General features: G+C 64.5%; 57 protein-coding genes and 4 pseudogenes (1 of these 61 only partly in view). 25 read left to right on the top strand and 36 right to left on the bottom strand.

All coding sequences use genetic code 11. The annotated features are described in order from the left end of the window. The 3 genes from ACVW16_RS05290 to ACVW16_RS05300 all read left to right on the top strand — a co-directional run. A protein-coding gene (locus ACVW16_RS05290) for a M20 aminoacylase family protein (RefSeq protein ID WP_456704314.1) crosses the window boundary here: on the top strand, window positions 1-1,092 show its 3' portion. It extends 72 nt beyond the left edge of the window; only the last 1,092 of its 1,164 coding nucleotides appear in the window; the start codon falls outside the window, past its left edge; the stop codon is at window positions 1,090-1,092. Window positions 1,093-1,094: 2 nt separating this feature from the next. Then, window positions 1,095-2,528 (top strand): amidase, encoded by a 1,434-nt coding sequence (locus ACVW16_RS05295; protein WP_456735560.1) that lies wholly within the window; start codon window positions 1,095-1,097, stop codon window positions 2,526-2,528. Between the two features lie 128 nt (window positions 2,529-2,656). Next, window positions 2,657-3,547: a crotonase/enoyl-CoA hydratase family protein gene (locus ACVW16_RS05300; protein WP_456704316.1), complete on the top strand. Its 891-nt coding sequence runs from the start codon at window positions 2,657-2,659 to the stop codon at window positions 3,545-3,547. A gap of 18 nt (window positions 3,548-3,565) precedes the next feature. On the opposite strand, the gene ACVW16_RS05305 is transcribed toward ACVW16_RS05300, so the two are convergent. After that, entirely contained in the window at window positions 3,566-4,543 is a 978-nt protein-coding gene (locus tag ACVW16_RS05305) for an NADPH:quinone oxidoreductase family protein (protein WP_456735561.1), read from the bottom strand. Further along, complete coding sequence (locus tag ACVW16_RS05310; RefSeq protein WP_456704318.1) at window positions 4,543-5,151, bottom strand: DsbA family protein; 609 nt, start codon at window positions 5,149-5,151, stop codon at window positions 4,543-4,545. Before ACVW16_RS05310 ends, ACVW16_RS05305 begins: the two co-directional genes overlap by 1 nt. Window positions 5,152-5,260: 109 nt before the next feature. Here ACVW16_RS05310 and ACVW16_RS05315 point away from each other — a divergent pair, with 109 nt between their 5' ends. Then, window positions 5,261-6,283, top strand: a complete 1,023-nt coding sequence (locus tag ACVW16_RS05315) for a methionine synthase (RefSeq protein ID WP_456704319.1) — start codon at window positions 5,261-5,263, stop codon at window positions 6,281-6,283. Between the two features lie 16 nt (window positions 6,284-6,299). Here the strand turns inward: ACVW16_RS05315 and ACVW16_RS05320 are convergent, their stop codons facing one another. The 3 genes from ACVW16_RS05320 to ACVW16_RS05330 all read right to left on the bottom strand — a co-directional run bounded on the left by ACVW16_RS05320 (window position 6,300) and on the right by ACVW16_RS05330 (window position 8,385). Beyond that, the gene (locus ACVW16_RS05320) at window positions 6,300-6,917 is read right to left on the bottom strand and encodes a hypothetical protein (protein WP_456704320.1); all 618 of its coding nucleotides are present in this window, start codon (window positions 6,915-6,917) and stop codon (window positions 6,300-6,302) included. A 167-nt stretch (window positions 6,918-7,084) separates the two neighbouring features. Continuing rightward, window positions 7,085-7,612: a xanthine phosphoribosyltransferase gene (gpt, locus tag ACVW16_RS05325; protein WP_456704321.1), complete on the bottom strand. Its 528-nt coding sequence runs from the start codon at window positions 7,610-7,612 to the stop codon at window positions 7,085-7,087. 35 nt (window positions 7,613-7,647) lie between these two features. Further along, a complete protein-coding gene (locus tag ACVW16_RS05330; protein WP_456704322.1) occupies window positions 7,648-8,385 on the bottom strand; it encodes a competence/damage-inducible protein A in 738 nt (245 codons plus the stop codon). Window positions 8,386-8,607: 222 nt separating this feature from the next. Here ACVW16_RS05330 and ACVW16_RS05335 point away from each other — a divergent pair, with 222 nt between their 5' ends. From ACVW16_RS05335 to ACVW16_RS05355, 5 genes are all read left to right on the top strand, one after another. Then, window positions 8,608-10,026, top strand: coding sequence for a circularly permuted type 2 ATP-grasp protein (locus ACVW16_RS05335; RefSeq protein WP_456704323.1), 1,419 nt, complete (start codon window positions 8,608-8,610; stop codon window positions 10,024-10,026). A gap of 4 nt (window positions 10,027-10,030) precedes the next feature. Beyond that, window positions 10,031-10,975 carry an alpha-E domain-containing protein gene (locus ACVW16_RS05340; protein ID WP_456704324.1) on the top strand — a complete coding sequence of 315 codons (945 nt, stop codon included), beginning with the start codon at window positions 10,031-10,033 and terminating at the stop codon, window positions 10,973-10,975. Window positions 10,976-11,146: 171 nt separating this feature from the next. Continuing rightward, complete coding sequence (locus tag ACVW16_RS05345; RefSeq protein WP_456735562.1) at window positions 11,147-11,995, top strand: transglutaminase family protein; 849 nt, start codon at window positions 11,147-11,149, stop codon at window positions 11,993-11,995. Between the two features lie 87 nt (window positions 11,996-12,082). After that, entirely contained in the window at window positions 12,083-12,841 is a 759-nt protein-coding gene (locus ACVW16_RS05350) for a peptidase (protein WP_456704326.1), read from the top strand. A gap of 25 nt (window positions 12,842-12,866) precedes the next feature. Next, window positions 12,867-13,625 carry an SDR family oxidoreductase gene (locus ACVW16_RS05355; protein WP_456704327.1) on the top strand — a complete coding sequence of 253 codons (759 nt, stop codon included), beginning with the start codon at window positions 12,867-12,869 and terminating at the stop codon, window positions 13,623-13,625. An 81-nt stretch (window positions 13,626-13,706) separates the two neighbouring features. Here the strand turns inward: ACVW16_RS05355 and ACVW16_RS05360 are convergent. After that, window positions 13,707-13,905 (bottom strand): annotated as a pseudogene (locus tag ACVW16_RS05360) (FGGY-family carbohydrate kinase); the annotation flags it as partial. Next, window positions 13,906-14,067: pseudogene (locus ACVW16_RS05365) on the bottom strand (helix-turn-helix domain-containing protein); the annotation flags it as partial. 128 nt (window positions 14,068-14,195) lie between these two features. On the opposite strand from ACVW16_RS05365, the gene ACVW16_RS05370 reads away from it, so the two are divergent. Next, complete coding sequence (locus tag ACVW16_RS05370; protein WP_456735563.1) at window positions 14,196-15,446, top strand: NupC/NupG family nucleoside CNT transporter; 1,251 nt, start codon at window positions 14,196-14,198, stop codon at window positions 15,444-15,446. 110 nt (window positions 15,447-15,556) lie between these two features. Here the strand turns inward: ACVW16_RS05370 and ACVW16_RS05375 are convergent, their stop codons facing one another. Continuing rightward, window positions 15,557-16,132, bottom strand: a complete 576-nt coding sequence (locus tag ACVW16_RS05375) for a cupin domain-containing protein (protein ID WP_456704329.1) — start codon at window positions 16,130-16,132, stop codon at window positions 15,557-15,559. 169 nt (window positions 16,133-16,301) lie between these two features. Continuing rightward, a complete protein-coding gene (locus tag ACVW16_RS05380) occupies window positions 16,302-16,589 on the bottom strand; it encodes an usg protein (RefSeq protein ID WP_092239997.1) in 288 nt (95 codons plus the stop codon). A gap of 404 nt (window positions 16,590-16,993) precedes the next feature. Here ACVW16_RS05380 and ACVW16_RS05385 point away from each other — a divergent pair, with 404 nt between their 5' ends. Beyond that, window positions 16,994-17,308, top strand: a complete 315-nt coding sequence (locus tag ACVW16_RS05385; RefSeq protein ID WP_092239996.1) for a co-chaperone GroES — start codon at window positions 16,994-16,996, stop codon at window positions 17,306-17,308. Between the two features lie 46 nt (window positions 17,309-17,354). Then, window positions 17,355-18,995, top strand: coding sequence for a chaperonin GroEL (groL, locus tag ACVW16_RS05390; protein WP_456704330.1), 1,641 nt, complete (start codon window positions 17,355-17,357; stop codon window positions 18,993-18,995). A gap of 274 nt (window positions 18,996-19,269) precedes the next feature. On the opposite strand, the gene ACVW16_RS05395 is transcribed toward groL, so the two are convergent. Further along, window positions 19,270-20,103, bottom strand: coding sequence for a LysR family transcriptional regulator (locus ACVW16_RS05395; RefSeq protein WP_456735564.1), 834 nt, complete (start codon window positions 20,101-20,103; stop codon window positions 19,270-19,272). Between the two features lie 137 nt (window positions 20,104-20,240). Here ACVW16_RS05395 and ACVW16_RS05400 point away from each other — a divergent pair, with 137 nt between their 5' ends. Both ACVW16_RS05400 and ACVW16_RS05405 read left to right on the top strand, forming a co-directional pair. Then, window positions 20,241-20,834, top strand: a complete 594-nt coding sequence (locus tag ACVW16_RS05400) for a cysteine hydrolase family protein (protein ID WP_456735565.1) — start codon at window positions 20,241-20,243, stop codon at window positions 20,832-20,834. A gap of 12 nt (window positions 20,835-20,846) precedes the next feature. Next, the gene (locus ACVW16_RS05405; protein ID WP_456735566.1) at window positions 20,847-21,485 is read left to right on the top strand and encodes a glutathione binding-like protein; all 639 of its coding nucleotides are present in this window, start codon (window positions 20,847-20,849) and stop codon (window positions 21,483-21,485) included. A gap of 78 nt (window positions 21,486-21,563) precedes the next feature. Here the strand turns inward: ACVW16_RS05405 and ACVW16_RS05410 are convergent, their stop codons facing one another. Then, window positions 21,564-22,640 carry a DUF2778 domain-containing protein gene (locus ACVW16_RS05410; protein WP_456735567.1) on the bottom strand — a complete coding sequence of 359 codons (1,077 nt, stop codon included), beginning with the start codon at window positions 22,638-22,640 and terminating at the stop codon, window positions 21,564-21,566. A gap of 674 nt (window positions 22,641-23,314) precedes the next feature. Between ACVW16_RS05410 and ACVW16_RS05415 the strand changes: the two are divergent. Continuing rightward, a pseudogene (locus ACVW16_RS05415) lies at window positions 23,315-24,526 on the top strand (CHASE2 domain-containing protein); the annotation flags it as partial. An 80-nt stretch (window positions 24,527-24,606) separates the two neighbouring features. Here the strand turns inward: ACVW16_RS05415 and ACVW16_RS05420 are convergent. The 4 genes from ACVW16_RS05420 to ACVW16_RS05435 form a co-directional block, all read right to left on the bottom strand. Then, window positions 24,607-26,112 carry a glycosyltransferase family 39 protein gene (locus ACVW16_RS05420; protein ID WP_456735568.1) on the bottom strand — a complete coding sequence of 502 codons (1,506 nt, stop codon included), beginning with the start codon at window positions 26,110-26,112 and terminating at the stop codon, window positions 24,607-24,609. 18 nt (window positions 26,113-26,130) lie between these two features. Beyond that, entirely contained in the window at window positions 26,131-27,258 is a 1,128-nt protein-coding gene (locus ACVW16_RS05425; RefSeq protein ID WP_456704336.1) for a glycosyltransferase, read from the bottom strand. Window positions 27,259-27,498: 240 nt separating this feature from the next. Next, the gene (locus ACVW16_RS05430) at window positions 27,499-27,702 is read right to left on the bottom strand and encodes a hypothetical protein (protein WP_456704337.1); all 204 of its coding nucleotides are present in this window, start codon (window positions 27,700-27,702) and stop codon (window positions 27,499-27,501) included. A gap of 85 nt (window positions 27,703-27,787) precedes the next feature. Next, window positions 27,788-28,036: a hypothetical protein gene (locus ACVW16_RS05435; protein ID WP_456735569.1), complete on the bottom strand. Its 249-nt coding sequence runs from the start codon at window positions 28,034-28,036 to the stop codon at window positions 27,788-27,790. 102 nt (window positions 28,037-28,138) lie between these two features. On the opposite strand from ACVW16_RS05435, the gene ACVW16_RS05440 reads away from it, so the two are divergent. Continuing rightward, window positions 28,139-28,975, top strand: coding sequence for a DUF72 domain-containing protein (locus tag ACVW16_RS05440; RefSeq protein WP_456704339.1), 837 nt, complete (start codon window positions 28,139-28,141; stop codon window positions 28,973-28,975). Between the two features lie 9 nt (window positions 28,976-28,984). Continuing rightward, a complete protein-coding gene (locus tag ACVW16_RS05445) occupies window positions 28,985-29,446 on the top strand; it encodes a DUF488 domain-containing protein (protein WP_456704340.1) in 462 nt (153 codons plus the stop codon). A 3-nt stretch (window positions 29,447-29,449) separates the two neighbouring features. Here ACVW16_RS05445 and ACVW16_RS05450 read toward each other — a convergent pair whose 3' ends face one another. The 9 genes from ACVW16_RS05450 to ACVW16_RS05490 form a co-directional block, all read right to left on the bottom strand. Then, window positions 29,450-30,364 carry a PhzF family phenazine biosynthesis protein gene (locus tag ACVW16_RS05450; RefSeq protein WP_456704341.1) on the bottom strand — a complete coding sequence of 305 codons (915 nt, stop codon included), beginning with the start codon at window positions 30,362-30,364 and terminating at the stop codon, window positions 29,450-29,452. A gap of 119 nt (window positions 30,365-30,483) precedes the next feature. Then, window positions 30,484-31,377 (bottom strand): amidohydrolase family protein, encoded by an 894-nt coding sequence (locus ACVW16_RS05455; RefSeq protein ID WP_456704342.1) that lies wholly within the window; start codon window positions 31,375-31,377, stop codon window positions 30,484-30,486. 22 nt (window positions 31,378-31,399) lie between these two features. Beyond that, the gene (locus ACVW16_RS05460; protein ID WP_456735570.1) at window positions 31,400-32,644 is read right to left on the bottom strand and encodes an MFS transporter; all 1,245 of its coding nucleotides are present in this window, start codon (window positions 32,642-32,644) and stop codon (window positions 31,400-31,402) included. A gap of 49 nt (window positions 32,645-32,693) precedes the next feature. Continuing rightward, complete coding sequence (locus ACVW16_RS05465) at window positions 32,694-33,425, bottom strand: GntR family transcriptional regulator (RefSeq protein ID WP_456704344.1); 732 nt, start codon at window positions 33,423-33,425, stop codon at window positions 32,694-32,696. 122 nt (window positions 33,426-33,547) lie between these two features. Next, window positions 33,548-34,849: an adenylate/guanylate cyclase domain-containing protein gene (locus ACVW16_RS05470; protein ID WP_456735571.1), complete on the bottom strand. Its 1,302-nt coding sequence runs from the start codon at window positions 34,847-34,849 to the stop codon at window positions 33,548-33,550. A 30-nt stretch (window positions 34,850-34,879) separates the two neighbouring features. Then, window positions 34,880-36,043 carry an ABC transporter permease gene (locus tag ACVW16_RS05475; RefSeq protein ID WP_456735572.1) on the bottom strand — a complete coding sequence of 388 codons (1,164 nt, stop codon included), beginning with the start codon at window positions 36,041-36,043 and terminating at the stop codon, window positions 34,880-34,882. Between the two features lie 6 nt (window positions 36,044-36,049). Continuing rightward, window positions 36,050-36,985 carry an ABC transporter ATP-binding protein gene (locus ACVW16_RS05480; RefSeq protein ID WP_456704347.1) on the bottom strand — a complete coding sequence of 312 codons (936 nt, stop codon included), beginning with the start codon at window positions 36,983-36,985 and terminating at the stop codon, window positions 36,050-36,052. Next, window positions 36,982-37,770, bottom strand: a complete 789-nt coding sequence (locus tag ACVW16_RS05485) for an HlyD family secretion protein (RefSeq protein WP_456704348.1) — start codon at window positions 37,768-37,770, stop codon at window positions 36,982-36,984. Before ACVW16_RS05485 ends, ACVW16_RS05480 begins: the two co-directional genes overlap by 4 nt. Then, window positions 37,767-38,450 carry a TetR/AcrR family transcriptional regulator gene (locus ACVW16_RS05490; protein WP_456704349.1) on the bottom strand — a complete coding sequence of 228 codons (684 nt, stop codon included), beginning with the start codon at window positions 38,448-38,450 and terminating at the stop codon, window positions 37,767-37,769. The genes ACVW16_RS05485 and ACVW16_RS05490 overlap by 4 nt, the downstream gene beginning before the upstream one ends. Window positions 38,451-38,556: 106 nt before the next feature. Between ACVW16_RS05490 and ACVW16_RS05495 the strand changes: the two genes are divergently transcribed. From ACVW16_RS05495 to ACVW16_RS05505, 3 genes are read left to right on the top strand one after another with little or no spacing between them, the layout of a single operon-like run. Continuing rightward, entirely contained in the window at window positions 38,557-38,892 is a 336-nt protein-coding gene (locus tag ACVW16_RS05495) for an ArsR/SmtB family transcription factor (protein ID WP_456735573.1), read from the top strand. Then, the gene (locus tag ACVW16_RS05500) at window positions 38,889-39,365 is read left to right on the top strand and encodes an SRPBCC family protein (RefSeq protein ID WP_456704351.1); all 477 of its coding nucleotides are present in this window, start codon (window positions 38,889-38,891) and stop codon (window positions 39,363-39,365) included. The genes ACVW16_RS05495 and ACVW16_RS05500 overlap by 4 nt, the downstream gene beginning before the upstream one ends. Before the next feature lie 11 nt (window positions 39,366-39,376). Further along, on the top strand, window positions 39,377-39,790 hold the full coding sequence (locus ACVW16_RS05505; protein ID WP_456704352.1) for a GFA family protein: 414 nt from the start codon (window positions 39,377-39,379) through the stop codon (window positions 39,788-39,790). A 147-nt stretch (window positions 39,791-39,937) separates the two neighbouring features. Here ACVW16_RS05505 and ACVW16_RS05510 read toward each other — a convergent pair whose 3' ends face one another. Beyond that, window positions 39,938-40,348, bottom strand: coding sequence for a DUF2000 family protein (locus ACVW16_RS05510; RefSeq protein ID WP_456704353.1), 411 nt, complete (start codon window positions 40,346-40,348; stop codon window positions 39,938-39,940). 199 nt (window positions 40,349-40,547) lie between these two features. On the opposite strand from ACVW16_RS05510, the gene ACVW16_RS05515 reads away from it, so the two are divergent. Beyond that, complete coding sequence (locus tag ACVW16_RS05515; protein ID WP_456735574.1) at window positions 40,548-42,368, top strand: CYTH and CHAD domain-containing protein; 1,821 nt, start codon at window positions 40,548-40,550, stop codon at window positions 42,366-42,368. Window positions 42,369-42,386: 18 nt separating this feature from the next. On the opposite strand, the gene ACVW16_RS05520 is transcribed toward ACVW16_RS05515, so the two are convergent. Continuing rightward, the gene (locus ACVW16_RS05520) at window positions 42,387-42,776 is read right to left on the bottom strand and encodes a DUF4189 domain-containing protein (protein ID WP_456704355.1); all 390 of its coding nucleotides are present in this window, start codon (window positions 42,774-42,776) and stop codon (window positions 42,387-42,389) included. Window positions 42,777-42,956: 180 nt separating this feature from the next. Between ACVW16_RS05520 and ACVW16_RS05525 the strand changes: the two genes are divergently transcribed. Beyond that, the gene (locus ACVW16_RS05525) at window positions 42,957-43,448 is read left to right on the top strand and encodes an avidin/streptavidin family protein (RefSeq protein WP_456735575.1); all 492 of its coding nucleotides are present in this window, start codon (window positions 42,957-42,959) and stop codon (window positions 43,446-43,448) included. A gap of 45 nt (window positions 43,449-43,493) precedes the next feature. Here the strand turns inward: ACVW16_RS05525 and ACVW16_RS05530 are convergent, their stop codons facing one another. The 8 genes and pseudogenes from ACVW16_RS05530 to ACVW16_RS05565 form a co-directional block, all read right to left on the bottom strand. After that, window positions 43,494-45,098 (bottom strand): NTP transferase domain-containing protein, encoded by a 1,605-nt coding sequence (locus tag ACVW16_RS05530; protein WP_456704357.1) that lies wholly within the window; start codon window positions 45,096-45,098, stop codon window positions 43,494-43,496. After that, window positions 45,095-45,796 carry an XdhC family protein gene (locus ACVW16_RS05535; protein WP_456704358.1) on the bottom strand — a complete coding sequence of 234 codons (702 nt, stop codon included), beginning with the start codon at window positions 45,794-45,796 and terminating at the stop codon, window positions 45,095-45,097. Before ACVW16_RS05535 ends, ACVW16_RS05530 begins: the two co-directional genes overlap by 4 nt. Window positions 45,797-45,798: 2 nt before the next feature. Further along, the gene (locus ACVW16_RS05540; RefSeq protein WP_008564652.1) at window positions 45,799-46,122 is read right to left on the bottom strand and encodes an XdhC family protein; all 324 of its coding nucleotides are present in this window, start codon (window positions 46,120-46,122) and stop codon (window positions 45,799-45,801) included. Window positions 46,123-46,134: 12 nt separating this feature from the next. After that, window positions 46,135-47,338 (bottom strand): annotated as a pseudogene (locus ACVW16_RS05545) (vWA domain-containing protein). A 67-nt stretch (window positions 47,339-47,405) separates the two neighbouring features. After that, window positions 47,406-48,314 (bottom strand): AAA family ATPase, encoded by a 909-nt coding sequence (locus ACVW16_RS05550; RefSeq protein ID WP_426419143.1) that lies wholly within the window; start codon window positions 48,312-48,314, stop codon window positions 47,406-47,408. A gap of 61 nt (window positions 48,315-48,375) precedes the next feature. Then, complete coding sequence (locus ACVW16_RS05555; RefSeq protein WP_456704360.1) at window positions 48,376-49,182, bottom strand: FAD binding domain-containing protein; 807 nt, start codon at window positions 49,180-49,182, stop codon at window positions 48,376-48,378. Window positions 49,183-49,212: 30 nt separating this feature from the next. Then, entirely contained in the window at window positions 49,213-49,698 is a 486-nt protein-coding gene (locus ACVW16_RS05560; protein ID WP_092227994.1) for a (2Fe-2S)-binding protein, read from the bottom strand. A gap of 138 nt (window positions 49,699-49,836) precedes the next feature. Further along, window positions 49,837-50,283, bottom strand: coding sequence for an SRPBCC family protein (locus ACVW16_RS05565; RefSeq protein WP_456704361.1), 447 nt, complete (start codon window positions 50,281-50,283; stop codon window positions 49,837-49,839). A 172-nt stretch (window positions 50,284-50,455) separates the two neighbouring features. Here ACVW16_RS05565 and ACVW16_RS05570 point away from each other — a divergent pair, with 172 nt between their 5' ends. From ACVW16_RS05570 to pcaC, 3 genes are all read left to right on the top strand, one after another. After that, entirely contained in the window at window positions 50,456-51,811 is a 1,356-nt protein-coding gene (locus tag ACVW16_RS05570) for a 3-carboxy-cis,cis-muconate cycloisomerase (protein ID WP_456735576.1), read from the top strand. 15 nt (window positions 51,812-51,826) lie between these two features. Further along, on the top strand, window positions 51,827-52,609 hold the full coding sequence (pcaD, locus tag ACVW16_RS05575; protein WP_456704362.1) for a 3-oxoadipate enol-lactonase: 783 nt from the start codon (window positions 51,827-51,829) through the stop codon (window positions 52,607-52,609). Window positions 52,610-52,709: 100 nt separating this feature from the next. Continuing rightward, window positions 52,710-53,102, top strand: a complete 393-nt coding sequence (pcaC, locus tag ACVW16_RS05580; protein WP_456704363.1) for a 4-carboxymuconolactone decarboxylase — start codon at window positions 52,710-52,712, stop codon at window positions 53,100-53,102. Here the strand turns inward: pcaC and ACVW16_RS05585 are convergent. Beyond that, window positions 53,064-53,594, bottom strand: coding sequence for a hypothetical protein (locus tag ACVW16_RS05585; protein WP_456735577.1), 531 nt, complete (start codon window positions 53,592-53,594; stop codon window positions 53,064-53,066). The genes pcaC and ACVW16_RS05585 overlap by 39 nt on opposite strands. A gap of 169 nt (window positions 53,595-53,763) precedes the next feature. Continuing rightward, window positions 53,764-53,955, bottom strand: a complete 192-nt coding sequence (locus tag ACVW16_RS05590) for a hypothetical protein (protein WP_456735578.1) — start codon at window positions 53,953-53,955, stop codon at window positions 53,764-53,766. Between the last annotated feature and the right edge of the window lie 34 nt (window positions 53,956-53,989).

The raw sequence follows: 53,989 nt of genomic DNA on the forward strand, positions 1-53,989 counted from the left end.
CCCGAGATCGGCTTCGAGGAGGTCCGCACGTCAGGCATCGTCGCCGACAAGCTGACGAGCTGGGGCATCGAGGTGCATCGCGGTCTCGGCGGCACCGGCGTGATCGGCGTCATCAAAGGAAAGGGTTCCGGCAGCAAGCGCATCGGTCTGCGCGCCGACATGGACGCGCTGCCGATGGAGGAGAACACCAATCTGAAATGGAGTTCGAAGATCCCCGGCCGCTTCCACGGCTGCGGCCATGACGGCCACACCACCATGCTGCTCGGCACTGCACGTTACCTCGCCGAGACCCGGAACTTCGACGGTACCGTGCACCTGATCTTCCAGCCGGCCGAGGAAGGCCTCGGCGGCGCCCGCGCCATGATCAAGGACGGCCTGTTCGAGAAGTTTCCGTGCGACGAGCTTTACGGCCTGCATAACGCGCCTGACTTGAATCACGGCGAGATCGCCATCCTGCCGGGCCCGGCCATGGCCAGCGCCGACTTCTTCGACCTCCGCATCACCGGTTATGGCGCGCATGGCGCGATGCCCGAGCGTTCCAAGGACGCCGTGATCATCGCAACCACGCTGGCGCAGGCGATTCAGACCATCGTCAGCCGCAACGTCGAGCCGCTGCAGGCAGCCGTGGTGTCGATCACCCAGATCCATGCGGGCTCCGCCTACAACGTCATTCCCGGCGACGCGCATCTTTGCGGCACCATCCGCACCTTCTCGAAGGAGGTCCGCACCCTGGTCAGCGAGCGCATCCGCACCATCTGCGCCGGCATCGCCAGCGCCTATCAATGCGTGATCGACGTCGACATCCGCGACACGTTCAACGTGCTGGTCAATCAGGTCGAGCAGTCCAGGGTGGTGGAGGAGGTCGCGCGCACCGTCGTCGATCCCGCCAAGGTGATTACCCGCACCCAGCCGAAGATGGGCAGCGAGGATTTCGCCGACATGCTGGAGACCATTCCCGGCGCCTATTTCTGGGTCGGTCATGACGGCTCGGTGCCCGTGCACAATCCCGGCTTCGTGCTCGACGACAAGATCCTGCCGATCGGCGCCAGCATGTTCGCCCGGATCATCGAAACGCGCATGCCGGTGGGTTAGCAATGCAGAAACAGAGCGTCGAAGATGCAGTCACCTCGCTGCACGATCTCTCCGCGGTCGATCTCATCGCGGGCTATCGGGCAAAACAGTTCTCGCCGAGCGAGGTGCTGGAGGATTTGCTCACGCATGTCGCTGCGTGGGAGCCGCATCTCAAGGCGCTCTACGCCTTCGATCCTGACAGCGCGCGCGAGGTCGCCAAGGCCTCGACCGCGCGCTGGTCCGGCGGCGAGCCTTGCGGCCCGCTCGACGGCGTGCCCGTCACGATAAAGGACAATATCGCGACCAAGGGCGTGCCGGTGCCGCTTGGCGCTGCGAGCGTCAGGCTCGTGCCCGCCGAGAAGGACGCACCGCCCGCGGCCCGGCTGCGTGAGGCAGGGGCGATCATCTTCGCCAAGACCACCATGCCCGATTACGGCATGCTGTCCTCGGGCCTCTCCTCGTTCCATGCGCTCGCGCGCAATCCGTGGGATCTCTCCAAGAATCCCGGCGGCTCCAGCGCCGGTGCTGGCGCTGCTGCGGCGGCCGGCTATGGTCCCTTACATCTCGGCACGGACATTGGCGGCTCGGTGCGCCTGCCCGCCGCTTGGTGCGGCCTCGTCGGCCTGAAGCCGAGCTTCGGCCGCGTGCCGATCGACCCCACCTATGTCGGCCGCGTCGCCGGCCCCATGACCCGTACGGTCGATGATTGCGCGCTGATGATGAGCGTGATCGCGAAGCCTGACCGGCGCGATGGCATGAGCCTTCCCGCCGAACCGCTCAATTGGAAGGGGTTGGAGAAATCTCCACGCAAATTGCGGATCGGCCTGATGCTGGATGCCGGCGTCGGCCTGCCGGCGGAAAGGCCGGTCCGCGAGGTCGCGGTGAAAGCCGCGAAGGCGTTCGAATCCGCAGGCAGCGTCGTCACCGAAGTCGACGGCATCCTCACCCGCGAGATGCTCGACGGCCTCGACAATTTCTGGCGCGCGCGGATGTGGGACGATCTGACGAAGCTGACGCCGGCCGAACAGGGCAAGGTGCTGCCTTATATTCATAAGTGGGGCGTATCGGGCGCGAAGCTGTCGGGGGTCGACGTGATCCGCGGCTTCAACCAGACCATGGCGATCCGCGCGGCTGCGTCAAAACTGTTCTGCGAGCTCGATTACGTGATCTCGCCGACCGCCCCGAATGTGAATTTTGCGGCGGAATGGGCGTCGCCCACCAACGATCCGATGAGGCCGTTCGAGCACATCTGCTATACCGTCCCGTGGAATATGTCGGAGAACCCGGCCATCTCCCTCAATGGCGGCTTCGATGCCACAGGTTTTCCGATCGGCGTGCAGATCGTCGGCCGCCGCTTCGATGATATCGGCGTGCTCGGCCTCGCCAAGGCGTTTGAAGGCCTGCGCGGCGCGCAGCGGCCTTGGCCGAAGCCGCCGGCGCATCAGGCGAGCATCTAGCGCCTCAGCACAATTCGTCATGCGCGGGCTCGACCCGCGCATCCATCGTCTTCAGAAAAAGATGGATTGCCGGGTCAAGCCCGGCAATGACAGAATTGATTCAAGAATGACAGGGAAGGAAACCACCCATGGCGTATGAGACGATCAAATACGAGGTCGCCGAGCAGATCCTCACCATCACGCTGAACCGGCCCGACAAGCTCAACGCCTTCAATGCGCAGATGCAGGCCGAATTGATCGACGCGTTCGACGCCGCCGACAAGGACGACAATGTCCGCGCCGTCATCGTCACAGGTGCAGGGCGCGGGTTTTGCGCAGGTGCCGATCTGTCGTCGGGCGCGAACACCTTCGATCGCGACGCGCGGCGCGGGCCCGTCAAGCGTTTCGCGGACGGCAAGGTCGATTACAGCGATCCGCAGGTGCGCGACGGCGGCGGCCAGGTCACCTTGCGGATCTTCAAATGCCTCAAGCCCGTCATCGCCGCGGTGAACGGCCCCGCCGTCGGCATCGGCGTCACCATGCAGCTTGCGATGGACATCCGCATCGCGTCGGATGCCGCGCGCTTCGGCTTCGTGTTCTCCCAGCGCGGCATCGTGCCGGAGGCCGCCTCGAGCTGGTTCCTGCCGCGCATCGTCGGCATCTCGCAGGCACTGGAATGGTGCTATTCGGGCCGCGTCTTTCCGGCGCAGGAGGCGCTCGCCGGCCGTCTCGTCAGCAGGGTCGTCGCGCCCGATGATCTCTTGCCGACCGCGCGCGCCCTCGCCAAGGAGTTTGCGACCAAGACCGCGCCGGTGTCGGTGGCGCTGATCCGCCAGATGATGTGGCGCATGATGGGCGCCGACGACCCCATGGAAGCCCACAAGGTCGACAGCCGCGGCATCTACGCCCGCGGCCGTTCGGACGACGTGAAGGAAGGCGTGGTGTCGTTCCTGGAGAAGCGCCCGGCGCAGTTCAAGAACAAGGTGTCGAGCGACATGCCGGACTATTTTCCGTGGTGGACGGAGCGGGAGTACGAGTGAGGCGATGCGTGATGGAGGTCACTCCATCACCAACGCCACGCGGCCGATCGCCTTGCGGTCGAGCAACAGCCGCATCGCCTTGGCGCAATCTTCCAGCGGCAGCCGGTGCGAGATGTTCGGCCGCAGCCTGCCCTCTTCCGCCCATGTGAGCAGCGCCTTCAGCCTGATCTCGCCGAGCGCGGGATTCTTGCGCACGGCTTCGCCGGCGCGCACGCCGAGCACGCTGGCGCCCTTGATCAGCAAGAGATTGGTCTTGGCCGAGCCGATGCCGCCGGTGAAGCCGATCACCAGCAGCCTTGCGCCCCAGGCGATGCAGCGCATCGAGTTCTCGAACACCTCGCCGCCGACGGGATCGAACACCACGTCGGCGCCGCGGCCGTCGGTGATGCGCTTGACGGCATCGCGAAACGGCTCGCGGTCGTAACGCACGAGATGATCGGCGCCGCGTGATTTCGCGACCGCCAGCTTCTCGTCACTGGACGCGGTCGCGATCACGGTCGCACCGAGCATCTTGCCGATCTCCACCGCAGCAAGGCCAACCCCACCGCCGGCGCCATGCACCAGCAGCACCTCGCCCGGCTCGACCCGGCCGCGATCGATCAGCGCATGATAGGCGGTGCCGTGGCCGGCGAGATAGGTCGCCCCCTCGGCGTAATCGAAGTTCGATGGCAACGGCGTCAGCTGCGCCGGCGTGACGACCGCCTCGTCCGTGAAGGCGCCGTGGCGCATCTTGACGATGACCTTGTCGCCGACGGAAACGCCCCTCGCCTCCGCACCGACCTCGGTCACGTCACCGGCAGCTTCCATGCCGGGCGTGAACGGCAACTCCGGCTTGAGCTGATATTCGCCTGCGGCCATCAGCACGTCAGGAAAATTAAGGCCGGCGGCACGAATTGCGACACGAACTTCGCCCGGATTCAGGGCACGCGACGGCAACTCTTCCAGCCGCAACGTTTCGGGTACGCCGAGCGCGCGGCAGACGACAGCACGAGCCATCAGGCCGCGCTCGCCTTGCTGCGCAGCAGCGCCTCGCGGATCAGCGGCAGACGGTCATTGCCAAAATACATGTCGGTCTTGTTGACGAAAATCGTCGGTGAGCCGAACCCGCCGCGCGCGACAACCTCCTCCGTGTTGGCCTTGAGCTGATCCTTGATGGCCTGCTGCGAGATTCCGGCAAAGAATTTCTGCTCGTCGATACCGGCCTTCCTGCAGATCGCCGCGAGCACCGCATCCTGCGAGATGTCCTCGTCGCCGCCCCAATAGGCCTCGAACACTGATGTCGCGAACGGCACCATGTCCTTGCCGAGCCAGATGCAGCCGCGCATCGCCTTGACGCTGTTCACCGGAAACACCGTCGGCGGCATCTTGATGGCGAGTCCGGCGGAGCGCGCCCAATCGGCGAGGTCCTTCTTCATGTAGCGCGCCTTCAGCGGCACCGGCGTCTCGCGCTGCGCGTAGACGCTCGGGTTGACCGTGTTGAAGATGCCGCCGACGAGGATCGGCCTCCAGACGATCTCGGAGCCGAGCTCCCTGGCCAGCGGCTGGATGTTGTGGAAGGCGAGATAGGTCCAGGGACTGGAGCAGTCGAAGAAAAATTCGATCATGGCGTTTCCGCTCCGGCATGGCCGGTTTCAAGGCGACTTTTGTTGTTCTGTACCTCGACGTTAAGACATGGCAGACACAGGCGCAATCACAACCCGCCGGGAGGGACCCATGCTGTTTCCAACGACGATCGCCGGCTCCTTGCCCAAGCCGGAATGGCTTGCCGAGCCCAACATGCTCTGGGCACCCTGGAAGTCGGAAGGCGACGAGCTGCTGCGTGCCAAGCGCGATGCGACGCTGATCTGGCTGAAGATCCAGGAAGACGCCGGCCTCGACATCGTCACCGAGGGCGAACAGGCCCGGCAGCATTTCGTCCACGGCTTTCTCGAGAAGATCGAGGGCATCGACTTCGCGCACAAGGTCGAGATGGGCATCCGCAAGGACCGCTACAAGGCGATGGTGCCGCAGGTGGTCGCTCCGCTCCGGCTGAAGGGCCGCGTCCATGCCTTTGAGGCGCAAGTGGCGCGCACGCATACGAAAAAGAAGCTGAAATTCACCCTGCCCGGCCCGATGACCATCATCGACACGATTGCGGACCGCCATTATGGCGACCGCGTCAAGATGGCCTTTGCCTTCGCCGAGCTGTTGAACGAGGAAGCCAGGGCGCTGCAGGCCGACGGCGTCGATCTCGTGCAGTTCGACGAACCGGCCTTCAACGTCTACATGGACGAGGTCAACGACTGGGGCATCAAGGCGCTGGAGCGCGCCGCGCAGGGGCTCACTTGCGCCACCGCCGTGCACATCTGCTACGGCTACGGCATCAAGGCCAACACCGACTGGAAGGAAACGCTCGGCGCCCAATGGCGGCAATACGAGCAGATCTTCCCGGCGATCGACGCCAGTCCGATCCAGCAGGTCGCGATCGAGTGCCGCAATTCGAAGGTGCCTCTCGATCTGCTCGCGCTGCTCAAGAATAAAATCGTGCAGGCCGGCGTCATTGATGTCGCCAGCGATACGGTCGAGACGGCAGAGGACGTCGTGCAGGTGATCGACACTGTCTCGAAATTCATACCCAAAAGCAACATCATCGCCACCACCAATTGCGGCATGGCGCCGATGCGGCGAGAGATCGCCGAAGCCAAGCTGATGGCCCTCGGCGCCGGCGCCGCGCTGGCGCGCGAGAAGCTGGGGTAGCGGCGGGGATTCGGCGCTAGGGCGGCGCGGAGGGGTGCAGCACCGGTCGATAGCCGGCGTTCAGCGTGCGGAGCGTCGATGGCGGCGTGAGCAGCGTTGCCTCGCCGGGGACTTCCTCCGCCGCGGCGTATCCCGCCGGCGACCACTTTAGCGCTCTCCCCTGCGTGACCAGATAGCTGTCCTCGCCCTGCTGAATCATCGCACCATCGGGCAGCTGGTCAAGCGGCACCGGCATCACGTGCAGCCGCTTCTTGCCGTGATCGAGCCGCTCGTGATGCAGCACGACGTCGATGTCGTGCATGCGGACATCGTGCACGCGGTTGCCCTTCTCCCACGCGGCGCGGAAGCGATTGGCATCGTCACGGCGGCAATAGAAGCAGGGACGATGGCCGGCAGCGAGCGCAGTGGCCTCGTCGAGGAAGAACAGTTCGGTCCAGCTCCGCTGCGCCATCACCTCGCGGCGGCGGCCGCGGAATTCGCAGGTGCAGGTGAGCCAGGCCGGCGACGACCAGCGCTTCTTCAGGAGCGTCTTGGTCGCGGGATCATGGATGATGCCGCGATTGCCGGTGAACATCCCGCGATAGGGTGTGGCGATGATCTCGCCGGTCGGCGTGACGCGGTTTTGCAGGGGCATGGGAGCGGTTCTGCTCCCTCTCCCCATTCTTACCGGGAGAGGGTTTTGGTGAGGGGCTGCCTCCGCAGATATGGTGAGAGAAGGACTCGCGGAGGCTCTCCCTCACCCGGATTGCATCTTCGATGCAATCCGGCCTCTCCCCGCAAGCGGGGCGAGGTGAAGCAAGATCACGCCGCGCCGTCGCGCAGCGGCGGGTGGTAGGACAGCGCGGTGTCCCAGGGGAAGAAGATCCAGGTGTCCTGCGAGACTTCCGTGATGAACGTGTCGACCAGCGGGCGCCCCTTCGGCTTGGCGTAGACGGTGGCGAAATGCGCATCAGGCAGCATCTCGCGCACCAGCTTGCCGGTCTTGCCGGTGTCGACGAGGTCGTCGACGATCAACAGTCCCTTGCCGGTGCCGCCGCCCAGCTTCATGGCCTGTTCTGAAATGCCCTTGAGGACCTGAAGCTCGCCCTGCTTGTCATGGTCGTAGCTGGCGATGCAGACGGTATCGATCACGCGCACGCCGAGCTCGCGCGCCACGATCGCGGCCGGCACCAGGCCGCCGCGGGTGATCGCGATCACCGCATGGAAGGGACCGACCTCGTTGAGCCGCCAGGTCAGCGCCCGGCAATCCCGGTGGAACTGATCCCACGACACAGGAAAGGGCCGGCCTGCCCGTTCCTCTGCGCTCAATTGCGGTGTTTCACCAGCCATTATCGTCTCCTGCTTCGCCTGTCGGCAGCTAGTTGCTAGCGCGTGATGTTCAATCCCGCCAGCATGTCCTTCACCGCCGCCATCGCTGCTGCGAGCTTGTCCGCGTCGCGCGAGCGCACCACCAGATTGGTGTTTGGCTTCTGCTCCTCGTCCATGAAAGGATAGCTGCCGATGATGGTGTCGGGATGGGCGGCGGCGATCGCGCGCAAGGGGCTGCCGATGTCGCCCTCCCGCGCATTGGCGCGGACCGATTCCGAGAGCATGCGCACGCCCGATTTCAGCTTCGGCGAGACGATGTCCATCATCGCCTGCATGATCGAGGGCACGCCCGCCATGACGATGACATTGCCGATCTTGAAGCCGGGTGCGAGGATGGTCGCGCTCTGGATCAGCTCGGCGCCATCGGGGATGCGGGCCATGCGCAGGCGGGCCTCGTTGAGGTCCTGCTCGCTCCAGCGCTCCCTGAAACGGGCGACCACTTCGGGATGATGGTCGATGCCGACGCCGAACGCCTTGGCCACGCTGTCGGCGGTGATGTCGTCATGGGTCGGCCCGATGCCGCCAGTGGTGAACACGTAGGTGTAGCGATGCCGCAGTGCATCCAACGCGGCGATGATGTCGGACTCGTCGTCGGAGACGACCCGGACCTCCTTCAGGTCGATGCCGATATTGGTCAAATATTCGGCGATGAAGCCGATATTCTTGTCCTTGGTCCGGCCGGACAGGATTTCATCCCCGATGACCAGAATGCCCGCCGTGACGATCTCGCTCATACCTTAAGTCCCTCACCTCTGGTCCCGACTTTGCCGAGGTAACGCGTTGAAGTCACGCGGTTTTGCTGCCGAAATAAGCAGTCCTCAGCCATTTTTTCAGGCAGGCCGCCAGCCGTCCCCGACAAATGCTGCTGGTCCATGCTTATCGCGCTGGCCCGCCCCTTGCTACCACATGAAAGTCATGCACTCTTGCCGCATGGCCACGGAGAACAGTCGGCATCTATGGCAGTCGCGTTTGATGAAATGAATATTCCCGGTGGGGACCTTCGCCCCGCCTATCAGGAGCTGGCACGCTGGCTCAAGGAGACGCCTCCCGAGGCGCTCGAGTATCGCCGCCAGGAGGCCGAGCTCCTGTTCCGCCGCATCGGCATCACCTTCGCGGTCTATGGGGATTCGGAATCCACCGAGCGCCTGATCCCGTTCGACGTGATCCCGCGGATCATGTCCGGCAGGGAATGGACAGTGCTGGAAAAGGGACTGAAGCAGCGCGTCAAGGCGCTGAACATGTTCCTGCGCGACATCTATCACGGCCGCGACATCCTCCGCGCCGAGATCGTACCCGACGATCTGATCTTCCAGAACCCGGTCTTTCGTCCCGAGATGAACGGCCAGCAGGTACCGCACGACGTCTACGTGCACATCGCCGGCATCGATATCATCAGGGTCGATGCCAACGACTTCATCGTGCTGGAGGACAATGCGCGCACGCCGTCCGGCGTGTCCTACATGCTGGAAAACCGCGAGATCATGATGCGGTTGTTTCCCGATCTGTTCGCCCGGCACCGGGTGGCGCCGGTCGAGCGCTATCCGGACGAGTTGCTCGCCGCGCTCCGCTCGGTCGCGCCGCAGAGCGCCTCGGGCGAGCCGACGGTCGCCCTGTTGACACCGGGCGTCTACAATTCCGCCTACTACGAACATTCTTTCCTTGCCGACAAGCTCGGCATCGAACTGGTCGAGGGGCGCGACCTCATCGTCAAGAACAACGAAGTCTTCATGCGAACGACCGAGGGCGTGAAGCGTGTCGACGTGATCTACCGCCGTGTCGACGATGATTTCCTCGATCCCCTGACCTTCCGTCCCGATTCTGCGCTCGGCGTGCCCGGGCTGATGTCGGCCTATGCCGCCGGCAACATCACCCTCGCCAACGCCGTCGGCACCGGCATCGCCGACGACAAGGCGATCTACTCCTACATGCCCGACATCGTGAAATTCTATCTCGGCGAGGAGCCTATCCTGAAGAACGTGCAGACCTGGCGCTGCCGCGAGCCGAAAGATCTCGCCTATGTGCTCGATCACATCGGCGAGCTCGTGGTCAAGGAGGTGCACGGCTCCGGCGGTTACGGCATGCTGATCGGCCCCGCCGCGACCAAGGCCACGATCGAGGCGTTCCGCGAAAAGCTCAAGCGGGAGCCGGAAGGCTTCATCGCGCAGCCGACGCTGGCGCTCTCGACCTGCCCGACCTGCACGGCCTCGGGCCTCGCGCCGCGCCATGTCGACCTGCGGCCCTTCGTGCTCACCGGCAGCAAGAGCACGACGATCGTGCCGGGCGGGCTGACGCGCGTCGCGCTGAAGGAAGGCTCGCTCGTGGTGAATTCGAGCCAGGGCGGCGGCACCAAAGACACCTGGATTTTGGACGAGTAGTCAGATGCTGTCGCGTACCGCCGAAAATCTCTACTGGCTCGCCCGCTACGTCGAACGGGCCGAATATCTCGCACGCACCATCGATGCGACCTTGCGTGTCACCGCGCTTCCCGCCGCCTATATCGGCAAGACCAACGAATGGGCCTCGGCGCTGCTCACCGCCGGCGTCGCGGAAAGCTTCTATCAGACCCATGAGGAAGCCAACGAGCACAATGTCGTCGACTACCTCTCGTTCTCCGCCGACAATCCGTCCTCGATCAGGAACTGCATCGAGGCCGCGCGGCTGAACTCGCGCTCGGTCCGCACGGCGCTGACGAGCGAGATGTGGGACACGATCAATTCGGCCTGGATCGAACTTCAGGCGGTCTGGAGCAAGGGCACCTCCACCCGCGAGGACCTCGCCAAATTCCTGCGCTTCGTGCAGGAGACATCGCTGCGATTCGACGGCTCGGCCTACCGGACCATGCTGCGCAACGACGCCTACTGGTTCTCCCGGCTCGGCCTGCATCTGGAGCGCGCCGACAACACGGCACGCATTCTCGACGTGAAGTATCACGTGCTGCTGCCCGAAGAGGAGCATGTCGGCGGTCCGCTGGACTTCTATCAGTGGAGCTCGATCCTGCGCTCGGTATCGGCGCTGACGGCCTATCATTGGGTCTACCGCGAGACGCTGAAACCCTGGCTGGTTGCGGATCTGCTCATTCTCAACGGGACGCTGCCGCGCTCGCTGGCGAGCTGCTACGAAAATCTCGTGCGCAACCTCGACCAGATCGGCGTCGCCTATGGCCGTCAGGGTCCGGCCCAGCGCCACGCCCGCGGCATCCGCAACCGGCTGGAACACAGCAACATGAACGACATTTTCCAGCATGGCGTGCATGAATTCATTCAGGAATTCATCGCTGACAATTCCAGGCTGGGCGAAATCATCACGAAGCAGTATTTGATCTGATGCCCGCCCACTGGCGATATGGGACATTCGTCATGGCCGGGCTTGTCCCGGCCATACACGTTCTTGTTCCAGCGCGGTGACGAAGATCGTGGATGCCCGGGACAAGCCAGGGCAATGACGACCTTCTTCACGCCAGCCAGTCGGGCTTAACCACTAACGGCACGGTCCACCATGCGCCTGCGAATCCAGCACACCACGACCTATCGCTACGAGCCGGCCGCAACCAGCGTGATCCAGATCCTGCGCATGACGCCGTGCAGCCATGACGGGCAATATGTGGCGGAATGGCAGATCGACGTCTCCACAGACACCAAGCTCGACATGCACGAAGACGCGTTCGGCAATGTCACCCATGTGCTGTCCTGCGGGCCCCTGAGCGACATCAAGATCACCGCCGAAGGGCTGATCGAGACCCATGATACCGGCGGCGTGCTGCGCGGCGCGGACGAGCGGTTTCCCGCCGACATGTTCCTGCGCACAACCGACCTCACGACCGCCAATCCGGCGATGACCGCAGTTGCGCGCCAGCTGCGCAGCGAGGCCGAGAACGACACGCTCGGCTTCCTGCACACGCTGATGTCGCAAATCAGCGATCACATGACGTTCGACGAAGACCCGACCAACAGCGGCACCTCGGCCGCCGAAGCCTTCACGCTCAAGCGCGGCGTCTGCCAGGACTATGCGCATATCTTCATCGCCTGCGCCCGGATCGGCGGCGTGCCGGCGCGCTTCGTCTCCGGTCATTTCCTGCGCTCCGACGGCACGGTGCATCAGGGTGCCGGGCATGCCTGGGCGGAAGCCTACGTCGATGGTCTCGGCTGGGTCGGTTTCGATCCCGCCAACAGCATCTGCACCACCGACGCCCATGTCCGCGTCGCGATCGGTCTCGATTATCTCGGCGCGGCTCCCGTGCGCGGCACCCGCTATGGCGGCGGCACGGAGACGCTGACGGTTGCGGTCAAGGTCGAGCAGGCCGGCCGCGGTGGCCAGTCGCAATCGCAGTCGCAGCGGCAGAGCTAGTCGTCCCGCGTCACCCCTGGGAATCGGGGTTGGAGCGGCCTCCGAAATTGGCTAGTAATTCCGCGCAAACGCGTTCGGGGACTGGAAATGACCTATTGTTGTGGAATCCTGGTTCGGGACGGGCTCGTGATGATCGCCGATACCCGCACCAATGCCGGTCTCGACAACGTCTCGACCTTCCGCAAGCTGCACATCTTCTCCAAGCCCGGCGACCGCATCATGGCGATCGCCAGCGCCGGCAACCTCGCCATCAGCCAGTCGGTGCTCTCGACGCTGACCGAAGGCCTCGAAGACCCCAACACGGGCGAGGTCGAGACGCTGATGAACGCGCCGACCATGTTCCAGGCCGCCCAGCGCATCGGCCGGGCGATCCGGGCGGTGCATGCGACCGAGGGACCGGCGCTGAGATCCGAGGACGTGTCCTTCGACGTCTCCTTCCTGTTCGGTGGCCAGATCAAGGGCTCCCGCATGCGCCTGTTCATGATCTACACCGCGGGCAATTTCATCGAGTGCACCACCGACACGCCCTACCTGCAGATCGGCGAGCACAAATACGGCAAGCCGGTGCTCGACCGCGCCATGCATTACGACGTCGAGCTCTACGAGGCGCTGAAGACCGGCCTGATCTCGATGGACTCGACGATGCGCTCCAACCTCGGTGTCGGCCTCCCGATCGACGTGCTCGTGGTGCGGGCCGACGCCTGCGAGGCCGATCTCAACCACCGCATCGAGGCTGGCGAGCCCTATTTCCACGATCTGCGCTCGCGCTGGTCGGCCGCCTTGCGCGCGGCGCATCAGAACATTCCGCGGCCGCCCTACAAGAACGAAAAAGAACCCAAAATCTGACAACTCAAAGAAAAGGCAGGAAACGATGAGTGAAGCGAAAAAAATCGCAGTGGTGACGGGCGCCGGCACCGGGGTCGGACGCGCCGCATCGCTGGCGCTGATGAACATCGGCTTCACCGTGGTGCTGGTCGGCCGCCGGCTCGACATGCTCGAGGAGACAGCGAAGCTCGGCCCCGCAGGCAAGAGCCTGTGCGTGACCGCCGACATGACCAAGCCCGAATCCATCGCCGCGCTGTTCGACAAGGTGAAGGCGACCTATGGCCGGCTCGACGTGCTGTTCAACAATGCCGGCATGGGCGCGCCGGCCGTGAATTTCGAGGACCTCAGCCTCGAGCAGTGGCAGGCGGTGGTGAACACCAACCTCACCGGCCCGTTCCTGTGCACCCAGCACGCCTTCCGCATCATGAAGGACCAGAGCCCGCGCGGCGGACGCATCATCAACAACGGCTCGATCTCGGCGCACGCGCCCCGGCCGTTCTCGGCGGCCTACACCTCGACCAAGCACGCCATCACGGGCCTGACCAAGGCCTCCAACCTCGACGGCCGCATGTACGACATCGCGGTCGGCCAGGTCGACATCGGCAATGCCGCGACGCCGATGACCGATCGCATGGTCAACGGCCCCGGCGTGCTGCAGCCCGACGGCACCACCAAGCACGAGCCGCGCATGGACGCGAAGGCGGTCGGCGATGCCGTCGCCTACATGGCCGGCCTGCCGCTCGATGCCAATGTGCTGACGATGACGGTCATGGCCACCAAGATGCCGTTCGTCGGACGCGGCTGAAGCAAGACGCGAAGACACCCCCATGCACGGTAGGCGTCTAACGACGCCTGCTGCGGGGGTGGCGCTGTCTCAACAATCGTCATCGGCGAGCACCTGCCGCACGAGACGGCTGTGCGGCGCCGCCGCTGACGACGATCGTCTCGATGGCGATGCCTTTGTCCTGCTGGGCGCGCACGATCTGCCGCGCGCCGTAACCGAGGCCGCACAGGCCGGCGAGATAGAGAGCCAGCAAGCTCTCCAGGTGCGAGCGCATATCCAGTCCGGCGATCAGCGCACTGGCCAGCAATCGTCTGAAGCGCGAGGGCGGCATACCCTTCCCCGCCAAAAACTGGCGGTTGAAGTCGGAGAGATTATTGAAGCCGACCTCGAAGCAGATGTCGGCGATGGAGGCCTGCTCGTCGCTCATCAGGATCTGGCAGGCGAGATCGATGCGGAGCCGCTCCCTGATGTCAATCTTCCCCGCGTGACCGATGCAGGCGAGCTTGTCAACAGCGGGCCTGCCAGCAACATTCCCGGCATTGCGTTTGCAACGCAGGCACAGCCATAATCATCGGGGGGTTTGGGGACATCATGCTGCGGCTGCAATCGACACTCGGGGTTTTCGCATTGCTGCTGATCGCCTTCGCGCTGGCGGAGAATCGCCGCGCGGTCTCGTTGCGCCAGGCGCTGATCGGCCTCGTCGTGACCTTCGTCACCGCGATCGTGCTGCTGAAGGTGCCTGTTGTCGCGCACGCCTTCGGCGCCATCAACGACGCGGTCGGGGCCATCTCGGCCGCCTCGCGCGCCGGCTCCTCCTTCGTGTTCGGCTATGTCGGCGGTGGCCCCCTGCCGTTCGACCTGAAGGCGCCGGGTGCCGATTTCATCCTGGCATTCCAGGCGCTGCCGATCGTGCTTGTGATGAGCGTGCTGACGACGCTGCTGTTCTACTGGCGCGTGCTGCCGCCTGTTGTGCGCGGCATGGCCTGGCTGCTGGAGCGCACCTTAGGGGTCGGCGGCGCGGTCGGGCTCTCGACCGCCGCCAACATCTTCCTCGGGATGGTCGAGGCGCCGCTGTTCGTGCGGCCGTATCTGGCGCAGATGAGCCGCAGCGAATTGTTTCTGGTGATGACCGGCGGCATGGCCGGCATCGCCGGCACCGTGCTGGTGCTCTATGCGACGCTGCTGGCTCCCCTCATACCCGACGCGGCCGCGCATTTCGTCATCGCCTCCGTGCTGGGCGCGCCGGCTGCCATCCTCGTCAGCCTGATCATGATCCCCGAGACGTCAGACAAGCGCACCGGCGGCGCGCTGGAGGATCCGGAGATGCAGGTTTCGGGCACGATGGACGCCATCGTGAAAGGTACCAGTGCGGGGATCGAACTGCTGATCAACATCGTGGCCATGCTCCTGGTGCTGGTGGCGCTGGTCTATCTCGTCAATGCGGTGCTTGGCCTGCTGCCCAACGTCGGCGGTGCCGCGATCTCGCTGCAGCGCGTGCTGGGTTTGATCATGGCACCGGTGTGCTGGCTGATGGGACTGCCGTGGGACCAGGCGATCACCGCCGGCAGCCTGATGGGCACCAAGACCGTGCTCAACGAACTCGTCGCCTATGTCGACTTCTCGAAAATGCCACCCGATACACTCGATGCGCGCTCGCGCCTGATCATGCTCTACGCGATGTGCGGCTTCGCCAATTTCGCCAGCCTCGGCATCATGATCGGCGGCCTGGGTGTGATGGCGCCGGACCGGCGCGAGGAGATCAACGCACTGGGATTGAAGTCTATCGTGTCGGGGACGCTGACGACCTGCCTGATGGGCGCGATCGTGGGAGTGTTGACGTAGCGCGGTCTCTCCGCCGTCATTGCGAGCGGAGCGAAGCAATCCAGGAATGTATCAGCGAAGGTGGTCTGGATTGCTTCGCTTCGCTCGCAATGACAAGTGACGAGATCGGCCTACGCCTTCAATTCCACCGTCCTGAACTCCGCCGGCAGGATCACTTCCAGCAATTCCACGTCATCGGAATAGTCCAGAATCATGTGCTTGATCTTCGGCGGCTGGGTCCAGGCGCTGCCTTCTTTCATCATGGTCTCGCCCTGCCCGTCCATGTAGGTCTTCACCCAGCCCTTGAGCACGTAGACCATCTGGAACTCGACGTCGTGGAAGTGCAGCTTCGAGACCTCAGTGGGATCGCAGGGGCCTTGCAGGCGGATGACGTGAGCTTGCGCGAGGCCGTGGCTTGCGGCGGCGATGCCGAGGTCGCGGTATTTTGCGTAAGCACGCAGGCCATCGGCTTTGAAATCTTCCTCGCGGTGATGGCTGATGGCGATGCGCTGCCTGGGGCGCGCCGGCTTCTTGACGGATGCATTTGCCGTCGTCGTGCGCGCCTTCGCCCTCACCGCCTTGCGCGCCGAGGAGCGGGTTGCGGCTTTGGCGCCGCTGCGCTTTTTCACTGCGCTCTGGGCTGCGCTGCGCGATTTTGTTTTCGATTTTGTTTCCGATTTTGTTTCCGATTTTGTTTTCTTGGCCATGGGCCGGCCTCCCGTTGTCATGGACGGAGGCTAGCATGAAAACAGCTCTCGTAGGGTGGATCAGCCGAAGGCGTCATCCACCGATTCTCTCTCGGCGTGGAAAGCAAAGAGGTGGATTACGCCAGCGACGCGCTTCGCCCAGCCGCAGGCTAATCCACCCTACACACCGTCAATGCAGCCGGAACACGCCATCCACGGCGCGCAGCTCGGCCGGCTTGATCAGCTTGGAATGCGCCACCGTCACCGAATGCAGCGGGCCGTCGAGCTTCTCCTGCCAGAACGCCAGGAAGTCGGTCAGCGCCGGGAATTTCGGAAACATGTCGTAGTTCTGCCAGACATAGGTCTGCAGCAGCGAGCGATGATCCGGCATCCTGTAGAGAATTTGGGCCGTCGTCAGCCCGTAGCCCAGCAACTGTTTCCGGAAATCCTCGGAAACGGTTCCAACCCGCAATCCCATGCCAACCTCCTTTGCAGGAGCGCATTCAGGGGGTGGCTTGATCCGGTACGCGACTGGTTGCGCCACCCGGTGGAGATGCGCTCACATGAGAGAAATGTGACGCAAACCGACAATCCATCTCAAGCCTAAAAGTTTAACAAGCTGTTGAAATTCAACGCGTTAGCAGCAGATGCAGCTCCGTGCTAATACGGCCCCCAAGGAAGCCTGGAGAGGCCCTCGCGACGCGGTTAACGATGGCCGCACGAAGTTGGCACTCGGTGCTTCCGGCTGCTGATTTTTTTGCTACAAACCCTTGCTCCCGCAAAATTCCTGTCCTATTTCAATCCCGCCTGTGCTAGCACTCGCGGGCACAGATTGCTAACAAGCTAAAAACCTCAACTCGTGCAAATGTTTAGGAGGACTGCATGAATTTCCGTCCGCTTCACGACCGCGTCGTGGTCAAGCGCATCGACGCAGAAGAGAAGACCGCTGGCGGCATCATCATTCCCGACACTGCCAAGGAAAAGCCCTCCCAGGGCGAAGTCGTCGCCGTTGGCCCGGGTGGCCGCGACGAAGCCGGCAAGCTGATCCCGATCGACCTGAAGGTCGGCGACCGCGTGCTGTTCGGCAAGTGGTCTGGCACTGAAGTCAAGATCGACAACGTCGATCTCCTGATCATGAAGGAAAGCGACATCATGGGCGTCCTCGACGTCCCCGCTTCCAAGAAGAAGGCGGCCTAACGGCCCCTCGCTCCCTCCAGTCAAACATATCCAAGGAAAACTCCAGATGGCAGCCAAAGAAGTCAAATTCTCGGTTGAAGCGCGCGACAAGATGCTGCGCGGCGTCGACGTTCTCGCCAACGCGGTGAAGGTCACGCTCGGTCCGAAGGGCCGCAACGTCGTGCTCGACAAGTCGTTCGGCGCTCCCCGCATCACCAAGGACGGCGTCACCGTCGCCAAGGAGATCGAGCTCGACGACAAGTTCGAGAACATGGGCGCGCAGATGGTGCGCGAAGTCGCCTCGAAGTCCGCTGACGCGGCCGGCGACGGCACCACCACCGCCACCGTGCTTGCCCAGGCGATCGTCAAGGAAGGCGCCAAGTCGGTTGCCGCCGGCATGAACCCGATGGACCTCAAGCGCGGTATCGACCTCGCGGTCGAGGCCGTCGTTGCGGACCTCCAGAAGAACTCCAAGAAGGTCACCTCGAACGACGAGATCGCCCAGGTCGGCACCATCTCGGCGAACGGCGACCAGGAGATCGGCAAGTTCCTGTCCGACGCCATGAAGAAGGTCGGCAACGAGGGTGTCATCACCGTCGAGGAAGCCAAGTCGCTCGAGACCGAGCTCGACGTCGTCGAGGGCATGCAGTTCGACCGCGGCTACATCTCGCCCTACTTCGTCACCAACGCCGACAAGATGCGCGTTGAGATGGACGACGCCTACATCCTCATCAACGAGAAGAAGCTCTCCTCGCTCAACGAGCTGCTGCCGCTGCTCGAGGCCGTGGTGCAGACCGGCAAGCCGCTGGTCATCGTCGCCGAGGACGTCGAAGGCGAGGCGCTCGCGACCCTGGTCGTGAACCGTCTGCGCGGCGGCCTCAAGGTCGCGGCCGTCAAGGCTCCGGGCTTCGGCGATCGCCGCAAGGCCATGCTGCAGGACATCGCGATCCTGACCGGCGGCCAGGCGATCTCGGAAGATCTCGGCATCAAGCTCGAGAACGTCACGCTCAACATGCTCGGTCGCGCCAAGAAGGTGATGATCGACAAGGAGAACACCACGATCGTCAACGGCGCCGGCAAGAAGGCCGACATCGAGGCGCGCGTGGCCCAGATCAAGGCGCAGATCGAGGAGACCACCTCGGACTACGACCGTGAGAAGCTCCAGGAGCGTCTCGCCAAGCTCGCCGGCGGCGTCGCGGTGATCCGCGTCGGCGGCGCGACCGAGGTCGAGGTGAAGGAGCGCAAGGATCGCGTTGATGACGCGATGCATGCGACCCGCGCGGCTGTCGAGGAAGGCATCGTCCCGGGCGGCGGCGTCGCCCTGCTCCGTGCCTCCGAGCAGCTCAAGGGCCTGCGCACCAAGAACGACGACCAGAAGACCGGCGTCGAGATCGTGCGCAAAGCGCTGTCGGCGCCCGCTCGCCAGATCGCGATCAACGCCGGTGAAGACGGCTCGGTGATCGTCGGCAAGATCCTGGAGAACAAGGCCTATGCTTACGGCTTCGACTCCCAGACCGGCGAATATGGCGACCTCGTCAAGAAGGGCATCATCGACCCGACCAAGGTGGTCCGTACCGCGATCCAGAACGCAGCTTCGGTTGCGGCGCTGCTGATCACCACGGAAGCCATGGTCGCCGAACTGCCCAAGAAGGGCGGCGCGGCGCCCGCGATGCCCCCGGGCGGCGGCATGGGCGGCATGGACTTCTAAGGCGACGAAGTCGTCCCGGACGCGGTGCAGCGCGGAGTGGTGCACCGCAGATCCGGGATCTCGCTCCACAAATGCGAAACCCCGGCAGCAATGCCGGGGTTTTTGTTTGGACGCGCGCTCGTCGTCGCAAGCCGGACGCAAGTGCGCAATTGCGCACCGTCGCTCGGCGCTTCGCGCCGCCCCGGAATGACAACCGAATGGTCAGGATCAGACGGAGAACCATTCAACCAAGAGCTGTAACAACAATTTTGGATCGTCACATCGAAACATCGCCTCAGCTGCGCGCCATCTCCTGAAAACACGTCCTCACCCAATCGATCGTCACGCGCGTTGCGGCGTCGCGCTTGAGATGATTTTGCACGAGCAGCCAGGCATCGCGCCGCTTCGGCAACAGCGCGGCACGCAGGCGACGATCGGCGAGCAGATCCGCGCAAACATATTCCGGCAACACGCCGGCGGCCTGATGCGCGCGGATCATGTTGCGGATGACGCGGACGTTGTCGGTGACGCAGCGCGCACGGACTTTCCTGGTACGCAGGAATTGCATCTCGGGAATGGCACCGAGCTCATCCGGATAGGCGCACAGCATCGCCTCGCCTTCGCCCGCGACAGGCTCGAAATAATAGAGCTTGATCTCGCCGAGCTTCGAGATCGCAAAGTCGCCCTTGTCGGGCTTGCGCAGTCGGATGGCGAGATCGGCCTCCCAGCGCGAGAACTTGACGTTCTCGCTCGAGGTCAGGAATTGCAATGTCAGGCCGGGATTGGCCCGCAGGAAGTCGCTCGCGCGCGGCGATAGCACCTCTTCGGCGACCGTGTTGGTGGAGGCGATGCGCAGGCGTCCCACCGGACCTGCCAGGCTCTCGCCGACGCGGCCGATCTCGGCGGCATGCGCCGCCATCGCTTCGACATGCGCCAGCACCGCCTCGCATTGCCGCGTTGGCTTGCGGACGCCGTCGGCGGCCTCGAACAGGCGCAGGCCGAGCGCGCGTTCGACGCGAGACAATCTGCGCCCGACCGTGGTCTCGTCGATGCGCAGTCGCGCACTGGCGCCGGCATAGGTGCCCTCGTCCCTGACGGCAGCGATGATGCGCAAATCGTCCCAGTTCATGGCGTCAGGCTACATCGCGCGGGGTCTGCCTGCAATATCGCAGCCGGCGGCTGCGATATCCCTGCATATCGGCAGGCCCACCCCGCGCTATGGTTGGGCAGGCCTTCCTCGGCTTTCCCTCGGAGATGACCACGACCATGACTGCTGCAACGACCCTGCTCCAGCTCGCCGGCGCCGACCTCAATCCGCCGCGTCTTGGCGACGCCGCGCTGGTGCTGATCGATATCCAGAACGAATACCTCGCGGGGCCCCTTGCCTTGCCCGACGCCCGGCCGGCGATCGCGCGCGCAGCCGCGCTGTTGGCGCGGGCGCGCGAAGCGGGAACTGTGATCATCCACATCGCCCATCGCGGCAAGGCAGGCGGCCTGTTCGATCGCAGCACCCAGCGCGGCGCCATCGTCGCGGAGCTTCAGCCGCGCTCCGGCGAGCTGGTGATCGAGAAGGAGCTGCCCAATGCCTTCGCCGGCACCGGCCTCAAGGCGCGCCTCGACGAGACCGGCAGGAAGAACATCGTGCTGGCCGGCTTCATGACGCATATGTGCGTCAGCTCCACCGCGCGGGCCGCACTCGATCTCGGCCTTCGCACCACTGTCGATGCCGATGCCTGCGCCACGCGCGACCTGCCGGATGGACGCGGCGGCACGCTCGACGCCCGCACCATTCACGAGGTTGCGCTGGCCGAACTTTCCGACCGCTTCGCGATCATCGCGCGCGGCGATGCGCTGAGATAACGGAGAAACGCGATGCTGGAGCTGTATTTCTCGCCGATGGCCTGCTCGCTTGCGAGCCGCATCGCGCTGATGGAAGCCGGTCTGGATGCGCGCTATCATCAGGTGCATCTCCAGACCAAGAAAATTGCGGACGACGGCGGCGATTTTCGCGACATCTCGCCGAAGGGCGCGGTGCCGGTGCTGGTGCTGGAGAACGGCGAGCGCCTGACGGAAAACGCGGCGGTGCTGCAATACATTGCCGACATGAAGCCCGAGCGCGGTCTTGCACCACCGCCTGGCGACGTCAATCGCTACCGCTTGCAGGAATGGCTGAGCTTCGTCGGGGCCGAGATCCACAAGGCCTTTCTGTTTCCGACCTTCTGGTACAAGGATGATGCCTCTCTCGCCAAGCCGCGCGCGCGGATCGGACAGACATTGTCGGTGCCATCGGCACATCTGGCGGACCGCGAGTTCCTGGTGGCTGACCGCTTCACCGTCGCGGATGCGCATCTCACCTGGGCCTTGCTGCTGCTTCGTCCCGCAGGCGTGGACATCGCGCAATGGCCACCGCTCGCAGCCTATCTCGAACGCCTGCAGGCGCGCCCCACCGTGCGGGAGGCGATCGCGACCGAGATGGCGCTGCGCAAGACCATGGCAACCAGCGCGGCCTGACAAGGTCACAGGCGGAAGCGGCGAAATGAAAAAGGGCCGCTGCAAGCGGCCCTTGTTATTGTCTGGAGGCGACTGAGATCACTCGACGCGCGCCAGCACCGCGAGCTTGCGGATGCCCTTGTTGCGATAGGCGTCGAGAAACGCGTAGTAATCCTTGAACGACACGCAGCCGTTGGAATCGCCGTTCGGCCCGAGCATGAAAGTGTGCGCGAGCAGGCCATCGCGGCCGTAGATTGCGTTCTCACCGCCGATCGGTGTCAGACGCAGCGCGGGCACGCCGTGGAACAGCGCTTCGCGCGGCTTCAGATTGTAGATGTGCGGCGGGGTCACGCCGCGCATGCGGACTTTCGAGGAGCGCGGATCGTCGAGATTGGAGCCGAGGCCGGAATGCGCCTCGAGCTTGGTGCCATCAGGCAGATAGACCGTCTTGGCGGTGATGTCGTAGACCGCGGTGTCGCGTTCGTAGGGCGGCGCACCGCCGAACATCGGGTTCTGCTCCTTCGGCGCGATCGCCGAGGTCACGCTGGCGTCGGCCGAGGCGTAGGCGAGCAAGCCGCCGGAGGGCTCGCGCTTGCCCCAGAGCTTCTCCACCATCGACTGGCGCGGGCCGGTGATCGACATCACCGCGGCCTTGGCACGATCGGCAAAGGACTTCGGCTTCGCCTCGGGCGCCGGCACGATCTGGGCCGGATCAGCAGAAGCCAATTGCACCGGCGCTTCCGAGCGCCTGGTCTTCGCGGAATCCGCGATCCTCTCGACGGCCTTGACGGGGCTCTTCAGCACGTCCGCGACCTTCGCGACGACGGTCGGCTTCGGCGCATCCTTGACTTCGGCGACCTTGGTCTCGGGCGCGGCGCTCGCGGCGTTGGAGTCCACGCCTTGCGTCGCTGCCGCGGCGAAGCGCTCATTGAACATTTCGCGCGAGATCGGTGCAGCCACCTGCAGCCGGTCGGGCAGCAGCGCAAAGGTTTCCCTGATGGCCTCGCCCGCTTCGCGCAGCGCGACCTTGGGCGCGCGCTTGACCACGGGCTCGTCGTAGCCGGAACTGCCGACGGTCGGATAGACGCTGGCTGCGAAGATGTTGTTGTAGACGGTCCAGCCGGCAAGCAGGACGCAGCCGGCCACGGCGGCGCCAAGCACGTTTTGGTTGGTCATGTTCCGGGAAGACTTCCGAGAATTGTTTGGCTTCCGTGCCGCGTAACTTTGCGCAGCGATACTCGTACTCATTCGCCTTGCGTCCAGGACGGTGTCACTAAGTCCCCCTCCGAAGTGCCGCTGGTCACGATCCGGGAATGGCATCTCGCAGAAGGTCGGAGCGTCATTAAGGCGACTTTTAGTTAAATGCGGATTAAGTTCTGGCAGATCCAGGGCAACCCGTTAACGCTGTGCCATTTCGAGAAAAAAGCCCGCACAACTACTGACTTAGGCTACGCTGTTAACCACAATTCTCGGCCGGTTCCGCAGCCGATTCCGAGACCTCCGGCCGCATCTCTAAACGCACCAACCAAGTCGTTTTCGTGGTCATCCATTACCGGAAGAAAGCGGGGAAGCCATTGCGCCACGCTGGCGCAGCCCGGCTCCTCCCTCTCCAGGGAGGACAAGGGAGAGGAAAGACGGTTTTCCCTGACTGAAAATTGATCGCACCGATCTGGAAATGGCCCGGACGAGAAAATAGCTACGTGCTCGGCCTTTTGCCGCGCGTCGGTGTGCTGATGGCAAGGTTGGGTCACCACGGCCCGGCCAAGAAGGCTGGATCACGAAGTCCGCAGACATTGAAACGAGGTTCGCGCCAAACGACGCGGACCAAGACCGGATCGCAGTACGACGGTATGAATAGACGCACCGAGATCGTGTTGGCCCTCGTCCTCGCTGCCCTATGGGGCGGCGGCATTTTTGCCGCTCACGCCAACGGCCATCTGCTCTTTCTCGATCGGCTCGAGGCGACGCTGACCGATTGGCGAACCCAGGTTCGTGGCGTGCAGGCTCCGCCCGATCTCGTCACCATCGTCGCGATCGACGACACCGTGGTGAAACGCGGCGGCAGCTATCCGCTGCCGCGCGCCGACCTCGCCCGCGTGGTCGACACCATCGTGCAGTTCAAGCCGAAAATCGTCGCAATCGACCTGTTGCTGGTCGACCGCAGCGCCGCGATCGGCGATGCCACGCTGGCCCACACGCTTGCGACCGGCCCGATGGTGCTCGCAGGCGCTGCGATCTTTCCGGCCGCGAGCGAGACGGTGGCATCCGGCGGCGACGGGCCGCTCGCCACCCTTCCCCAGGCCGAGCGCTTTCTGCTGCCGTTGCCAGCTTTCGCCGACCACGCCGATGTCGGAATCGTCAACGTCGCGACCGGACAATCCGGCTCGCCGCTCTCGGAGCCGATGCTGTTCCGGACCGGCGACAGGATCGAACTGTCGTTGCCGCTGCGGGTCGCCAGCCGCGCGCTCGACAAGCCGCTGACGATCGCGCCCGATCATCTCATGCTCGGTGATCGCACGGTGCCGACCGATAGCGGCTTTTCGCTGCCCATCACCTATTACGGCCCGCGCCGCACCATTCGCACCGTCAGCGCGCAGAGCATTTTCGACGGCACGCTCGACCGCAAGGCGATCGAGAACCGGATCGTCGTGATCGGCGCCGCCGTTGCCGGCGGCAGCGATTTCGCTCCGACGCCGTTCGATTCCCTGATGCCCGGCGTCGAGGTGGTGTCGACCGCGATCACGCATCTGGTCGCCGGCGACGGCATCTTGCGCGACCGCAGGGTTCACATCGCAGATGGCCTCGTCGCGATCCTGCTGCCGATGCTGCTGGTCGGCCTGCTCGCCTGGCGACGCAGCGCGCTCGGCTACGTCGCGGCCGCGGCGGCGATGGTGGCCTGGGCCGGGCTCAATCTGTTCGCGTTCACGCACGGCGTCTGGCTCGATGCCGCGATCACGCTTGCGGCTGCCGTACCGCCAGTCGCGGTGTTCATCGGCGTGCAACTGTGGACGGAACGCCGCCCCGCCCAGGATCTCACAACCGAGAGCCGCTCACTGGCCAGGCGCTGATCGTCAAGCAGCTGCAGGCCGCAAACTTCCGTGGCGCGGAACGGCGTAGTCCGCGCCGGAGAGCGGCGTGATCTTCAGGGCTGAAGTTCGGGCGGCGGCGAACGGTCCAGCACGTCGCCCCTGGCGCCCTCGAGCAGATCGATGCCGTAGGTCTCCACGACCAGCGGGCCGCGCTTGCGCTGCAGTTCGCCGATGCGCCTCACCTGCGTGAAGAGGTGGTTGAGGAAGGGATGGCCATCGGGCCTGATCTCGTCGACATAGATCAGCTTGCCTGCGAGCAGTTTTGGATCGGGCTCGGGCATGTTGACCCAGCGGATACGCTGGTCCTGCTGCACCACGCAGGAGCCGCGCGGCAGATAGAAGGCGAGCCAGCCCGTGGTGCCGTAGTCAGGCGTGAGCACGCAGCTCGCGCCATTGGCGACGCGCGCCGCTTCGATGGCCGCGGCGAGCTCACGCCAGCCGACGCCGACGCTGCGCACCGTCGCATCGCGGCGATAGCCTGACAGCCAGCCGGTATTGGCTTGCAGGATCAGCGCGGCAAACATCACGATTCCGGTCGGCGCAGCCCAGCGCAGGCAGAAATTCACCAGGCGCTGCGCCCGCGGCTTCCACTGCGCAAGGTTGGCCGCGGCTGCTGCGGCGACGACGAAGGGCGGATAAACCGGCGCGAACCAGTTGGCCTCGACGCGGGCGTGCAGCGAATGCCAGACGAAATAGGCGACGATGGTCCAGAACATCGTCTCGATCAGCACGCGCGAGGCCAGCGCGCCGGCCCGGCGCCAGGTCAGTGCGTGCAGGCCCATCGCGCCGAGGATGAACACCAGTGGCGTCGCAAATGCGATCTGGGTCGGGATCAGCTCCGCGACGAAGACCGGGCGGAAATCCTCGACCTTGGCACGCCCGAGCTGCTTGACGAAAGAAACCCAGTGATGATCCGCATTCCAGAGGATCACCGGCGAGAACAGCGCAAGCGCGACGAGGCCACCAAGATAGGGCCAGGGGGACAGGAACCAGCGCCGCAGCTTCGGTACGGAAGCGAGCCAGATCAGGATCGCAGCGCCAAAGAACATCGCGGTGTACTTCGACAGCAGCGCCGCGCCGACGGCGGCGCCGACCGCGAGCCACCAGGCGCCGCGGCCGGTCTCCAGCACTTTTGCGAGGAAGAACAGCACGAAGCTGGAAGCGACCAGCAGCGGCGCATCCGGCGTCACGATCAGCGTGCCGACCGAAGCCATCATGGTCACGTTGAGCAGGATGGCGCTGGTCGCGGCCACCCGCGCCCCGCCGAACAGGATCGCAGCCGTGCGATAGATCGCATAGCTCATCGGCAGCGCGAGCAGGATCGAGACCAGACGGACGCCGAGCTCGGTATCGCCCGCGATCATGGTGCCGGCGCGGATGACGTAAGCCACCATCGGCGGATGGTCGTAATAGCCTCCAGCGAGGCTCTTCGACCACATCCAGTAATAGGCTTCGTCGAAGGTAAGCGGCGTGAAGGCGGCTGCAACGAGCCGCAACGCGACCAGCGCGAGGAGCGCCAGCGCCGTATTGCGGACGATCCGCGCGTCAGCCCCGCCCATACCTGAATCCTTGGCGCGCTATTTCTTGCGCCAGACGAACAGTCCGGACATCGCGTAATTCCACACCACGCCCATCAGCGCGCCGGCGAGGCCCGCCAGCCACCAGATCGGTTCCTGGTCGTAGACCGAGAAGGCGACGCCGACATTGGCGAGCAGGCCGACGCTGCAGACGATGTAGAACATGATCAGGCCGCGCAGGATCGCAAAGCCCTTCAGCCGCTGATCGCGATAGGTGAGGAAGTTGTTCATGACGAAGTTGGTGGTCATGGCGACGACGGCGCCGGCGGCCTGTGCCTCCGCGAACGGCACCTTGATCAGCTCGAGCGCGACGAACAGCGTGGTGAGATGCACCACCAGGCCGATGCCGCCGACCATCGCGAACAGGATGAAGCGCAGCGAGACGATGTCGTTGGTCAGCTTCGCAAGCACGAGGCCGAGGAAGTCGAGCGCGACCATGGAATCGAGCTTGCTCTCGCCATGCTGGCGGGCGCCGAACGTGTAGGGAATCTCGATCGCGCGCAATTCGCCATGCGCGGTCGCGACGAGGTCGAGCAGGATCTTGAAGCCGTGCACCGACAGTTTTGGCGCAAGCTGCTCGAAGCGATCGCGTCGCACCATGAAGAAGCCGCTCATGGGATCGGCGATCTCGACCCGCAGCATCTTCCGGGCGACCTCGGTCGCCAGCGCGCTGGCGCCGGCGCGCTGCTTGTTGAAACCTTCGCTCTTGTAGCCCTCGATGTAGCGGCTGCCGACGACGAGGTCGGCCTTGTCGCTTGCGAGCAGCAGCAGCATCTTCGGCAGCTGGGTCTCGTCATGCTGGAGGTCGGCATCGATCACGGCCGCGTAAGGCGCGCTCGAAGCCAGGATGCCCTCGATACAGGCGCCCGACAGGCCGCGGCGGCCGATTCGGCGGATGCAGCGCACGCGGCTGTCCTTCAGAGCGAGCGCACGCACGACGTCCCAGGTGCCGTCAGGCGAATTGTCGTCGACGAACACGACTTCCCAGGCGACGTTGACAAGCGTCGCCTCGAGCCGCCGGTACAGCACGGTAACGTTGTCACGTTCGTTGAAGGTCGGGACGATAACCGACAATTCCGGCCCTTCTTGAGCCTGATAGTCGACGCCCGGTCTGATCGCTTCATTCATGACGGCAGCGTATATCCGCCGCGTCCTGCGATGCCAAGCCGGGGTCTTGGGGGAACGGCCCAAAGCAGGGCCTAAAATGCCAACGACCCCGGAACGGCGAACCGCGCGTACATCCGGCGCAGCCCAAGCTATTCCAAGGTCGTTCCAGCGACGGAGTATTCGCTCGACGTCGCCGTTGGAGCCTAGATGGGGACGGCGAAGCCGCTCCGCAAGAGGCCGAAACCGCCCATTTTCAGGCCATTACTGGTTCGGGACTTCCCGGATCACCGGCCCCCGCGGCGCCGGCGCGGCCGGGGCTGCGGGCGCCACGGCGGGGGCCGGCTCGACCTTGGCCGGCTTGGGGGGCTTGCCGTACTGCCCGATCGGCCCAAAGACGACGGCAACCGCCAGCGCCACCGCCGCGACAACAGCGCCAAAAATGCCACCCACCGACTCAGACGACATGCCAGCCCGCCCCTGTTCCTGATAGGTCCGATCATACCACGGATGAACGCACGGCCGGAAGGGCCAGGGGGCGCGAGGCGAATAGTCAATGGCGAATGGCGGCAAGCCGGTAGCCGCCCCTATTCGCTACTCGCCATTCGCCACTTCTTACTTCACCGGCGGCCTGATTTGAGTCGCGCGAATATTCCCGCGCGAGGCAATGCCAGCAATCGTCGCTACCGTGCATGGTGAGCTTCTGTACGCCCTTCGCGTCGGCGTCTTGCGCCATCGCCGAATAGGTCCTGGCAGCAGATGTCATCATCACGAGCGCCGCTCCCGGCAACTGCATCCGCATCTTCTCGCTTTTTTTGCAGACGGCGCAGCGAGCCTAGACAGGATGCGACAACTGGCCAATCACTTCCGGTTTGAATAGGATGCGGCCCTCCCCTTCCCGCCGATGCGAGATCCCTCCGTGGCCAAAGCAAAAACCGCGACCAAAAAATCCGGCAAGATCTTCATCGGTATCGGCGGCTGGACCTTCGAGCCGTGGCGCGGCGTGTTCTATCCGGAGAAGCTGACGCAGGCGAAGGAGCTTTCCTACGCCGCCTCGAAGCTGACTTCGATCGAGATCAACGGCACCTATTACGGCTCGCAGAAGCCGGAGAGTTTTCGCAAATGGGCAGCCGAAGTGCCCGAGGGCTTTGTGTTCTCGGTGAAGGGACCGCGCTTCGCCACCAACAGGCGCGTGCTCGCCGAGGCCGGCGATTCCATCAAGCGCTTTTATGATTCCGGCGTGCTGGAACTCGGCGATCATCTCGGGCCGGTGCTGTGGCAGTTCGCGCCGACAAAGAAATTCGACGGCGCCGATTTCGGCAAGTTTCTGGAACTATTGCCGCGCAGGCTCGATGGCCGCGCGCTGCGTCACGTCGTCGAAGTGCGTCACGACAGCTTCTGCGCGCCTGAATTCATCGCGCTGATCCGCGAATTCGGGACGCCCGTCGTGTTCGCCGAGCACGGCAAATATCCCGCCATCGCCGATGTCGCGGGCGACTTCGTTTATGCCCGGCTGCAGAAGGGTAATGACGAGATCAAGACCTGCTATCCGCCGAAGCAACTCGACGCCTGGGCTGAGCGCTTCCACGCCTGGGCCGAGGGACGTGAACCCGACGACCTGCCCAAGGTTGACAAGGCGAAGCCGAAGAAGGAGCCGCGCGACGTGTTCGCCTATGTGATCCACGAAGGCAAGGTGCGCGCACCGCATGGCGCCATGGAACTGATCGCGCGGGTCAGCTGAAAGAGAGCGATGGCCAAGGCGAAAAAGCTCTTCACCATCGGCTATGAGCAGACGCCGCCCAAGGCCGTGCTGGACGAGCTGGAGCAGGCCGGCGTCAAGCTGGTGGTCGACGTGCGCGCCGTGACGTCGTCGCGCCGGCCGGGCTTTTCCAAGAAGCAGCTCGCCGCAGGTCTCGACGAACGCGGCATAGCCTATGTTCATCTCGCAGGCCTCGGCACGCCCAAGGAGGGTCGGCTCGCCGCGCGCAGCGGGCAATACGACGTGCTGGAGAAGATTTTCTTAGAGCATCTGAAGACGCCGGAGGCCAGGGAGCAGATGGACGAGCTCTCGGCGCTGGTGATGAAAGCCGGGCCCGTCTGCCTGCTCTGCTACGAGCGCGACCATACCCATTGCCACCGCCGGATCATCGCCGAACTCATCGAGGAGCGCGATGGCGTGGCGGTGAAGAATTTGGCGGGGCGGCAGGCGTAGCTGTCAGCCCTCCCCCGCCAACCTGAACGTCCCCTCCATCATCTGCACGCAAGCGCCTCCGACATGGGCCGATACGATCTTGCCATCGCGCTTGACGACGCGCGTCTGGAGCATGCTGGGGCGGCCCATATCAAAACCCTGGCCAACCGCGAGCCTCAACTCGCCATCGCTGACGGAATCGAGGTCGGCGAACAGCGCGGCGGCGGCGACGGTCGCGCTGCCGGTGGCGGGATCCTCGGTGAGGCCGCTGGCGCCGCGCATGAACATGCGCGCCTGCCGCTCGCACGGCGCCTCTTCCGGAGGCACGTCGCGCGTATAGAACCACACCGAGCGGGCGCCGTCGCGCGGCAGGAGCTTACCATAGGCCGCAGCATCGGGCCGGGCCCGCTTCAACGCCTCGCGCGAATGCAGCTCCATCACCAGAAACGCGTTTCCGACGGTGACAACATGCGGCGCATGGTTGTCGGTCTTGACGTCGTCCGCACTCAGCGAAATGCAGCTCGCGGCCTCGGCAGGTGACAGCGGCGCAAACCGCTGGAGCGGCTGCGGCGCGGTAAGCTCCGTCCTGATCACCCGACCATGCTCTCGAACGATCTCCACCGGCACGAGCCCGGCCTTCTCTTCGAACAGCAGACGCGGCTTCGGCTGTCTGGCCATTGACGCAAGTACGAACGCAGTGCCGACATTGGGGTGGCCGGCAAAGGCAATCTCGAGTACCGGCGTGAAGATGCGCACCTCGGCGTCGTTGGCCTTGTCGCGCGGCGGCAGCACGAACGTCGTCTCCGAATAATTGAACTCGGTCGCGATCGCCTGCATCTGCTGTGTGGAGAGCCCGCCTGCATCGAGCACCACGGCAAGCTGGTTGCCGCCGAAAGCGCGATCGGTGAACACATCGATGGTGACATAGCGGCGCTGCATGGCGAGTCCTCACGCAAATGGCGGCGGCAAGCCGACCGCCTCGCGCAGCACTCTACAAGCCCAAAACATCGCCCGTCATGCCCCAAAATAGAGAGCAATCGGAGCAATCGCGACGCGCGTCAGAAACGGAAGAGAGATCGCGGCGAGGCCAGCACTTGCGCCCGCTCGCGCCCGTCGACGACGAGCGTGTCGAGGAATTGCCGGTTCTTGGCGTAAGTCTGCGTTGCCTCGAACTGCGTGTGCGGCCAGTCGCTGCCCCAGAGCAGGCGATCGAGGCCGTAAGCACTGCGCAGCAGCGGATACGCTTCCTTGGCAAAGCTCTCACCGGCCGGCCCGTTGCGATATGGCGCCGAGACTTTGACCCACACATTCCCGGTCGCGCCCAGCTTCAGCACCGACTGAAAACCGGGATCGGCCACGCCGAGCTTGGGATCCGGCAGCGCGTAATGATCGAGCACGACAGGGACGCCATGATCGAGCAGGTGCGGCACGAGCACGGCGAGATCGGCCGCGTTGCGCTGGATCTCGACCTGCCAGCCCATTGCCTTCACGTCTGCGAGCAATCTCTTCCATTCGTCCGAAGCAAGCTCGGGCAAAGGCTGGCCGACGAGATTGAGGCGAATGCCGACCACGCCGGCGCGATCGAGCGAACGCAACTCGTCCGCGGAGACGGCGGGATCGACCACCGCAATGCCACGCAGGCGACCGCCGGTGTGCTTCAGGCAATCGACGAGGTAGGAATTGTCGGTGCCGAGAAAGCTCGGCTGCACCAGCACGCCGTTGCTCGTGCCATTCTGATCGAGCTGCTCGAGATAGAGCGAGAGCGGCGCATCATAGTCGGGCGCATAGCGGCGGCCCGGTGCGAGTTTCAGCCCGCGATGGAAGACATGGGCGTGGGTGTCGATCACAGGCAAGGCCGCCTCACTCCTGGCTGTGGTCGCGACCACTGTGGCAAGCGACGCGAGGCCCGCGCCAAACCTGCGGCGCGTCAGGCCGCGCTGGAACAATGTCATGATCGTTACTCCTCATTTTCGGTCAGGCGTGGGTGGCCGCGGTTTGCTCGAACACCTTGCCGCGGGTTTCCGGCAGGAGCAGAACCGCGATCAGCACCAGCGCATAGGCAAAGGCCGCATCGCTACCGATCGCGGGACCGAGGCCGATGCGGTCACCGAGGAAGCCGACCAGGAAGGGAAACGCGGCGGAGACGATACGGCCGAAATTGTAGCAGAAGCCAACACCCGTGCCGCGGACGCCGGCGGGATAGAGCTCGCTGAACAGCGCCGCCATGCTGGCGGGAATGCCCGCCGAGAAGAAGCCGAGCGGGAAGCCCAGCACCAGCATCTGGCTGTTGGTCAGCGGCGCGAAGATGTAGACCAGCACGGTGGCGATGCATGCGCTGGCAAAGAACGCGACATTGGCCCGGCGGCCGATGCGGTCGCTGATGATCCCGCTCGCGACGCAGCCGCAGAAGAAGGCGACGATGATGACGGCGAGATATCCGCTGGAGCCGAGCACCGACAGGTGCCGCTCCTGGCGCAAATAGGTCGGCAGGAATGTCGTCAGCGCAGCATAACCACCGTGGGCGCCGATGCCGAACAGGCCGCCGACCAGGGTCGAGCGCAGCACGTCGCGGTGGAAGATGCCTGAGAGCGTGGCGAGGAACGGCGCATCTCGATCCTTTGTAACGGCGCGCGGCGGCTCCTTCAGCCCGCGCCTGATAAAGAGGATGAGCAGCGCCGGCAACAATCCGATCGCAAACAGGATGCGCCAGGCGATGTCCGCCGGCGCGTAGGTGAAGACCAGCGCGGACAGCAGCACCGCCGCGCCCCAGCCGACGGCCCAGGCACTCTGCACCGTGCCGAGCGCCCTGCCGCGATGTTGGGGTCGGATGATCTCAGCCATCAGCACTGCGCCGCAGGCCCATTCGGCGCCGAAGCCGAGGCCCTGGATCGCCTTGAGTACCAGAAGCTGGGTGTAGCTCATCGCAAACGCTGATGCGAATGTCGCGAGCGCAAAGGTCGCGACCGTGATCTGAAGCGCCTTGACGCGACCGAAGCGGTCGCCGAGCGCGCCGCCGAGCCAGCCGCCGAACGCGCCGAAGAACAATGTGACGGAGCCGAGCAGACCGGCGTCGGCCTTGCCGATACCGAAGGCCGCGATGAGCGCGGGAATGGCGAGGCCGAACATCTGGACATCGAGCGCATCCAGTGCCCAGCCGCCGAAGCTTGCCCAGAACGTGCGCCGTTCCAGCGGCGAGCTCTCACTGTACCAGTTCGACATGTTTCCTATCCCTGTACGCGTTATTGCTTGATGTCGTTGAAAACGGCCGTCATCGGATCTCGGCGTGGTAGCGGAAGCGATCCGCCGGCCCGCGCGAGCGACGCCATTCGATCGGCCGCCGCTCCAGATCCAGCGCGAGACGCTCGATCACGATCAGGGGTGCATGCGCTTCGAGCCGCAGCAGCCGCGCCTGCATCTGGTTGGCGGTCTCGACCGTCAGGATTTCCTCGGCGGAGACCACCACTTCGCCGCAGCGCTCTTCATAGAGCGGATACAGGAGGTCACCGAACTCGGCGGTCTCGATCTCGAGGATTTGGGCGAAACGCGATTGCTGGAGCCAGATTTCCTCGGCGAGCAGCGGCACGCCGTCGATCAGCCGCAGGCGCGACAGGCTGATCACGGGCTCGCCAACGGGAATGCGCAGCGCCGATGCGACAGCTGAAGTCGCCGGGACGCTTTTGCGCCTGAGGATGCGGCTCTGCGGCACGCGCCGCTCGCCGCTTTCGGACTGGAAGCGGAAAAAGCGGAATAGCGAGGAGTTGAAGCGCGCACGGCGGACGAAGGTGCCGCGCCCCTGCTGGCGCTCCAGCGCGGCATCAGCGACGAGCTGGTCGATCGCCTTGCGCACGGTGCCGATGGCGACGCCGTAATGAGCGCCGAGCTCGGCTTCCGACGGGATCGGCTCGCCCGGCCGCCATTCATTGCGGTTGATCCGCGCGGCGAGGTCGTCGCGCAGAAGCTGGTAGCGTGGCAGGCGGCTGTCGCGCGGATCGGAATTCATATAGTCATATAGATGACTAGATGAAAACGAAGTCAAGCGCTACCATATTACCGCGAAAGACCGCTCGAAGAGCGGCAGGGCTATGCCCGCGCGCATCTTCAAACGAACCCGAGCAGACCCCTTCACCCCAATTGAAACACCGGGACCGGCTGCTCGTAACCGCGCACGGTGACCTCGCCGAGCGCAACGGCGTCCTCGCCGTCGTCGCCGAGCGCCTCACGCACGGATGCGGAGATCAGCAGTTGCGAGCCGAACTCCTTGTTGAGCGCCTCGAGCCGCGAGGCGAAGTTCACGGTGTCCCCGATCACGGTGTATTCCTTGCGCCGGGGCGAGCCGATATTGCCGGCGACGACCTCGCCGAAATGGATGCCGATGCCGATTCGCAGCGGCCAGTTCGTCTGCGCATTGATGCGGTCCATTGCACTCAACATCTCGCGGGCCGCCGCGACAGATCGATGCGCGGCATCGGACGCCTCCAGCGGCGCGCCGAACAGCGCGAGAAAGCCGTCGCCGAGAAACTTGTTCACGATGCCGCCGTTGCGATCGAGAATATCGACCAGCACCGCGAACGCGCCGTCGAGCCGGTCGACGACCTCCTGCGGCGTACGCGACCGCGCACCGGCGGTGAAGCCGCGGAAATCGACGAACATCACGGCGACGCGGCGGAGATCCCCGGCAGCACTGGTGCCCTGCGTCATCAGCCGTTCGACCACCTGCGGCGAAACATGCTGGCCGAACAGGTTGGTCACCCGATCGCGCGCGGTCGCCGCCGCGATGCTCGCCGCGAATTGCCGCCGCAACTGCGCGCCGACGGAGCCCGCCAGCACGCCGCAGACCAGGATCACCATGCTGCGTACCGCGTGGAAGTAGATCAGAGGTTCGCCGGTCTCGTTGGTCGAATTGTAATACAGCGCAACGGCCAGCAATTCGGCGGCGGCAACAAATCCGGTGAAAGCGGACAGCCAGAAATCGAGCCGCAGCGTCGAAAGAATGACGAAGATGAAATAGACCATCGGCAGCACGAAACCGAGCGCGGGCCCAGCGCCCATGCTGCGGATCTGGAGGATCAGGATGAGCGTCGGCAGCGACGTCTCGATAAAGGCGCCGACATAGCGCCTGATCACGGGCAGATCGCGATCGAGCTCGAGATTTCGACTGATCTGGCCGTGGATCCAGACCTCGAGCAGCATGAAGGCCGTCACGAGAGCATATTCGCGGACCATGCCGTCGGTGCCGCGCCAGATCCGGCTTGCGACGGCAGGATCGACCACGAGGGTTGCCGTGAGCAGGACCAGGATGACGCAGCCCGTGGCGATCAACGCCTTCACCCGCAACAGCTCGGTGCGCAGCACCTCGCGCGTCAGCTCCCGTTCGAACGCCTCCGACAGGACGGCTTTCCGCCTGGCTTTCAAAAATCTGACCATTCCACCCCCTCGATTCCGGGGCAGTCTGCCTCAATCCAGCGTGCGGCGGAAGCGCGTCACGGCGATGACCATGGCAAGCGCCATCAGGGCCGTCAGCGCCAGCGCGTCGAACTGCAGATTCTGCATGGTCGCGCCCTTCAGCATGATGGCGCGGACGATGCGCAAATAATGGGTCAGGGGCAGGCATTCGCCGACATATTGCGCCCAGGTCGGCATGCCCGCGAACGGAAACATGAAGCCTGACAGCAGGATGCTCGGCAGGAAGAACATCATCGACATCTGCATGGCCTGGAGCTGGTTCTGCACGACCGTCGAGATCGTGTAGCCGATGGCCAGATTGGTGGTGATGAACAGGGTCGAGAGCAGCGCCAGCAGAAACAGATTGCCGAGCACGGGCACGCCGAACAGGACCACGCCGATGCCGATGATGAGGAAGGCCTGGACGAAGCCGACCAGCACGTAAGGGATGATCTTGCCGAACATGACCTCGACCGGCTTGATCGGCATCGACAACAGCGCCTCCATGGTGCCGCGCTCGACCTCGCGCGTCACTGACAACGCGGTGAAGATCAGCATCGTCATGGTGAGGATGGTGCCGACCAGCCCCGGCACGATGTTGAGGCTGGAATTCGCTGCCGGATTATAACGGGCATGGGCGCGGATCTCGAACGGCAGGTCCGGGGGATTGCCGATGTAAAGATCATGCGCGAGTGCGGTCTGCACGATCATACCGAGCGAGCCGAGCGCCGCGCTCGCGGCGACCGGATCGGTGGCATCGGCCGCAACCAGCAGCGCCGGCTTGTCGCCGCGCCGCACCGCGCGCTCGAAGCCACGCGGGATCTCCACCCCGAACAACACCTTGCCCGACTTCAGGAGATTGTCGAACTGGTCGACATCATGCACCTCATAGATGAAGTGGAAATAGGCCGTGTTTTCGAGTGCTTTCAGGACCGAGCGGGCGAGATCGCTATCCTCCTGGAGCAGCACCGCGCTCGGCAGATTGTGCGGCGTGGTGTTGATGGCATAACCGAACAGCAGGAGCTGCATCACCGGCAGCATCACGATCATCGCGAACGAAACGCGGTCGCGCCTGAGCTGGATGAACTCCTTGATCAGCATCGCATACGAGCGCTTCCAGAAGCCGAAGCGCTCCCTGATCTCATGTGCGGGCGCAAGCTGATCGACGGCGCTCATTGGAAATCATCCCTGAAAATTGTCCTTGGAGCGGCCCATCAGCTCGATGAACACGTCCTCCAGCGAGGGCGCCGCCTTCTGCCAATGAAGACCGCTGTTGTCGCGCCACGGCGCGATGCTGGTCTCTAACGCGGCGACGTCGCGCCCCGAAACATGCAGGGAGGTGCCGAACGGTGCCACCATGTCGATTCCGGGCTTGCCTGACAGCGCGGCCGTGAGGTCGTTCAAGTTCTCGCCTGTTACGGTGTAGGTCGTGAGCTTGGATCCCGCGATTACCTCCTCCACCGTACCGTGGGTCAACAGATGGCCATAGGCGATGTAAGCGATCTCGTGGCACCGCTCGGCTTCGTCCATGTAGTGGGTAGAAACCAGCACGGTGAGCCCTTCCGCCGCGAGCGCATGGATCTCGTTCCAGAAATCGCGCCGCGCCTTGGGATCGACTCCGGCCGTCGGCTCGTCGAGCAACAACAGCTTTGGGCTGGGCAGCGTGCAGGCGCCCAACGCCAGCCGTTGCTTCCAGCCACCGGAGAGCTCGCCGGCGAGCTGCGCCTCGCGACCGGAGAGGCCGAGCCGCTTGATCATGTCGCGCGCCGCACCGCGCGCATCGGCAAGGCCATAGAGCCGCGCGACGAATTCGAGATTCTCGCGCACGGAGAGGTCCTGATACAGGCTGAAGCGCTGGGTCATATAGCCGACCTGGCGCTTGATCTTGTCGGCGTCCGTCAAAATGTCGTAGCCTAGACAGGTGCCCTCGCCGCTATCGGGCGTCAGCAGGCCGCAGAGAATGCGGATGGTGGTGGTCTTGCCCGAGCCGTTCGGCCCGAGGAAGCCGTAGATCGAGCCGCGCTTCACCTGCATCGACAGATCGTGCACGACCTCGCGGCCGCCGAACGATTTGGTCAGGCCCTTGACATCGATCGCAATGTGGTCGCCGGCGTTCATCGCTTGTCCGCCACCGGGGTCTTCGGGTTGAGATAGACGTCGATCGGTTGGCCCACCCGCAAGGCATCGGGCCGCGACGGCCGCGCCTGAACCAGATAGACGAGCTTGTTGCGCTCATCGAGGCTGTAGATCACGGGCGGGGTGTATTCCGCAGAGGTCGCGATGAAATAGATCTTTGCGGTGAGGTCGGCGGCGCAATTGTCGCAGGCCACCCGCACCTCGTCGCCAACAGACAGTTTCGGCAACTCCGTCTCCGGCACGAAGAAGCGCAGCTTCATGTTGCCGGGCGGCATGATCGAGAGCACCGGCCGCTGCGCCGCCACCATCTCGCCCTCGCGGAAATAGATCTGCTGGATGGTGCCGGCAACAGGCGCAAAGCCCTTGCGCCGCGCCAACCGCGTCTGTGACGTCACCACCCGCGCCTGTGCGACGCGCAGATCCGAGACGGCGGAATCGAGCGCGGCTTGCGTGCCCGAGCCGGTCTTGCGCAGGGAATCCGCGCGATCAAATACCTGCTGCGCGTTGGCCAGCGTCGCCTTGGTCTGGTTGAGATCGGCAAGCTGGAGATCGTCGTCGACGGAATAGAGGGGATCGCCGACCTTCACGACGTCGCCCTCGCGGACATCCAGCTTGGTCACGCGACCGGCCTCGTCCGGGCTGACATAGATCATGTCGGCCTCGACCCAGCCCTGGAAACCGGGATCGCGCTTCTCCTTGCAGCCGGCAAGTCCGGTGGCAAGCACGACGGCCAGTGCGATTGCAAATATCCTTTGCGACGACCTCATGTCGTCCTCCGTTCACCAAAAATCAAATCGAGATGGACGCGCAGCATGTCCTGCGCGTCGAGCGGTGCGTGGCGCGCAAACAGGCTCTGCCAGATCACTGCGATCATCGCGGGCGCGACCAGGATCTGCGGATAACGGGCGAGGTCCTTCTCGCGGATCTCGCCACGAGCAATGCCGAGCTCGATCAGCGCGCGCATGCCGGCCATCCCGCGCGAGACGACCTCGCGGTAATAGAAGTCGGCAACGGCCGGAAAGCGCGGCCCTTCCGCCACGATCAGGCGGACGAGATCGCCACGCTTGGTGCCGATGACCTCCTTGATGAAGTTGCCGGCAAACATCTCGATCAGATCGCGCACTGAGCCCGTCGGCGGCGGCAATGCAGTGAGCCGCGCGACCACCGGCACGATCACGATGCGCACCAGCTCCTCGAACATCGATTCCTTGTCCTTGAAGTGCAGGTAGATCGTGCCCTTCGCGACTCCGGCGCGCTTGGCAATGTCGTCGAGCCGCGTCGCGGCAAAGCCGCGCGCGATGAACTCCTCCATCGCTGCTTCGACGATCGCATCGCGCCGCTCCGCAGCACGCGTCGCACGGTTCGACGCCGGGGTGATCTCTCCGCCGGCTTGGGGCTTCGGACTTGCTGCCTTGGCGGCGGCCGCTCTGGTGGGCTTCTTCGTCATTTCTCCATAATGACTGACTAGTCAGTCATTGTCAATCAAGGGCTCAGCCTCGACATGAAGACGAATTAGTGTTGACTAATGCATTAGCGTATACTAATTTATTCGCATGATCGATGCCGTCTCAAATCCCGTCACCGCCGTGATGCGTGCCCTCGCCGACCCGACCCGACGCGCGGTGTTCGAGCGCGTCTTCGACGGCAAGGAGATCAGCGTCGCCGAACTGACGCGCGGCAGCGGCGTGACGCAGGGCGCGATCTCGCAACATCTGAAATCGTTGAAGCAGGCGGGCCTTGTCGCCGAGCGTGCCGAGGGCCGCAACGTCTATTACCGCGCTGCACCCCAAGGACTCGAGCCGCTGGTCACCTGGATGGACCATTACGGCGTCTTCTGGCGCGAGCGCCTCCAGAACCTGCGTGACCTCTTGAAGGAGATCGACCCGTGAGTGCAGCCGAGCTGAAAGCCGAGAGCCGAGGAAACGTCAGAGACATCGTCATCGACGAGGTGCTTCCTCATGCGCCCGAGACTGTCTGGAAGGTGCTGACCAGTGCGCAGCTGATCGCGCGCTGGCTGATGAAGCCGACCGGTTTCGAGGCTGTCGAGGGCAAGGCCTTCACGTTCCAGACCACGCCGGGCGGCCACTGGGACGGCGTCATCCATTGCAGCGTGCTGGAGGTGATGCCGAACAGGCGCCTCGTCTACGCCTGGAAGGGCGGCGACGAACGCAACACCGGCTATGGCGCGCCGCTCGACACCATCGTGACGTGGTCCCTCACCCCCGTCGAAGCCGGCACGCGAATCCGGCTGGTTCATTCCGGCTTCGTTCTGCCCAGGAACGAGACCGCCTTCACCGGCATGAGCGGAGGCTGGAAGAAGGTCGTGCGGCAGCTCGACGAGATCAGCGGCGAAAGCAAGTAAGGCGTATCACGATGGACAAGCCCTACACCGGCGGCTGCGCCTGCGGCGCAATCCGCTATTCGATTGCCGGCGAGCCCCTGTTCGCCAACCATTGCCAGTGCCGGGACTGCCAACGTGAAAGCGGCACCGGACATGGCTCCTACGCCACCTTCGCGCGCGCCGGCGTGACGGTGACGGGCGAAGCCAAGACGTGGGACATGGTTGGCGACAGCGGCAATTTGAAGACGCGCGCCTTCTGCGCCGAATGCGGCGTGAGTGTTTACATGACCTTCAAGGCCATGCCCGGCATTTTCACCATCCGCGCCGCGAGCCTCGACGAGCCCGCCCGCTACCAGCCGCAAGCGATCACTTACGCGATGCGTGCGTATGACTGGGATCAGCTCGATCCTGGTTTGACGAAGTTCGAGAGGATGCCGCCGGGGTAGCTGGGCAGTCGGTCCTTGCGAGGAGCCCGCGACAAAATTGCGAAGCAATTTTGCGCTGAAGCGACGAAGCTATCCAGAAAGCCTCCGCAAAAAGATTCTGGATTGCTGCGCTCGCAATGACGATGCGGGAGCCGTCGGGCACACCCACTAGCCATGAAACTTCAATCCATCGACGATCTTGTCGATCACCTTGCGTTCGGCGCGCATCGCGATGCCGACAAGATTGAGATCGGCACGCGCAATCGCCCTCACCGCCTCGCGATTGGCGGCGTCATGCGTGGTCCTGAACATGTCCTCGGTATAAACCGCCGGCGTGACGCTGCGCGTCAGCGCACGATCGAGTGCGCGCGACAATTGCGGACCGTCGGCCCCATAGATCAGGATCGGTTGGCCGATCAATGCAAGATATTTCGTGGAGGAGGCGTCCTCATAGGCATCACCGATGCACTCCGGAAAGGCGGCAGCGACGCCGCTCGTCAGGAACGATGCGACATTGAGTTTCTGCCAAGCCTGGAGGTCGTTGCGAATGACAACGGCGATCTTGGTATCGAATTTCATGAATTCTCCCACACTCGTCCAAGCGCCTGGAAAGAAAAGAAAATTCCAAGCATTGGACTGTCGGCGTGAATGTAACGCGGATTGCCCCATCGATCACAGAGCGGAAATTCAATGAGAGTTGCTATCGGCTGCGCTTCTCTCCGCAGGCCAAGTCGGATATATCTCGGCGCTCTGTCACTGAACTGTCATAAAGCTGCTGATGTCCGAAATCGACGCCATCAAGCGAGCCCTTGAACCGGTGCGGCGTCTCGCCGGGTCAAACAATCAACACATTGCGGCCAAGCACACTGCGGCTTCCGGCGCGGAACAAAAACCTGGTTCCGAAATCTCCGGTGACGAGCTCCCGCACAGCAAATCCGCATCCGCCGGCCTGCCGGCCGACGTCGCTCCCGCCGGGGTGGCGACAGCTGAAGCCGTTTCGCCCAGCGCTGTTGCGCCTCACGTGACCGAAATCGAACTCAAGCTGCTCGTGGCTTCCGATCGTCTGGCTGACTTCAACGATGCGCCGATCATCGCCGCGAATGCGCGCAACAATGGAACCCGCAAGCATCTCAAGGCCGTCTACTACGACACGCCCAAACGCGCGCTTCGGCGTGCCGGATTCAGCTTCAGGGTCCGCCAGAGCGGCACGCGATTCACGCAGACCGTAAAAACGGAACCCAGCACCGATCCGCTGCGCCGCGGCGAATGGGAGGCAACAGTGCCTTCGATCGCGCCTGATATCGCGCTGGCCATGCCGCTGGTTTCGGACAAGCTGCGCGCCGAGCTGGCGCGCCACCCGGTCGAAGCCGTCTTCAGCAGCGACATCCACCGGCATCAGCGCCTGGTCGATTTGCCGTCCGGCACCGTCGAAGTTGCCTTCGACCGGGGCCAACTGACGTCTGGCGACCGGTCATTGCCCGTCAGCGACATCGAACTCGAGCTCAAGAGCGGCAGCCCGTCCGCCGTCTGGGAGCTCGCGCGGCGGCTCGCCGAGCATGACCAGGTGAAAGCTTCGATCCGGACCAAATCAGCGCGCGGATTTGACCTCGCGGCCGACGCGCCGCCACGGGCGCCGAAGCCGCCGAAGCTTCGGCTGGACCCCTCGATATCCCTCGACGAGGCCTTCTCCGAGATCCTGCGATCCTGCTTTCTGCATTTGCTCCAGTCGTTGCCTGCGGCCGAGGACGGTCGCGACCCCGAGGGGATGCACCAGCTTCGCGTCGCGCTGCGCCGCCTGCGCTCCGCGCTCGACCTGATGCGGTCGGTGGTCTCGGTGGCCAAGCTCGACCTGATGCGCGCCGAAGCAAAGTGGCTTACGGGACGCCTCTCGGGCGCGCGTGACTGGGATGTGTTCCGGCAGGACACGTTGCGCACCGTTGCGGATGGCTGCCCGTCGGTCGCAGGCTTCGACGCGCTCGGCGTGCTCGCCGACGAACGCCGCGTGGCCTGTTACGAGCAGGCCCATCTCGCGCTCGCCGACCGGCGCTGCCAGTATTTCGTGATCGGGCTTGGCGCCTGGATCGAAGCGCGCGGCTGGCGGAGCGACGTCGCTTCCGAAGGCCTGGGGCAACTGGCCGAGCCGGCGGTCAACTTCGCCCGCAATGTCCTGTCGGCGCAGCATGCGAAGGTGCTGAAGCGCGGCCGCAAGTTCAAATCGCTGCCGACGGAGGAGCGTCACCGCGTCCGTCTCGCCGCGAAGAAGCTGCGCTACGTCGCCGACTTCCTGCTCCCGCTCTGCGGGCACGGCAAATCCGCAAAGCGGTTCTCGCGCAGGCTGGCCGTCCTTCAACAGGAGCTTGGAATCTACAATGACATGGCGACAACGTCGTCGTTGCTAGCCGAGGTCGGCGCCAAAACGACCGACAGCGGCACGGCGGCGGCGGCGATCGCGGGCTGGCAGGCCCACGCCATAGTCGCCGTTGAAGCACGCTTGCTGAAAGCCTGGTCGGAATTCACCGTTGCCAAGGTGCCCTGGTCGACCGACGCGCCGGAGCAGCCGATCAAGCTGGTGCAAACCAACGCGGGATGGCTGCGCTAATCGCAGCCCAACACTTGATCACCCCTTGGCGTCGCACGCCCAGGCGCGGATCACGCATTCCTTGCCGCCATATTTGTAGCATTCGCGGGTGGCGGCATTGAGCGTCGCCGAGATCTTCGGCTTCACCGCATAGCCATAGGCGCCACAGGGATTGGCCATATCGACCGACATCGCCGCGCAGGCGCGCTTCATCGTCACGGTCGTGCAGTCGCCCTTGCACTGTTTCTGCGCAGCGGCGCGCGCCTCGTGCTCGGCGCCGTAATCATAAGCCTGGCCATAGGCTCCGCACTTGCCGACGGCAAAAGCACCGGCCGCATGTGCTTGCGTAATATAACGGGCACCGGCGATACAAACCGACAGCACAAAGAAAAACATCGCGCAACGGCGCGCGACGACATCAGAACCCATGGAAAACCCCTCCCCCCAAGGCAGGTGGGGCGACTTTAAGCGCCGGTCGTTTCCACTTGGTGAACGAGTGGTTGAAAAGCGATGCGGGACTAGTGACCTCGGCAACACACTTTCTGGTTGTATTTTCAAATCGCGTTATTTACGGTCGTCAAGTTGCAAACAGAGCCGTAGGAGGCGACCATGCGTCCGATCAAAACAATGCTGCCGGGAATGATCGCGTCGGCCTGTCTGATCGGACTTTCGCCCGCGCATGCACAGGCGGTGAACTGGACCTGGACCAACCAATATGGCTCGATCCTGGCCATCACTGGCTTCGACCAGAACACGGGTGCGATCAGGGGGACCTACACCAACAACGCAACAAGCAGCTGCGACGAGGGCAAGCCGCAGGGCGTGACGGGCTGGCTGGCCTACGGCAACACCGGCACCGCGATCAGCTTCTCGGTGAATTTCCTCGGCTGCGGCTCGACCACCGTCTGGACCGGACAGCTCAATAACTCATCTGGATTCCAGGGACTGTGGTATCTGTCGCTGGGAGAGGCCGTCGCATGGAACGGCATCAGCGCGGGCGCCGATACCTTCACGTTCAGCAGCGGCGACAAGGCCCTGCTGACGAAGAGTGGGGTCGACCTGAAGGCCGCCAACGAGAAGCTGTCGAACACGAAGAAGTAGGCGAGCGGCGAAGGTGGTGCGCAACCTATCGCATCACGGCGCTGCCTATCCCCGTCGTGCCGCTTCCAGCGCCTGCGGCGTGTCGATGTCGAGGAACGCGCCCTCACCGTCCACCGGCACTTCAGCGACCGCTTCGGTGTGCCTGGCGATCAGATGCCGCGCGCCGACATCGCCGTCGAGCGTCATCAACTCCTTGAAGAAACGGCGCGACCACAGCACGGGATTGCCGCGGCGGCCTTCGCTCACGGGCACGACGATGAGATTGCCACGATCCGGCGCGAAGCCGTCGATCAGGCGATCGATCAGGCCGGCATCGATCAGCGGCATGTCGCCAAGGCAAACCACGGCGCCGTCGCATGCGTCGGACACCGCGGCGATGCCTGCTTTGACCGAGCTCGCGATGCCGCCGGCGAAATCCGGGTTCTTGACGAAACGCACCTTCAGGCCTTGCAGCGCCTGCTCCACCAGCTCGGTTTGATGGCCGGTAACGACGATCACCTCGGATGCTTTCGAAGCCAGCGCCTGCTCGGTCGCGATCCGCACCAGCTTCTTGCCGTCGAGCTCGGCGAGGAGCTTGTTCGGTCCGCCCATGCGGGTGGAGCGCCCCGCTGCGAGCACGATGGCGGCGACCTGGCTGTTGCCCTCGGTCTCGGGTTTTGCGCGCGGCTGCGGGCGCGTGACGATTTCCATCAGGAGGCCACCGACGCCCATGCCCATCAGCTCGGAGCGCGTCACCTCGATGCCGGCCAGGAGCCGCATCAGCACCCAGTCGAAACCGTTTTCGACCGGCGAACGCGCGCAGCCCGGCGCACCCAGCACCGGCACGTTGCCGGCGCGTGCGATCAGCAGCAGATTGCCGGGATCAACAGGCATGCCGAAATGCTCGATCTCACCGCCAATTCCGGTAACCGCAGCGGGAATCACATCGCGGCGGTCGGCGATCGCCGATGCCCCGAACACGATCACGAGCTCGGCGCCAAGCGCGAGCAATTCCTTGATCGCAGCCGACAGCGCGCGCTCGTCATGCTGAACGCGCCGCTCGGCGATGATCGCGGCGCCCGCCGGCGCGAGGCGCTCGGCGGTGACGCGCAGCGTCTTGTCGACGACCTTGGAAGAAAGGCCCGGCAGCAGCGTCGAGACCACGCCGACGCGCTTGACGACGTAAGGCGCAACCTTCAGCACATTTTTGCCGGCCGCCTTCACCGCGGCATCGCGCAAGCTGCCTTCAACGCCGAACGGGATGATCTTGACGGTGCCGACCATTTCGCCCTCGACCACCGGCTTGTAAGCCGAGAGGGTCGCGAAAGTGATGGCCTCGTCGATATTGTTGATACGATCGACCGCGGCGCGGTCGATGACCAGCACGCCGGGCTGCGCGGCGAACAAATTGGCGCGGCCGGTGAAGGCGCGCTCGACATGAATGCCCTCGCCGCCGATCGCAAGCGCGATGCTGGCGGCCGCGACGTCCTCGGAAACGTCCCCCTCCTCCATCCGCACCACGACGATGTCCTTGATGCCGGCACGCTCCAGCGTTTCGACCTCGGCGGCCCCGATCGTCGTGCCCTTCTTCAGCACCAGCGGACCCTGGCGCAAGGTGTGGACGGTCACCCCGCCGATCGCATCCCTGGGGCTCGCCGGTCCAAACTTCATGCCGCTTCTTCTTTTGCTTTGGGTGGCAGCCGAAGCACCGCCGTGATCTCGGCCATGATCGCCACGGCGATCTCGGACGGCGAGACTGCGCCGATCGGGAGCCCAATGGGCGCGTGGATGCGCGCGATGTCGCTATCCCTCGCGCCCTGCGCCCGCAACCGGTCGCCGCGCTTGGCATGGGTCTTCCGCGAGCCGAGCGCACCGATATAGAAGCAATTGCGCTCGAAGGCATGGAGCAGCGCGGGATCGTCGATCTTGGGATCGTGCGTCACCGCAACGAAAGCGGTGTAGGCATCGACATTGAGCGGCGGCAGCGCGGTATCGGGCCATTCGGCGACCAGCGGAACATCGGGAAAGCGCTCGGGGCTCGCGAACGCCGTACGCGGATCGACCACGGTGACGTCATAGCCGAGCGAGCGCGCCAACGGCGCCAGGGCTTGGCTGATATGGACGGCGCCGACGATGACGAGCTTTGCGGTCGGCGCGTAGACGTTCAGGAACAGCTTCTTGCCACCGGACTCGACATTGGCGCTCTTGCCCATGCGAAGCTGCTTGTCCAGCTCGGCGCGCAGCGGATCCCTGGCGAAGTCAGCTGCTTTCACCAGGCGCTGCTCGCCGCTCTCGGTGTCGGTCACCAAAATCACGGGCCGGCGCGCGGCCCGCTCTGTGTTCAGTTCGTGCAGGATTGCGAGCTTCACGGCTAGCCGACCTTCTCGACGAACACGCGGATGGTGCCGCCGCAGGACAGACCGACGTTCCAGGCGGTCTCGTCGGCGACGCCGAACTCGAGCATCTTCGGCTTGCCGCTCTCGATCACGTCCATGGCCTCGGTGACCACGGCCCCCTCGACGCAGCCACCCGAGACGGAGCCAAGAAACGTGCCCTCGTCGTTGATGACGAGGCTCGAGCCCGCCGGGCGCGGGGCCGAGCCCCAGGTTTCAACAACGGTGGCCAGCGCGACGCCACGGCCGGCCTTTTGCCAGTCCTCCGCCGCCTTCAGGATATCCTCGTCGCGATCGAGCATGGGCTTGGCCTCTCAGGCTGCGGGGCGGATCAGGCTGCGGTGATGCGGCGGCAGCGGCCGGGACAGCGTGGTGATCAACTCCTGGATCGAACTCAAATTATGCACGGGCCGGAATTCGTCCAACGTGCGGGAGCATCATTTTGATGCCCTGGGCCTTGGCCTCGAAGCCGCCGAACCGCAACAAGGGGTTGAGCCAGATCAGCCGCCGGCATGAGCGGTGCAGCCGGTCCATCTCGAAGGCGAGCCTGGAATCGGCCTCCCGCTCCAGCCCGTCGGAGATCAAGAGCACGATGGCGCCCTGGCTCAGCACCCGCCGCGCCCACAATTTGTTGAAGTTGTGCAGCGAGGCCGAGATCCTCGTGCCGCCCGCCCAATCCTCGACCGCGGCCGAACAGCTCGCCAGCGCCTCGTCCGGATCGCGCTGCCGCAGCGCGCGGGTGACGTTGGTGAGACGCGTGCCGAACAGGAACACCGAGACCCGCTTGCGCGCATCGCCGATGGCATGCAGGAAATGAAGGAACAGACGTGTGTACTCGCTCATCGATCCCGAGATGTCGAGCAGCGCGACGATCGGGGCCGGCTTTTCGATCCGCCCGAGGCGATGGATGTCGATGATATCGCCGCCGGTGCGCAGGGATGCGCGCAGCGTTCTGCGCATGTCGAGCCGCAAGCCCCGCGCATCAGGCTGATGCCGGCGCGTCAGCAGCTCCGCCTGCGGCAGCCGCATCATCTCGATGGCACGGAGCGCCTCGGCGATCTCGGCTGCGCTCATCTGCGCAAAATCCTTCTTCTGAAGGATCTCCTGGTCGGACACCGAGAGACGCAGATCCTGCTCCTGGTGCTGCGGCGTCTCCGTCATCCGCGGCTGCGACATCGCTTCCTGCACGCGCCGGGCGCCGGCCTGCGGCTTCTTCTTGGCCTGCTCCGGCAGCGGCACCGAATCCAGCATGTGCTTCCACTCTTCCGAGGCGCGGAAGAACAGGTTGAAGGCCTGCTTGAAGATCTGCGCATGCTCGTGGCGCATGACGAAGATCGATTCCAGCGTGGTGAAGACGTCGGCGCGGCTGCCGATGTCGATCACCTGAAGCGCATTCATGGCGTCGATCACCGCACCGGGACCGACCGGCATGCCGGTCGCGCGGAGCGCGCGGGCAAAGCCGACGATGTTGTCGGCGAATTGCTCGGTTTGCTCGGGTGCAAGGTGGTTGACGGCCATGGTTGGGTACTCCCGCTCGTCATTCCGTCGCGGCACGCCGAATGACGGGCTCAGTGGAGACGCGACATCAATTCTCGCTCGTCGCTTCCTTCAGCACCTTTTGCAGGGTGTCGCCCTGCATCCGCGTGATGTCGTCCTGGTATTTGAGCAGCGCGCCCAGCGTATCGCCGACCACCTGGGGGGTCAGGGAGCGGGCATCGAGCTCGGACAAGGCTGTCGCCCAGTCGATGGTCTCGGCAACGCCCGGCGACTTGTAGAAGTCCTGGTTGCGCAGCGCCTGCACGAAGCGAACCACCTGCTGCGACAGCTTCGCCGAGATGCCGGGCACGCGCGACTTCACGATCGCAAGCTCCCGATCGGCGGCGGGATAATCGACCCAGTGATAAAGGCAGCGCCGCTTCAGCGCGTCGTGGATCTCACGGGTGCGGTTGGAAGTGATGATGACGATCGGCGGATGCGGCGCCTTCACGGTACCGAATTCGGGGATCGTCACCTGGAAGTCGCTGAGGATTTCCAACAGATAGGCTTCGAACGCCTCGTCGGCGCGGTCGAGCTCGTCGATCAGCAGCACCGGGGGACCTGCCACGTCAGGCTCGAGCGCCTGGAGCAGCGGCCGCTTGATCATATAGCGGTCGGCGAAGATGTCGCTCGACAGCTGCTCGCGATCTGTGTCACCCGCCGCTTCCGCCATCCGGATCGCGATCATCTGCGCGGCGCTGTTCCACTCGTAGACGGCGGACGAGACGTCGAGGCCTTCGTAGCACTGCAGGCGAATCAGCTTTCGTCCCAGCGCCGCCGACAGCACCTTTGCGATCTCGGTCTTGCCGACGCCGGCCTCGCCTTCAAGAAACAGCGGCCGGCCCATGCGCAGCGAGAGATACGTCACCGTCGCCAGCGACCGCTCGGCGAGATAGCCGCGCGACGTCAAGAGTTCGAGCATCGCATCGACCGATGCCGGCAGGGTCGCTGAAGTCATGAAAAAGCCAGTCTCGCTACGCCCCTACCCGGGACAAGTTTGGCCGAGGCGTGAGGTTCACTCACCCCTTGGCGTTAGCCGCATCAAGGGCGCGCCGCGTCAGTACGCCGATGAGATGCGCACGATATTCGGCGCTGCCGTGGATGTCGCTGTTGAGCCCTTCCGCCGGCACCTCGATGCCTTCGATAGCCTTTGAGGCGAACCGCTTCTTCAGCGCCTCCTCGAACGCCTCGACGCGGAACACGCCGTCCGAGCCGGCCCCGGTGACGGCGACGCGCACGTCCGAGGGACGCCGCGCCACGAACACGCCGACCAGCGCGTAACGCGAAGCCTGGTTGCGGAACTTGACGTAGGCGGCCTTCTTCGGCAGCGGGAACATTACCTTGGTGATGATCTCGTCGGCTTCGAGCGCGGTCGAGAACAGGCCCTGGAAAAACTCTTCGGCCTTGAGGCGACGCTTGTTGGTGACGATGGTGGCGCCGAGCGCGAGCACGGCGGCCGGATAATCCGCGGTCGGGTCGTTGTTGGCGAGCGAGCCGCCGATCGTGCCCTTGTGGCGCACCGCGGGATCGCCGATCTGGCTGGCGAGACTGGCCAGCGCCGGAATGGCCTCGCCGACGATGGCTGATGTCGCGACCTCGGCATGCTTGGCGGTCGCGCCGATCACCAGCGAACGGCCCTTCATCTCGATCGTGTCGAGCCCCTCGATATGGGAGAGGTCGACCAGATGCGGCGGGCTTGCGAGGCGCTGCTTCATGACCGGAATCAGCGTGTGGCCGCCGGCGATGACCTTTGCGTCTTCGTTCTTGACCAGAAGATTGGCGGCCTGCCGGACGGTGCCGGGGCGGTGGTATTTGAATTCGTACATCTGGATGTCCTGATCGCGGAGGGCGCGCGGTTACGCGAGATCGGATTTCGCCATTGCCTTCGCGCCGGCGGCGATCGAGGCGACGATGTTCTGGTAGCCGGTGCAGCGGCAGAGATTGCCTTCAAGTTCTTCCCGGATCGTATGGTCGTCGAGCTCGTGGCCCTTGCGATGCACGATATCGATCGCGGTCATGATCATGCCGGGCGTGCAGAAGCCGCACTGCAGGCCATGGTGCTCACGGAAGGCCTCCTGCATCGGATGCAGCGGCGCGCCATCGGCCGCCAGTCCCTCGATGGTCTTGACCTCGTGGCCGTCGGCCATCACGGCCAGCGTGGTGCAGGATTTCACGGCCTTGCCGTCGAGATGCACGACGCAGGCGCCGCACTGCGAGGTGTCGCAGCCGACATGCGTACCGGTCAGCCGCAGATTCTCGCGCAGGAACTGCACCAGAAGCGTACGCGGGTCGACATTGCCGTTGACAGGATTGCCGTTCACGATGAGGGAGATTTTTGCCATAAGCACTCTCTATCAGCGCCCCGACGGGTCCCGTCGAAGCGGTTCTTTCTTATAATTATTCCAACCCATCATATGGGCCATTATGGCCGGGGGCAACATCGCCCCGGGCGCACGGTGCCATGACGAAAGTGGGGGCGTTCAGCCCTGTACCGCCTTGGCGAAATTCGCGAAAAACTCGTCGGCCAGCTTCTTGGCAGTGCCGTTGATCAGGCGCTGGCCGAGCTGCGCAAGCTTGCCGCCGATCTGCGCCTCGACCTCGTAGGAGAGCAGCGTGCCGCCATCCTTCTCGGCGAGCTTCACGGCCGCGCCGCCCTTGGCGAAGCCGGCCACGCCGCCCTCGCCCTCGCCCGAGATCTTGTAGCCGTTCGGCGGATCGAGATCGGAGAGCGTCACCTTGCCCCTGAAGCGCGCCGAGACCGGGCCGACCTTCATTTTCGCCGTGGCGCGAAAGCCGCCGTCGTCGGTCTTCTCCAGCTCCTCGCAGCCGGGGATGCAGGCCTTCAGCACCGCGGGGTCGTTGAGCTTTTCCCACACAGCCTCGCGCGGCGCCGCAAGCTGGACTTCGCCGTTCATCGTCATGGCCATGGGCGCCTCCCGGGGATCGCATCAGAACAAGATTGCTCAAGTAACGCAGGGAGGCCGCAAAGGAAAGAGCGGCACCCGCTCACTTGCAATGCATATTCGCACCTGCAAAAAGCCTTGTACGCTCACTCAGGGATTGGCACAGCCGGGTCATGGTGGTTAGGTCCCGCGCAACATGAGTACACCCCTCTCTCCCCTGCTTGCGCCGATGCTGTCGAGCGCCGCCATGCGCGCCGTCTGCGACGACCGCGCCACCCTGCAAAACATGCTCGATTTCGAGGCAGCCCTGGCCCGGGCCGAGGCTGCGGCGGGTGTGATTCCGGAAGCCGCGGTGGGCCCGATCCAAACCGCCTGCAGGGCCGACAGCCTCGACATCGGCGCCCTGGCCGAGGCCGCGACCCGGTCAGGCAATCTCGCCATCCCCCTGGTCAAGATGCTGACCGCCCATGTTGCAAAGACGGACGCCGAGGCTGCGCGCTACGTGCATTGGGGCGCAACGAGCCAGGACGTTATCGACACCGCGACCATGCTGACCTTGCGCGCAGCAATCGATGCGCTCGACCCCGACCTCAGCCGGGCCATCAAGGGGTTTGCCGCGCTGGCTCGCACCCATCGCAACAGCGCGATGGTGGCGCGGACCTGGCTCCAGCATGCGCTGCCGATGCCGTTCGGGTTGAAGGCAGCTGGATATGCCGCAAGCCTCGCCCGCGCCCGCTGCCGCCTGCGGCGGCTGCGCCGTGAGGGCCTCGCCCTGCAATTCGGCGGTGCCGCCGGCACGCTCGCCGCCCTCGGCGACAAGGGGCTGGCGGTGGCCGAACGGCTGGCGCAGGAGCTGAACCTGGCCCTGCCCGAAGCGCCCTGGCACACCCATCGCGACCGCATCGCGGAGGCAGCTTCGGCGTTTGCGATTCTCGCGGGCAGCTGCGGCAAGATCGCGCGCGACGTCTCGCTGATGATGCAGACCGATGTCGGCGAAGCCTTCGAGCCCGCCGGCGAAGGCCGCGGCGGCTCCTCGACGATGCCGCACAAGCGTAACCCTGTCGCAGCCGCAAGCGCGCTCGGCTGCGCAACCATGGCGCCACAGCTCGCTGCGACGATCTTTGCAGCCCAGGTGCAGGACCACGAGCGCAGCGCCGGCCCCTGGCACGCGGAATGGCCAACGCTGCCGCAATTGATGCTGGTCACATCAGGCGCGCTTGCCGCCATCGTCGACATCGCCGAAGGGCTCGACGTCGATGCCGCGCGCATGCGCAGCAATCTCGATGCGACGCATGGGTTGATCATGGCGGAGGCCGTCACGTTTGCGCTCGCCGACAAGATCGGCAAGAGCGATGCGCATCACCTGATCGAGGCCGCGAGCAAGCGAGCGGTTGCCGAGAAGAGGCATCTGCGCGAGGTGCTCTCGGCCGATTCGCAGGTCACCGCGCATCTGACGCCTGAGAAAATTGCGGCATTGTTCGAGCCAATGGCCTATCAAGGAGCCTCGCAGGCTCTGATTGATCGCCTGCTCGACGGCCTTGAGCGCGAATAGAACGGAGACGCCACGATGCCCATGATCGATGCCGACGGTTGCCTGCTCAACGTCTCCGTCGAGGGCCGCGATGGCGGGCCGACCCTGATGCTTTCCAACTCGCTCGGCTGCACGCTGCAGATGTGGGAGCCGCAGATGAAGGCGCTGACGCAGGTGTTCCGCGTCATCCGCTATGACCGGCGCGGCCATGGCAAGTCCAGCGTACCGCCCCCGCCCTATACGATGGAGCGCTTCGGCCGCGACGTGCTGGCAATCCTCGACGATCTCAACATCGAGAAGGTGCACTGGTGCGGCCTGTCGATGGGCGGCATGGTCGGGCAATGGCTGGGCGCCAACGCACCCGAGCGGTTCGGCAAGCTCATCCTCGCCAACACCTCCTGCTACTATGCCGAGCCGACCAAATGGCTGGAGCGCATCGACGCCGTGAAGAAGGGCGGCCTCGCGGCGGTCGCCGACGGCGTGATCGCCGGCTGGCTCACCCAGGATTTCCGTGAGCGCGAGCCCGACATCACCGCCAGGATGAAGGCGATGCTGCTGTCCACGCCGGTCGAAGGCTATCTCGCCTGTTGCGAGGCACTGTCGACGCTCGACCAGCGCGCGATGCTGCCTGAGATCAAGAGCCCGACGCTGGTGATCGCCGGCCGCCACGACATGGCGACGCCGATCTCGGCCGGCGAATTGATCCGCTCGAACATTCCCGGCGCCAGCATGACCATCATCGACGCCGCCCACATTTCCAATGTCGAGCAGCCGCATGCGTTCACCGACGCGGTGGTGGGATTCTTGACGCAACGCTGACCAAGACCATCATTGCGAGCGAAGCGAAGCACCAGAATCTTTCCGCAGAGACAGTCTGGATTGCTTCGCTCCGCTCGCAATGACGAAGGAGGAAACAATCATGGACGACCAGAAGCGCCGCGATGCCGGCATGACCGTACGCCGCAAGGTGCTGGGCGATGCCTGGGTCGACAAATCGATCGCCAACCGCAATGCCTTCAACACCGACTTCCAGGACATGATCACCCGCTACGCCTGGGGAGAGATCTGGACGCGACCGCATTTCGACGAGCGCACGCGCCGGGTGCTCGTGATCGGCACCATGGTCGCGCTCGGACAATGGGATGAATTCCGCCTGCATGTGCGCGCGGCACTCGCCGAAGGTGGCTTCAGCCCCGACGACATCAAGGAAATTCTGTTGCAGCAGGCGATCTATTGCGGTGTTCCGGCGGCGAACCACGCCGTCAAGGAGGCCTCAGCTGTTGTGCAGGAGCTCGGCTTGCTCGAGAGCTAGCGGCGCGGCCTTCGCGACGTCGACGGTCTTCGGCGCCGGCGCGGGCCGCTCGATCACCAGCACGACCGCGGCACCCAGCAGCAGCAGTAGCTCGGTTGCATGCAGCCGGAGCGCGGCCATCTCGCCCACCTTCGATGCCATCACCATGCTCGCAAACGAGATCAGGCTCCCGATCGCAAGCGCGATGCCGAGCGCCTCGTCGCTGCTCCCGCTCCTGCGGGTGCGGGGAATGGCGAGCAGCGCAAGATAGATCGCGAAGAACGCCACGACGGTCAGTCGCCCGAGCGCCAGCAGCCAGGCGGCGCGCACGGTGCTCATGCCCGACATCTGAAGCTCGTCGCTGAGGAACAGCGCCACGGCAACGCTCGGCCGCTCGTAGAGGCCGTGCACCGGCGCCACGACAATGTTGAAGGCGACCATGGTCCAGGCCGGAATGAAATAGGCCGCCAGCAGCGCGCCGTTGATCGAGCCGATCCGCCAATTCCTGAACATGCCGCTTCCCGTTTCGTCACTGCCCTCGGACGGAAGGCTTTGCCGGGAGCTAACGCGCATCGGAGTGTAGCGGCAATTTAAACCCTTTGTTTACCTTAACTGGCCCGTTTCCCCAAAGAAAAGGGGCCCTGCCTTCCGGCGGGCCCCCTTCCTGCTACTCCCTCGACCTTCAATCCAATCTGTTGTCCTGCTGACCACCCTGCTGCCGGCCCGGCTTGTTGTCGCCCTGGCGCATCGGGTCCTGCTGCTGCTGTCCGGGTTTCTGGCCTCCGCCCTGCTGCTGCCCTGGTTGCTGACTTGGGCGCTGCTGACCAGGGCTCTGGTTCTGCTGGCCCGGATTCTGGTTCTGCTGCTTCGTCATTGGGGGAAACTCCCTTGTTGGACGTCACTCGGGA

This window comes from Bradyrhizobium sp. USDA 4474 (assembly GCF_054057515.1).

Bases quoted from the DNA above. Each gene is read 5' to 3' on its own strand.
- ACVW16_RS05585 (WP_456735577.1), bottom strand. From the start codon at position 53,594: ATGTTCAGGAATTGGCGGATCGGCTCGATCAACGGCGCGCTGCTGGCG.
- ACVW16_RS05450 (WP_456704341.1), bottom strand. From the start codon at position 30,364: ATGCAGCGCCGCTATGTCACCATCGATGTGTTCACCGATCGCGCTTTC.
- ACVW16_RS05495 (WP_456735573.1), top strand. From the start codon at position 38,557: ATGATCGATGCCGTCTCAAATCCCGTCACCGCCGTGATGCGTGCCCTC.
- ACVW16_RS05470 (WP_456735571.1), bottom strand. From the start codon at position 34,849: ATGGTCAGATTTTTGAAAGCCAGGCGGAAAGCCGTCCTGTCGGAGGCG.
- ACVW16_RS05305 (WP_456735561.1), bottom strand. From the start codon at position 4,543: ATGGCTCGTGCTGTCGTCTGCCGCGCGCTCGGCGTACCCGAAACGTTG.
- ACVW16_RS05490 (WP_456704349.1), bottom strand. From the start codon at position 38,450: ATGACGAAGAAGCCCACCAGAGCGGCCGCCGCCAAGGCAGCAAGTCCG.
- ACVW16_RS05505 (WP_456704352.1), top strand. From the start codon at position 39,377: ATGGACAAGCCCTACACCGGCGGCTGCGCCTGCGGCGCAATCCGCTAT.
- ACVW16_RS05555 (WP_456704360.1), bottom strand. From the start codon at position 49,182: ATGTACGAATTCAAATACCACCGCCCCGGCACCGTCCGGCAGGCCGCC.
- ACVW16_RS05330 (WP_456704322.1), bottom strand. From the start codon at position 8,385: ATGAGCGAGATCGTCACGGCGGGCATTCTGGTCATCGGGGATGAAATC.
- ACVW16_RS05540 (WP_008564652.1), bottom strand. From the start codon at position 46,122: ATGCTCGATCGCGACGAGGATATCCTGAAGGCGGCGGAGGACTGGCAA.
- ACVW16_RS05455 (WP_456704342.1), bottom strand. From the start codon at position 31,377: ATGACATTGTTCCAGCGCGGCCTGACGCGCCGCAGGTTTGGCGCGGGC.
- ACVW16_RS05445 (WP_456704340.1), top strand. From the start codon at position 28,985: ATGGCCAAGGCGAAAAAGCTCTTCACCATCGGCTATGAGCAGACGCCG.
- ACVW16_RS05510 (WP_456704353.1), bottom strand. From the start codon at position 40,348: ATGAAATTCGATACCAAGATCGCCGTTGTCATTCGCAACGACCTCCAG.
- ACVW16_RS05340 (WP_456704324.1), top strand. From the start codon at position 10,031: ATGCTGTCGCGTACCGCCGAAAATCTCTACTGGCTCGCCCGCTACGTC.
- ACVW16_RS05440 (WP_456704339.1), top strand. From the start codon at position 28,139: ATGCGAGATCCCTCCGTGGCCAAAGCAAAAACCGCGACCAAAAAATCC.
- ACVW16_RS05400 (WP_456735565.1), top strand. From the start codon at position 20,241: ATGACTGCTGCAACGACCCTGCTCCAGCTCGCCGGCGCCGACCTCAAT.
- ACVW16_RS05300 (WP_456704316.1), top strand. From the start codon at position 2,657: ATGGCGTATGAGACGATCAAATACGAGGTCGCCGAGCAGATCCTCACC.
- ACVW16_RS05560 (WP_092227994.1), bottom strand. From the start codon at position 49,698: ATGGCAAAAATCTCCCTCATCGTGAACGGCAATCCTGTCAACGGCAAT.
- ACVW16_RS05345 (WP_456735562.1), top strand. From the start codon at position 11,147: ATGCGCCTGCGAATCCAGCACACCACGACCTATCGCTACGAGCCGGCC.
- ACVW16_RS05570 (WP_456735576.1), top strand. From the start codon at position 50,456: ATGAGTACACCCCTCTCTCCCCTGCTTGCGCCGATGCTGTCGAGCGCC.
- ACVW16_RS05485 (WP_456704348.1), bottom strand. From the start codon at position 37,770: ATGAGGTCGTCGCAAAGGATATTTGCAATCGCACTGGCCGTCGTGCTT.
- ACVW16_RS05550 (WP_426419143.1), bottom strand. From the start codon at position 48,314: ATGACTTCAGCGACCCTGCCGGCATCGGTCGATGCGATGCTCGAACTC.
- ACVW16_RS05515 (WP_456735574.1), top strand. From the start codon at position 40,548: ATGTCCGAAATCGACGCCATCAAGCGAGCCCTTGAACCGGTGCGGCGT.
- ACVW16_RS05565 (WP_456704361.1), bottom strand. From the start codon at position 50,283: ATGGCCATGACGATGAACGGCGAAGTCCAGCTTGCGGCGCCGCGCGAG.
- ACVW16_RS05350 (WP_456704326.1), top strand. From the start codon at position 12,083: ATGACCTATTGTTGTGGAATCCTGGTTCGGGACGGGCTCGTGATGATC.
- ACVW16_RS05430 (WP_456704337.1), bottom strand. From the start codon at position 27,702: ATGTCGTCTGAGTCGGTGGGTGGCATTTTTGGCGCTGTTGTCGCGGCG.
- ACVW16_RS05425 (WP_456704336.1), bottom strand. From the start codon at position 27,258: ATGAATGAAGCGATCAGACCGGGCGTCGACTATCAGGCTCAAGAAGGG.
- ACVW16_RS05295 (WP_456735560.1), top strand. From the start codon at position 1,095: ATGCAGAAACAGAGCGTCGAAGATGCAGTCACCTCGCTGCACGATCTC.
- ACVW16_RS05375 (WP_456704329.1), bottom strand. From the start codon at position 16,132: ATGGCCAAGAAAACAAAATCGGAAACAAAATCGGAAACAAAATCGAAA.
- ACVW16_RS05405 (WP_456735566.1), top strand. From the start codon at position 20,847: ATGCTGGAGCTGTATTTCTCGCCGATGGCCTGCTCGCTTGCGAGCCGC.
- ACVW16_RS05480 (WP_456704347.1), bottom strand. From the start codon at position 36,985: ATGAACGCCGGCGACCACATTGCGATCGATGTCAAGGGCCTGACCAAA.
- ACVW16_RS05475 (WP_456735572.1), bottom strand. From the start codon at position 36,043: ATGAGCGCCGTCGATCAGCTTGCGCCCGCACATGAGATCAGGGAGCGC.
- ACVW16_RS05520 (WP_456704355.1), bottom strand. From the start codon at position 42,776: ATGGGTTCTGATGTCGTCGCGCGCCGTTGCGCGATGTTTTTCTTTGTG.
- ACVW16_RS05395 (WP_456735564.1), bottom strand. From the start codon at position 20,103: ATGAACTGGGACGATTTGCGCATCATCGCTGCCGTCAGGGACGAGGGC.
- ACVW16_RS05460 (WP_456735570.1), bottom strand. From the start codon at position 32,644: ATGTCGAACTGGTACAGTGAGAGCTCGCCGCTGGAACGGCGCACGTTC.
- pcaC (WP_456704363.1), top strand. From the start codon at position 52,710: ATGGACGACCAGAAGCGCCGCGATGCCGGCATGACCGTACGCCGCAAG.
- ACVW16_RS05385 (WP_092239996.1), top strand. From the start codon at position 16,994: ATGAATTTCCGTCCGCTTCACGACCGCGTCGTGGTCAAGCGCATCGAC.
- groL (WP_456704330.1), top strand. From the start codon at position 17,355: ATGGCAGCCAAAGAAGTCAAATTCTCGGTTGAAGCGCGCGACAAGATG.
- ACVW16_RS05525 (WP_456735575.1), top strand. From the start codon at position 42,957: ATGCGTCCGATCAAAACAATGCTGCCGGGAATGATCGCGTCGGCCTGT.
- ACVW16_RS05320 (WP_456704320.1), bottom strand. From the start codon at position 6,917: ATGCCCCTGCAAAACCGCGTCACGCCGACCGGCGAGATCATCGCCACA.
- ACVW16_RS05435 (WP_456735569.1), bottom strand. From the start codon at position 28,036: ATGCGGATGCAGTTGCCGGGAGCGGCGCTCGTGATGATGACATCTGCT.
- pcaD (WP_456704362.1), top strand. From the start codon at position 51,827: ATGCCCATGATCGATGCCGACGGTTGCCTGCTCAACGTCTCCGTCGAG.
- ACVW16_RS05380 (WP_092239997.1), bottom strand. From the start codon at position 16,589: ATGGGATTGCGGGTTGGAACCGTTTCCGAGGATTTCCGGAAACAGTTG.
- ACVW16_RS05590 (WP_456735578.1), bottom strand. From the start codon at position 53,955: ATGACGAAGCAGCAGAACCAGAATCCGGGCCAGCAGAACCAGAGCCCT.
- ACVW16_RS05310 (WP_456704318.1), bottom strand. From the start codon at position 5,151: ATGATCGAATTTTTCTTCGACTGCTCCAGTCCCTGGACCTATCTCGCC.
- ACVW16_RS05410 (WP_456735567.1), bottom strand. From the start codon at position 22,640: ATGACCAACCAAAACGTGCTTGGCGCCGCCGTGGCCGGCTGCGTCCTG.
- ACVW16_RS05355 (WP_456704327.1), top strand. From the start codon at position 12,867: ATGAGTGAAGCGAAAAAAATCGCAGTGGTGACGGGCGCCGGCACCGGG.
- ACVW16_RS05420 (WP_456735568.1), bottom strand. From the start codon at position 26,112: ATGGGCGGGGCTGACGCGCGGATCGTCCGCAATACGGCGCTGGCGCTC.
- ACVW16_RS05370 (WP_456735563.1), top strand. From the start codon at position 14,196: ATGCTGCGGCTGCAATCGACACTCGGGGTTTTCGCATTGCTGCTGATC.
- ACVW16_RS05530 (WP_456704357.1), bottom strand. From the start codon at position 45,098: ATGAAGTTTGGACCGGCGAGCCCCAGGGATGCGATCGGCGGGGTGACC.
- ACVW16_RS05315 (WP_456704319.1), top strand. From the start codon at position 5,261: ATGCTGTTTCCAACGACGATCGCCGGCTCCTTGCCCAAGCCGGAATGG.
- ACVW16_RS05335 (WP_456704323.1), top strand. From the start codon at position 8,608: ATGGCAGTCGCGTTTGATGAAATGAATATTCCCGGTGGGGACCTTCGC.
- ACVW16_RS05465 (WP_456704344.1), bottom strand. From the start codon at position 33,425: ATGAATTCCGATCCGCGCGACAGCCGCCTGCCACGCTACCAGCTTCTG.
- gpt (WP_456704321.1), bottom strand. From the start codon at position 7,612: ATGGCTGGTGAAACACCGCAATTGAGCGCAGAGGAACGGGCAGGCCGG.